General features: G+C 72.1%; 49 protein-coding genes (1 of these 49 running past the window's edge). 33 read left to right on the forward strand and 16 right to left on the reverse strand.

Features of this window, described 5'->3' with window-relative positions; genetic code table 11:
- Positions 1-92 precede the first annotated feature (92 nt).
- The 3 genes from uvrB to OG550_RS26585 all read left to right on the forward strand — a co-directional run bounded on the left by uvrB (position 93) and on the right by OG550_RS26585 (position 4,284).
- Complete coding sequence (uvrB, locus tag OG550_RS26575) at positions 93-2,189, forward strand: excinuclease ABC subunit UvrB (protein ID WP_327681642.1); 2,097 nt, start codon at positions 93-95, stop codon at positions 2,187-2,189.
- 273 nt (positions 2,190-2,462) lie between these two features.
- Positions 2,463-3,044 (forward strand): TerD family protein, encoded by a 582-nt coding sequence (locus OG550_RS26580; RefSeq protein ID WP_327681644.1) that lies wholly within the window; start codon positions 2,463-2,465, stop codon positions 3,042-3,044.
- A 262-nt stretch (positions 3,045-3,306) separates the two neighbouring features.
- Complete coding sequence (locus tag OG550_RS26585) at positions 3,307-4,284, forward strand: TerC family protein (RefSeq protein ID WP_327681646.1); 978 nt, start codon at positions 3,307-3,309, stop codon at positions 4,282-4,284.
- Positions 4,285-4,374: 90 nt separating this feature from the next.
- Here the strand turns inward: OG550_RS26585 and OG550_RS26590 are convergent, their stop codons facing one another.
- A complete protein-coding gene (locus OG550_RS26590) occupies positions 4,375-5,028 on the reverse strand; it encodes an MBL fold metallo-hydrolase (RefSeq protein ID WP_327681648.1) in 654 nt (217 codons plus the stop codon).
- A 54-nt stretch (positions 5,029-5,082) separates the two neighbouring features.
- The gene (locus OG550_RS26595; protein ID WP_327681650.1) at positions 5,083-5,895 is read right to left on the reverse strand and encodes a maleylpyruvate isomerase family mycothiol-dependent enzyme; all 813 of its coding nucleotides are present in this window, start codon (positions 5,893-5,895) and stop codon (positions 5,083-5,085) included.
- A gap of 272 nt (positions 5,896-6,167) precedes the next feature.
- On the opposite strand from OG550_RS26595, the gene uvrA reads away from it, so the two are divergent.
- From uvrA to OG550_RS26650, 11 genes are all read left to right on the forward strand, one after another.
- The gene (gene uvrA, locus OG550_RS26600; protein WP_327681652.1) at positions 6,168-9,077 is read left to right on the forward strand and encodes an excinuclease ABC subunit UvrA; all 2,910 of its coding nucleotides are present in this window, start codon (positions 6,168-6,170) and stop codon (positions 9,075-9,077) included.
- Positions 9,078-9,227: 150 nt separating this feature from the next.
- A complete protein-coding gene (locus OG550_RS26605; RefSeq protein ID WP_327681654.1) occupies positions 9,228-9,674 on the forward strand; it encodes a Rieske (2Fe-2S) protein in 447 nt (148 codons plus the stop codon).
- Between the two features lie 51 nt (positions 9,675-9,725).
- Positions 9,726-11,792 carry an excinuclease ABC subunit UvrC gene (gene uvrC / locus OG550_RS26610; RefSeq protein ID WP_327681656.1) on the forward strand — a complete coding sequence of 689 codons (2,067 nt, stop codon included), beginning with the start codon at positions 9,726-9,728 and terminating at the stop codon, positions 11,790-11,792.
- Between the two features lie 118 nt (positions 11,793-11,910).
- Complete coding sequence (gene rapZ / locus OG550_RS26615; RefSeq protein WP_327681657.1) at positions 11,911-12,822, forward strand: RNase adapter RapZ; 912 nt, start codon at positions 11,911-11,913, stop codon at positions 12,820-12,822.
- Between the two features lie 121 nt (positions 12,823-12,943).
- Positions 12,944-14,017: a gluconeogenesis factor YvcK family protein gene (locus OG550_RS26620; RefSeq protein WP_442906178.1), complete on the forward strand. Its 1,074-nt coding sequence runs from the start codon at positions 12,944-12,946 to the stop codon at positions 14,015-14,017.
- The gene (gene whiA, locus OG550_RS26625) at positions 14,008-14,988 is read left to right on the forward strand and encodes a DNA-binding protein WhiA (protein WP_148642545.1); all 981 of its coding nucleotides are present in this window, start codon (positions 14,008-14,010) and stop codon (positions 14,986-14,988) included. The genes OG550_RS26620 and whiA overlap by 10 nt, the downstream gene beginning before the upstream one ends.
- Positions 14,989-15,293: 305 nt before the next feature.
- Positions 15,294-16,298, forward strand: a complete 1,005-nt coding sequence (gap, locus tag OG550_RS26630; RefSeq protein ID WP_327681661.1) for a type I glyceraldehyde-3-phosphate dehydrogenase — start codon at positions 15,294-15,296, stop codon at positions 16,296-16,298.
- A gap of 151 nt (positions 16,299-16,449) precedes the next feature.
- Positions 16,450-17,655 (forward strand): phosphoglycerate kinase, encoded by a 1,206-nt coding sequence (locus OG550_RS26635; protein ID WP_327681663.1) that lies wholly within the window; start codon positions 16,450-16,452, stop codon positions 17,653-17,655.
- Positions 17,656-17,662: 7 nt separating this feature from the next.
- Positions 17,663-18,448, forward strand: coding sequence for a triose-phosphate isomerase (gene tpiA / locus OG550_RS26640; protein ID WP_327681665.1), 786 nt, complete (start codon positions 17,663-17,665; stop codon positions 18,446-18,448).
- Between the two features lie 87 nt (positions 18,449-18,535).
- Complete coding sequence (secG, locus tag OG550_RS26645) at positions 18,536-18,772, forward strand: preprotein translocase subunit SecG (protein ID WP_327681667.1); 237 nt, start codon at positions 18,536-18,538, stop codon at positions 18,770-18,772.
- 205 nt (positions 18,773-18,977) lie between these two features.
- Positions 18,978-19,265: an RNA polymerase-binding protein RbpA gene (locus OG550_RS26650; RefSeq protein WP_243436955.1), complete on the forward strand. Its 288-nt coding sequence runs from the start codon at positions 18,978-18,980 to the stop codon at positions 19,263-19,265.
- A gap of 78 nt (positions 19,266-19,343) precedes the next feature.
- Here OG550_RS26650 and pgl read toward each other — a convergent pair whose 3' ends face one another.
- The 5 genes from pgl to tkt form a co-directional block, all read right to left on the reverse strand.
- Positions 19,344-20,132, reverse strand: coding sequence for a 6-phosphogluconolactonase (gene pgl, locus OG550_RS26655; RefSeq protein WP_327681670.1), 789 nt, complete (start codon positions 20,130-20,132; stop codon positions 19,344-19,346).
- The gene (gene opcA / locus OG550_RS26660; RefSeq protein WP_327681672.1) at positions 20,129-21,334 is read right to left on the reverse strand and encodes a glucose-6-phosphate dehydrogenase assembly protein OpcA; all 1,206 of its coding nucleotides are present in this window, start codon (positions 21,332-21,334) and stop codon (positions 20,129-20,131) included. The genes pgl and opcA overlap by 4 nt, the downstream gene beginning before the upstream one ends.
- Complete coding sequence (zwf, locus tag OG550_RS26665) at positions 21,331-22,887, reverse strand: glucose-6-phosphate dehydrogenase (RefSeq protein WP_327684162.1); 1,557 nt, start codon at positions 22,885-22,887, stop codon at positions 21,331-21,333. The genes opcA and zwf overlap by 4 nt, the downstream gene beginning before the upstream one ends.
- A 63-nt stretch (positions 22,888-22,950) precedes the next feature.
- Positions 22,951-24,090: a transaldolase gene (gene tal / locus OG550_RS26670; RefSeq protein WP_327681674.1), complete on the reverse strand. Its 1,140-nt coding sequence runs from the start codon at positions 24,088-24,090 to the stop codon at positions 22,951-22,953.
- A gap of 94 nt (positions 24,091-24,184) precedes the next feature.
- Complete coding sequence (gene tkt, locus OG550_RS26675; protein ID WP_327681676.1) at positions 24,185-26,281, reverse strand: transketolase; 2,097 nt, start codon at positions 26,279-26,281, stop codon at positions 24,185-24,187.
- A 484-nt stretch (positions 26,282-26,765) separates the two neighbouring features.
- On the opposite strand from tkt, the gene OG550_RS26680 reads away from it, so the two are divergent.
- Positions 26,766-27,707, forward strand: coding sequence for a heme o synthase (locus OG550_RS26680; RefSeq protein ID WP_327681677.1), 942 nt, complete (start codon positions 26,766-26,768; stop codon positions 27,705-27,707).
- 135 nt (positions 27,708-27,842) lie between these two features.
- On the opposite strand, the gene OG550_RS26685 is transcribed toward OG550_RS26680, so the two are convergent.
- The gene (locus OG550_RS26685) at positions 27,843-28,484 is read right to left on the reverse strand and encodes a DUF2461 domain-containing protein (RefSeq protein WP_327681679.1); all 642 of its coding nucleotides are present in this window, start codon (positions 28,482-28,484) and stop codon (positions 27,843-27,845) included.
- 177 nt (positions 28,485-28,661) lie between these two features.
- On the opposite strand from OG550_RS26685, the gene OG550_RS26690 reads away from it, so the two are divergent.
- Positions 28,662-29,000, forward strand: a complete 339-nt coding sequence (locus OG550_RS26690; RefSeq protein ID WP_327681681.1) for a hypothetical protein — start codon at positions 28,662-28,664, stop codon at positions 28,998-29,000.
- Between the two features lie 100 nt (positions 29,001-29,100).
- Here OG550_RS26690 and OG550_RS26695 read toward each other — a convergent pair whose 3' ends face one another.
- Positions 29,101-30,006 (reverse strand): hypothetical protein, encoded by a 906-nt coding sequence (locus OG550_RS26695; RefSeq protein ID WP_327681682.1) that lies wholly within the window; start codon positions 30,004-30,006, stop codon positions 29,101-29,103.
- Positions 30,007-30,269: 263 nt separating this feature from the next.
- On the reverse strand, positions 30,270-31,292 hold the full coding sequence (locus OG550_RS26700) for a COX15/CtaA family protein (RefSeq protein WP_327681684.1): 1,023 nt from the start codon (positions 31,290-31,292) through the stop codon (positions 30,270-30,272).
- 280 nt (positions 31,293-31,572) lie between these two features.
- Between OG550_RS26700 and OG550_RS26705 the strand changes: the two genes are divergently transcribed.
- Together OG550_RS26705 and OG550_RS26710 are read left to right on the forward strand one after the other, a co-directional pair.
- Positions 31,573-32,997, forward strand: a complete 1,425-nt coding sequence (locus OG550_RS26705; RefSeq protein ID WP_327681685.1) for a choice-of-anchor A family protein — start codon at positions 31,573-31,575, stop codon at positions 32,995-32,997.
- A gap of 300 nt (positions 32,998-33,297) precedes the next feature.
- A complete protein-coding gene (locus OG550_RS26710; protein WP_327681687.1) occupies positions 33,298-34,041 on the forward strand; it encodes an LAETG motif-containing sortase-dependent surface protein in 744 nt (247 codons plus the stop codon).
- Between the two features lie 192 nt (positions 34,042-34,233).
- On the opposite strand, the gene OG550_RS26715 is transcribed toward OG550_RS26710, so the two are convergent.
- Together OG550_RS26715 and OG550_RS26720 are read right to left on the reverse strand one after the other, a co-directional pair.
- A complete protein-coding gene (locus OG550_RS26715; protein WP_442906179.1) occupies positions 34,234-34,953 on the reverse strand; it encodes an ABC transporter permease in 720 nt (239 codons plus the stop codon).
- A 47-nt stretch (positions 34,954-35,000) separates the two neighbouring features.
- The gene (locus tag OG550_RS26720) at positions 35,001-35,927 is read right to left on the reverse strand and encodes an ABC transporter ATP-binding protein (RefSeq protein WP_327681691.1); all 927 of its coding nucleotides are present in this window, start codon (positions 35,925-35,927) and stop codon (positions 35,001-35,003) included.
- A 311-nt stretch (positions 35,928-36,238) separates the two neighbouring features.
- Here OG550_RS26720 and OG550_RS26725 point away from each other — a divergent pair, with 311 nt between their 5' ends.
- From OG550_RS26725 to OG550_RS26765, 9 genes are all read left to right on the forward strand, one after another.
- The gene (locus OG550_RS26725; RefSeq protein WP_327681693.1) at positions 36,239-37,084 is read left to right on the forward strand and encodes a helix-turn-helix transcriptional regulator; all 846 of its coding nucleotides are present in this window, start codon (positions 36,239-36,241) and stop codon (positions 37,082-37,084) included.
- Positions 37,085-37,093: 9 nt separating this feature from the next.
- Positions 37,094-38,509, forward strand: coding sequence for a Fe-S cluster assembly protein SufB (gene sufB, locus OG550_RS26730; protein ID WP_327681695.1), 1,416 nt, complete (start codon positions 37,094-37,096; stop codon positions 38,507-38,509).
- A gap of 57 nt (positions 38,510-38,566) precedes the next feature.
- A complete protein-coding gene (gene sufD / locus OG550_RS26735; protein ID WP_327681697.1) occupies positions 38,567-39,799 on the forward strand; it encodes a Fe-S cluster assembly protein SufD in 1,233 nt (410 codons plus the stop codon).
- 4 nt (positions 39,800-39,803) lie between these two features.
- On the forward strand, positions 39,804-40,121 hold the full coding sequence (locus OG550_RS26740; protein WP_327681699.1) for a bifunctional 3-phenylpropionate/cinnamic acid dioxygenase ferredoxin subunit: 318 nt from the start codon (positions 39,804-39,806) through the stop codon (positions 40,119-40,121).
- 6 nt (positions 40,122-40,127) lie between these two features.
- Positions 40,128-40,892 carry a Fe-S cluster assembly ATPase SufC gene (gene sufC / locus OG550_RS26745; protein ID WP_327681701.1) on the forward strand — a complete coding sequence of 255 codons (765 nt, stop codon included), beginning with the start codon at positions 40,128-40,130 and terminating at the stop codon, positions 40,890-40,892.
- A 23-nt stretch (positions 40,893-40,915) separates the two neighbouring features.
- Positions 40,916-42,163: a cysteine desulfurase gene (locus tag OG550_RS26750; protein WP_327684164.1), complete on the forward strand. Its 1,248-nt coding sequence runs from the start codon at positions 40,916-40,918 to the stop codon at positions 42,161-42,163.
- Between the two features lie 19 nt (positions 42,164-42,182).
- Positions 42,183-42,638, forward strand: a complete 456-nt coding sequence (gene sufU, locus OG550_RS26755; RefSeq protein ID WP_327681703.1) for a Fe-S cluster assembly sulfur transfer protein SufU — start codon at positions 42,183-42,185, stop codon at positions 42,636-42,638.
- Positions 42,639-42,658: 20 nt separating this feature from the next.
- Positions 42,659-43,072 carry a metal-sulfur cluster assembly factor gene (locus OG550_RS26760; RefSeq protein ID WP_327681705.1) on the forward strand — a complete coding sequence of 138 codons (414 nt, stop codon included), beginning with the start codon at positions 42,659-42,661 and terminating at the stop codon, positions 43,070-43,072.
- A 123-nt stretch (positions 43,073-43,195) separates the two neighbouring features.
- The gene (locus OG550_RS26765; RefSeq protein ID WP_327681706.1) at positions 43,196-43,855 is read left to right on the forward strand and encodes a Uma2 family endonuclease; all 660 of its coding nucleotides are present in this window, start codon (positions 43,196-43,198) and stop codon (positions 43,853-43,855) included.
- A 69-nt stretch (positions 43,856-43,924) separates the two neighbouring features.
- Here the strand turns inward: OG550_RS26765 and OG550_RS26770 are convergent, their stop codons facing one another.
- On the reverse strand, positions 43,925-45,256 hold the full coding sequence (locus OG550_RS26770) for an MFS transporter (protein WP_327681708.1): 1,332 nt from the start codon (positions 45,254-45,256) through the stop codon (positions 43,925-43,927).
- Between the two features lie 358 nt (positions 45,257-45,614).
- On the opposite strand from OG550_RS26770, the gene OG550_RS26775 reads away from it, so the two are divergent.
- On the forward strand, positions 45,615-47,294 hold the full coding sequence (locus OG550_RS26775) for a hypothetical protein (RefSeq protein WP_327681709.1): 1,680 nt from the start codon (positions 45,615-45,617) through the stop codon (positions 47,292-47,294).
- 141 nt (positions 47,295-47,435) lie between these two features.
- Here the strand turns inward: OG550_RS26775 and OG550_RS26780 are convergent, their stop codons facing one another.
- Positions 47,436-47,879 carry a VOC family protein gene (locus OG550_RS26780; RefSeq protein ID WP_327681711.1) on the reverse strand — a complete coding sequence of 148 codons (444 nt, stop codon included), beginning with the start codon at positions 47,877-47,879 and terminating at the stop codon, positions 47,436-47,438.
- A 182-nt stretch (positions 47,880-48,061) separates the two neighbouring features.
- On the opposite strand from OG550_RS26780, the gene OG550_RS26785 reads away from it, so the two are divergent.
- Complete coding sequence (locus OG550_RS26785) at positions 48,062-49,369, forward strand: hypothetical protein (RefSeq protein ID WP_327681713.1); 1,308 nt, start codon at positions 48,062-48,064, stop codon at positions 49,367-49,369.
- Between the two features lie 217 nt (positions 49,370-49,586).
- Positions 49,587-51,068 carry an alkaline phosphatase PhoX gene (locus tag OG550_RS26790; RefSeq protein ID WP_327681714.1) on the forward strand — a complete coding sequence of 494 codons (1,482 nt, stop codon included), beginning with the start codon at positions 49,587-49,589 and terminating at the stop codon, positions 51,066-51,068.
- A 164-nt stretch (positions 51,069-51,232) separates the two neighbouring features.
- On the opposite strand, the gene OG550_RS26795 is transcribed toward OG550_RS26790, so the two are convergent.
- Entirely contained in the window at positions 51,233-53,014 is a 1,782-nt protein-coding gene (locus tag OG550_RS26795) for a PucR family transcriptional regulator (protein ID WP_327681716.1), read from the reverse strand.
- 127 nt (positions 53,015-53,141) lie between these two features.
- Between OG550_RS26795 and pruA the strand changes: the two genes are divergently transcribed.
- Positions 53,142-54,770 carry an L-glutamate gamma-semialdehyde dehydrogenase gene (gene pruA / locus OG550_RS26800; RefSeq protein ID WP_327681718.1) on the forward strand — a complete coding sequence of 543 codons (1,629 nt, stop codon included), beginning with the start codon at positions 53,142-53,144 and terminating at the stop codon, positions 54,768-54,770.
- 184 nt (positions 54,771-54,954) lie between these two features.
- On the forward strand, positions 54,955-55,884 hold the full coding sequence (locus OG550_RS26805) for a proline dehydrogenase family protein (protein ID WP_327681720.1): 930 nt from the start codon (positions 54,955-54,957) through the stop codon (positions 55,882-55,884).
- A gap of 149 nt (positions 55,885-56,033) precedes the next feature.
- On the opposite strand, the gene OG550_RS26810 is transcribed toward OG550_RS26805, so the two are convergent.
- Positions 56,034-56,627, reverse strand: a complete 594-nt coding sequence (locus OG550_RS26810) for a Uma2 family endonuclease (RefSeq protein WP_327681722.1) — start codon at positions 56,625-56,627, stop codon at positions 56,034-56,036.
- A 147-nt stretch (positions 56,628-56,774) separates the two neighbouring features.
- On the opposite strand from OG550_RS26810, the gene OG550_RS26815 reads away from it, so the two are divergent.
- Positions 56,775-57,302: the 5' portion of an RraA family protein gene (locus tag OG550_RS26815; RefSeq protein ID WP_442906079.1), read on the forward strand. It continues 168 nt past the right edge of the window; 528 of the gene's 696 nt are visible here — the first part of the coding sequence; its start codon is at positions 56,775-56,777; its stop codon lies off the right edge, out of view.

The raw sequence follows: 57,302 nt of genomic DNA on the forward strand, positions 1-57,302 counted from the left end.
GCCGTGTAGCGGACGGCGCCGCACGGCGGCCGGGGCCGGGCGGCTCACCGGGGCGGGTCATCTTTGTCGGTGGCGGGTCGTACGGTGGACACGTGCGCCCCATCACGAACATCGAGCGGTCAGAGACGCCCTTCGAGGTCGTCAGTCCCTACCAGCCCAACGGCGACCAGCCGGCGGCCATCGCCGAGCTGGAACGCCGGGTCCGGGGCGGCGAGAAGGACGTCGTCCTGCTCGGTGCCACCGGTACCGGCAAGTCGGCCACCACGGCCTGGATGATCGAGAAGCTCCAGCGCCCCACCCTGGTGATGGCGCCGAACAAGACCCTGGCCGCCCAGCTCGCCAACGAGTTCCGCGAGCTGCTGCCGAACAACGCGGTCGAGTACTTCGTCTCGTACTACGACTACTACCAGCCCGAGGCGTACGTCCCGCAGACGGACACCTACATCGAGAAGGACTCCTCGATCAACGAGGAGGTCGAGCGGCTGCGCCACTCCGCCACCAACTCGCTGCTCACCCGCCGGGACGTGGTCGTGGTCGCCTCCGTCTCCTGCATCTACGGCCTCGGCACCCCGCAGGAGTACGTGGACCGGATGGTGCGGCTCAAGGTCGGCGAGGAGATCGACCGCGACATCCTGCTCCGCCGCTTCGTCGACATCCAGTACACCCGCAACGACCTCGCCTTCACCCGCGGCACCTTCCGGGTCCGCGGCGACACCATCGAGATCTTCCCGGTCTACGAGGAACTCGCCGTCCGGATCGAGATGTTCGGCGACGAGATCGAGGCGCTGTACACCCTGCACCCGCTGACCGGCGAGATCATCAGCCAGGACGACTCCGTCCACGTCTTCCCGGCCTCGCACTACGTCGCAGGCCCGGAGCGGATGGAGCGCGCCGTCGGCGACATCGAGAAGGAGCTGGAGCAGACCCTCGCGCGGATGGAGAAGCAGGGCAAGCTGCTGGAGGCCCAGCGGCTGCGCATGCGCACCACCTACGACCTGGAGATGCTCCGCCAGATCGGCACCTGCTCCGGCGTCGAGAACTACTCGATGCACTTCGACGGCCGCGAGCCCGGCTCCCCGCCGAACACCCTGCTCGACTACTTCCCGGAGGACTTCCTCCTGGTCATCGACGAGTCGCACGTCACCGTCCCGCAGATCGGCGCGATGTACGAGGGCGACGCCTCGCGCAAGCGCACCCTGGTCGAGCACGGGTTCCGGCTGCCCTCCGCGATGGACAACCGCCCGCTGAAGTGGGAGGAGTTCCAGCAGCGGATCGGCCAGACCGTCTACCTCTCCGCCACCCCCGGCCAGTACGAGCTGTCCCGGGGCGACGGCCAGGTCGAGCAGATCATCCGCCCGACCGGCCTGATCGACCCCGAGGTGATCGTCAAGCCCACCGAGGGCCAGATCGACGACCTGGTGCACGAGGTCCGCAAGCGGGTGGAGCGGGACGAGCGCGTCCTGGTCACCACCCTGACCAAGAAGATGTCCGAGGACCTCACCGACTACATGCTCGGCCTCGACATCCGGGTCCGGTACCTGCACAGCGACATCGACACGCTGCGCCGGGTCGAGCTGCTGCGCGAGCTGCGGGCCGGCGAGTACGACGTGCTGGTCGGCATCAACCTGCTCCGCGAGGGCCTGGACCTCCCGGAGGTCTCCCTGGTGGCGATCCTGGACGCCGACAAGGAGGGCTTCCTGCGCTCCGGCACCTCGCTGATCCAGACCATCGGCCGTGCCGCCCGCAACGTCTCCGGGCAGGTCCACATGTACGCGGACCGGATCACCCCGGCGATGGAGAAGGCCATCGGGGAGACCAACCGCCGCCGGGTGGTCCAGCAGGCGTACAACAAGGAGCACGGGATCGACCCGCAGCCGCTGCGGAAGAAGATCGGCGACATCCTGGACACCCTCGCCCGCGAGGAGGTGGACACCGACCAGCTGCTCTCCACCGGCTACCGCGGTGCCGGGGCCAAGGGCGGCAAGGCGCCGGTCCCGGCCCTGGGCAAGGACCGCAAGCCGGCCAAGTCGATGCCGGCCGCCGAGCTGGCCGAACTGATCCAGTCGATGACCGAGCGGATGCACGCGGCGGCGACGGACCTCCAGTTCGAGGTCGCGGCCCGGCTGCGGGACGAGGTCAAGGAGCTGAAGAAGGAGCTGCGGCAGATGCGCGAGGCCGGCATCGCCTGAGCGGCCTCCCGCGGCCTCCCGCGGCGTGCCGCCGGGCCCCGCCGGGCGTGGCCGGTTCCGTTCCCGGTCAAGCCCGGCGGTGTCTCAGCCCTGCCACAAAGGGGTACACGGCGATCGAAGCGTTCTGCCGCAGGGCCTAGGCTGGCCTGCGGTGCCGCCGCTGGACGGGGCGGCCGCAACAGGGGGCCTCAGCCGGGGGACGGCAACGGGGTGTTCCACCGTGGAGCCTGCGCGGGGATCGACCGCGCGGCTGGGCAGAGAGGACACATCGCCGTGTCGGTGACACTTGCCAAGGGTCAGCGGGTCAGCCTCCAGAAGGGGTCGGGCGAGACGCTCACCGTGGTCCGGATGGGCCTCGGCTGGGAGGCGGCGCCCCGCCGCGGCCTGTTCGGCAGCCGGACCAGGCAGATCGACCTGGACGCCTCGGCCCTGCTGTACGCCGAGCGGACCCCGTCCGACGTGGTGTTCTTCCAGCACCTGGAGAGCGCCGACGGCTCGGTCAGGCACACTGGGGACAACCTGGTCGGCGGAGCCGGCGCGGGGGAGGACGACGAGGCGATCCTGGTCGACCTGGCGCACGTGCCGCCGCAGATCACCCAGGTGGTGTTCACGGTGAGCTCGTACACCGGGCAGACCTTCGCGGAGGTCCGGAACGCGCACTGCCGGCTGGTCGACGAGTCGACCGGGCTGGAGCTGGCCCGGTACGAGCTGACCGGCGGCGGTCCGCACACCGGGCAGATCATGGCGAAGGTGTTCCGCGAGGAGTCCGGCGGCTGGGGGATGCAGGCGATCGGGGCCCCGGCCCGCGGCCGGACCTTCCAGGACCTGCTGCCCGCCATCGAGCCGTTCCTGTAGCGGCCGGAGCCGGATCGGGCGCGGGCGCCGGTACGGGCCCCGGAGCCCGGGCGGCTTTACCTTCTTTACCTTTCCTTGGGATTGCTGTTACCCTCGTTGGCAGCGGAGGGGAGTATTCCCCCGCAGTCGTCCCCGTCATCACGGGTGCCCCCAGCGGCACCCCGGGGCGCTGGTCCGCGGGCGCGCCGTAGCGCGTCCGACGGGCGGAAGAGACCTCCGGCAGTGACGATGACTGTCTCGCCTACCTGCCGGAGGAGCAGTAGTGGACGTTTCCGTAAGCCTGTGGGTCGGCACGATCGTGGTGCTTTTGGCACTGATCGTGGCCGATTTCTTCATCGGCGGCCGAAAGCCGCACGAGGTGTCGATCAAGGAAGCCGGTATCTGGACCACGGTCTGGATCGTGCTGGCGGCACTCTTCGGCGGGTTCCTCTGGTGGCACTCCGGCGCGCAGCCGGCCGGTGAGTTCTTCGCCGGGTACATCACCGAGAAGTCGCTCAGTGTCGACAACCTGTTCGTGTTCATCCTGATCATGAGCAAGTTCGCGGTGCCGAGGATCTACCAGCAGCGCGTGCTGATGTTCGGTGTGATCATCGCCCTGGTGCTCCGGGCGATCTTCATCGCCGGCGGCGCGGCCCTGGTCACGCAGTTCTCCTGGGTCTTCTTCATCTTCGGCGCCTTCCTGATCTGGACGGCGTGGAAGCTGATCAAGGAGGCGCGCTCCGACGAGGAGGACGAGGAGTTCGAGGAGAACCGCCTGCTCAAGACGATCGAGCGGCGCTTCCCGTCGACCGACAAGTACCACGGCACCAAGCTCTTCATCCGGGAGAACGGCCGCCGGCTGATGACCCCGATGCTGATCGTCATGCTGGCGATCGGCACCACCGACGTCCTGTTCGCGCTGGACTCGATCCCGGCGATCTTCGGCCTGACCCAGGACCCGTACATCGTCTTCACCGCCAACGCCTTCGCGCTGATGGGTCTGCGCCAGCTGTACTTCCTGATCGGCGGCCTGCTGAAGAAGCTGGTCCACCTCTCGTACGGCCTGTCGGTGATCCTCGGCTTCATCGGCGTGAAGCTGGTGCTGCACGCGGCGCACGAGCAGGGCGCCCACGTCCCGGAGATCGGCATCCCGTTCTCGCTGGGCTTCATCGTGGTGGTGCTCGCCGTCACCACCGTGACCAGCCTGATGGCCTCGAAGAAGGCCGAGCGGGCCGAGGCGGCGGAGAAGATCGACGCCTGACCCCGTCCCCGAGCGCAGCGGGCCCGCGACCGAGCAGTGGTCGCGGGCCCGCTGTCGTCCCGGAAGGCCCTGGGCGGGCCGCCGGCGGGCCTACCAGCCGCGCTCCTGCCAGACGGGCAGGTTCGGGCGCTCGGCGCCCAGGGTGGTGTCGTTCCCGTGGCCGGGGTAGACCCAGGCCTCGTCCGGCAGCGCGTCGAAGAGCTTCTCGTTGACGTCCCGGAAGAGGGTCCGGAAGGCCTCCGGGTCGCCCCAGGTGTTCCCCACGCCGCCCGGGAAGAGGCAGTCGCCCGTGAACACGTGCGGGTGCCCCTGCGGGTCGTCGTAGACCAGCACGATCGCACCGGGGGTGTGGCCGACCAGGTGCCGGACGGTCAGCTCGCAGCGGCCCACCCGCAGGGTGTCGCCGTCGTCGAGCGGCAGGTCGGTCGGCACCTCGACGGCCTCGGCGTCGATCCGCCCGGCGGCGGTGCGGGCGCCGGTGGCGGCCACCACCTCGGCCAGCGCGCCCCAGTGGTCGTGGTGCCGGTGGGTGGTGACCACGGTGGCGAGGTTCTCGCCGACGGTCTCCAGCAGGACCGGTGCGTCGGCCGCCGCGTCGATCAGCAGCTGCTCGTCGGTGTCGCGGCAGCGCAGCAGGTAGGCGTTGTTGTCGTACGGTCCGACCGCCACCTTGGTGATGATCAGATGGGCCAGCTCGCGCACGTCCGGCGGTCCGCCGACCTTGACCGCTCCGTGGTACGTCATCCGTCCGCTCCTCGTGGTGTGGGTTGCCCTGACAGCATCTCGCCTCCGGGGCGGTCAGCCCAGCGGGGGGAGGACCGGCAGGGCGGCGGGACCGTCGGCGAGCGGGGCGCCGCCGCGGTGGACCAGGAGCCCGTCGCCCGCGGAGCGGCCGGAGAGCCAGGCGGTGAGCGCCCGGACCGGGCCCTCGGCGGTCAGCGCGGGCGCGTCGCCGGCGGAGCCGATCAGGGCCTCGTCCGCGGTGTCCCCGGCCACCAGCCGGACCGCCGGGAGGTCCGCGGCGCCCGCGAGCCGGCCCGCCAGCCGCCGGAACTCCGCCACCGCGAAGGACTCCGGCCAGTCCGCGGGCGTGTGGCCGGCGGCCAGGTCGACGTGGTGGTACTCGACCTCCATCAGCCGCTTCCACGGGATGTCGTACGCCGGGAAGTCGTAGCCGGACCGGTGCCGGACCGAGGCCGTCCAGGCGGTGCCGGGCAGCTTCGCGGCCGCGGCGGCGAAGCTCCGGTGGGTGTCCTCCAGGTCGTCGAGCTGGACCTCCGGCGGGCGGCCCGCGCCGTCCTCGATGCCCTGGTCGCGGGCCTCCTCGCTGGCGTACTGCGGGATGTCGGTGCCGGTGCGGGCGCCGTCGAGCAGGTTGACCAGCGAGTCGGCGTTCCGGGCGAGGTGGGCCAGCACGTGGCCCCTGGTCCAGCCGGGCAGGGCGGACGGCTCCGCCAGGGCCGCGGGGTCCAGCGCCCTCACGGTCCGCAGCAGGGCGTCGGTGCTCGCGGCCACCCCGCGCAGCCGCTCGCCCGCGAGGTCGGCGGCCCGGTCGGCGGCCGCGTCGGCGCTCCCGCCGGCGCTCTGGAGGGTGGTCTCGGACTCGCTCATCGGATGCGCTCCCCGTCGGAGTGGTCGGCGGCGTTGCCCGGACGGGGCCTCGCTCGTTGACGAGGGTGACGCTATCTCCCCGTGTCGTGGCTGAGCAGGGGTTTTCCCGAACCGCCACCGTCAGCGCCCGGCGAGCGCTTCACTCGTTCGGGTGGACCCGGCTGGACGAGCTCGATAATCGAACGCGTGAGCTAGTAGGCTGACTGGCGCATCCTGGAAGAAGCAACGCATCACATTCCAGCCCTCTCGCCCGGAGAAAGGCGCCAGAAGCAGTGGCCGACCGCCTCATCGTCCGCGGTGCTCGCGAGCACAACCTCAAGAACGTCTCGCTCGACCTGCCCCGCGACTCCCTCATCGTCTTCACGGGCCTCTCCGGGTCCGGTAAGTCCTCGCTGGCCTTCGACACGATCTTCGCCGAAGGGCAGCGCCGCTACGTCGAGTCGCTGTCCTCCTACGCCCGCCAGTTCCTCGGGCAGATGGACAAGCCCGACGTCGACTTCATCGAAGGCCTCTCCCCGGCCGTCTCGATCGACCAGAAGTCCACCAACCGCAACCCCCGCTCGACCGTCGGCACAATCACCGAGGTCTACGACTACCTCCGCCTGCTGTTCGCCCGGATCGGCAAGCCGCACTGCCCGCACTGCGGCCGCCCGATCGCCAAGCAGTCCCCGCAGGCCGTCGTGGACAAGGTGCTGGCGCTCGCCGAGGGCACCCGCTTCCAGGTGCTCAGCCCGGTGGTGCGCGAGCGCAAGGGCGAGTTCGTCGACCTCTTCGCCGACCTCCAGTCCAAGGGCTACGCCCGGGCCCGGGTGGACGGCGAGACGGTCCAGCTCGCCGAGCCGCCCAAGCTCAAGAAGCAGGAGAAGCACACGGTCGAGGTGGTCATCGACCGCCTCACCGTCAAGGAGAGCGCCAAGCGCCGCCTGACCGACTCGGTGGAGACCGCCCTGCGGCTCTCCGGCGGCATGGTCGTGCTCGACTTCGTCGACCTCCCGGAGGACGACCCCGAGCGCGAGCGGATGTACTCCGAGCACCTGTACTGCCCCTACGACGACGTGTCGTTCGAGGAGCTGGAGCCGCGCTCGTTCTCCTTCAACTCGCCGTTCGGCGCCTGCCCGGACTGCTCCGGCCTCGGCAACCGGATGGAGGTCGACCCGGAGCTGGTCGTCCCCGACGACGAGAAGTCGCTGGACGAGGGCGCCATCCACCCGTGGTCCGGCGGCCACACCAAGGAGTACTTCCAGCGCCTGATCGACGCGCTCGCCGGCGAGCTCGGCTTCCGCACCGACATCCCCTGGGCCGGGCTCCCGGCCCGGGCGAAGAAGGCGCTGCTGTACGGCCACAAGCACCAGGTCGAGGTCCGCTACCGCAACCGGTACGGGCGCGACCGCTCGTACACCACGGGCTTCGAGGGCGCGGTGCCGTTCATCCAGCGCCGGCACACCGAGGCCGAGAGCGACTCCAGCCGCGAGCGCTTCGAGGGCTACATGCGCGAGGTGCCCTGCCCGACCTGCCAGGGCACCCGGCTCAAGCCGGTGGTGCTGGCCGTCACCGTCGAGGGCCGCTCGATCGCCGAGGTCTCCTCGATGTCGATCAGCGACTGCTCCGACTTCCTCGGCGCGATGAAGCTCAACGCCCGGGACAAGCAGATCGCCGAGCGCGTCCTCAAGGAGGTCAACGAGCGGCTCCGCTTCCTGGTCGACGTCGGCCTGGACTACCTCTCGCTCAACCGGGCGGCCGGCACCCTCTCCGGCGGCGAGGCCCAGCGCATCCGGCTCGCCACCCAGATCGGCTCCGGCCTGGTCGGCGTGCTCTACGTGCTGGACGAGCCGTCCATCGGCCTGCACCAGCGCGACAACCACCGGCTGATCGAGACCCTCGTCCGGCTCCGCGACATCGGCAACACCCTGATCGTCGTCGAGCACGACGAGGACACCATCAAGATGGCCGACTGGGTGGTCGACATCGGCCCCGGCGCCGGCGAGCACGGCGGCAAGGTGGTCCACTCCGGCTCGCTGAAGCAGCTGCTCGCCAACAAGGAGTCGCTCACCGGCCAGTACCTCTCCGGCAAGCGCTCCATCCCGATCCCGGCCACCCGCCGCGAGCGGGACAAGAAGCGCCAGCTGACCGTCCACGGCGCCCGCGAGCACAACCTCAAGGACGTCACGGTCGGCTTCCCGCTCGGCACCTTCACCGCGATCACCGGCGTCTCCGGCTCCGGCAAGTCGACCCTGGTCAACGACATCCTCTACACCCACCTCGCCCGGGAGCTGAACGGCGCCCGCACGGTGCCCGGCCGGCACACCCGGATCACCGGCACCGACCAGGTGGACAAGGTGGTGCACGTCGACCAGTCGCCGATCGGCCGGACCCCGCGCTCCAACCCGGCCACCTACACCGGCGTCTTCGACCACGTCCGGCGGCTCTTCGCGGAGACCCAGGAGGCCAAGGTCCGCGGCTACCTGCCCGGCCGGTTCTCCTTCAACGTCAAGGGCGGCCGCTGCGAGAACTGCTCCGGCGACGGCACCATCAAGATCGAGATGAACTTCCTGCCGGACGTCTACGTGCCGTGCGAGGTCTGCCACGGCGCCCGGTACAACCGGGAGACGCTGGAGGTGCACTACAAGGGCCGGTCCATCGCCGAGGTGCTGGACATGCCCATCGAGGAGGCCCTCGGCTTCTTCGAGGCCGTCCCGGCGATCGCCCGGCACCTGCGGACGCTCAACGACGTCGGCCTCGGCTACGTCCGGCTCGGCCAGTCCGCGCCGACCCTCTCCGGCGGCGAGGCCCAGCGCGTCAAGCTCGCCTCCGAGCTGCAGAAGCGCTCCACCGGCCGGACGGTCTACGTGCTCGACGAGCCGACCACCGGTCTCCACTTCGAGGACATCAGCAAGCTGATCACGGTGCTCTCCGGGCTGGTGGACAAGGGCAACACGGTGATCGTGATCGAGCACAACCTCGACGTGATCAAGACCGCCGACTGGATCGTCGACATGGGCCCTGAGGGCGGCTCCGGCGGCGGCACGGTCGTCGCCGAGGGCACCCCGGAGCAGATCGCGGCCGTCTCCGAGAGCCACACCGGCAAGTTCCTCCGGGACATCCTGCCGGGCGAGTTCGAGGAGGCCCCGGCCGCCCCGGTCAAGGCCAAGGCACCGCGCAAGCGCGCCGCCGCCCGGAAGTAGACCGGAAACCGCCCCGGCCGCCCCCCGACGCACGGGGGGCGGCCGGATAAACGCGGCATAGACTTCCGCCCGGCCCGCCAGCAGCCGGGCCGTCGCGGCCGCGCACACCCCCGCAGCCGCGGTGCCACCCGCCAGACCAGGAGCACCCTCATGCCCGAGGCCCCCGACAGCCTGCCGGCCGACAGCCCCGCCACCTCCCGCCGCACCCTGCTCTGCGGCGCCGCGGCCGTCCTCGCCGCCGGGGGCACGCTGGCCGTCTCCGGCTGCTCCTCGTCCTCCTCCGACTCCTCCGCCGCCAAGACCCCGGTGGACGTCGGCCCGGCCTCCGCCGTGCCGGTCGGCGGCGGCACCGTCTACCGCGAGAAGAAGATCGTCGTCACCCAGCCCGCCGAGGGCCAGTACAAGGCGTTCAGCGCCAAGTGCACCCACGCCGGCTGCATCGTCGACCAGGTCAAGAACCAGAAGATCCAGTGCCCCTGCCACGGCAGCCTGTTCGGCATCACCGACGGCGCCGTGCTGGACGGCCCGGCCCCCACCCCGCTGCCCGAGTACACCGTGGCGGTCGAGGGCGGCAACCTCAAGGTGACCCCGCGCTGAAGCAGTTGATCTCCTCTCCGAAGCCCCGGCCCGACTCGGTACGGTGGACCCATGGCTGACCCGTCCACCTACCGCCCGGCGCCGGGCGCCATCCCCGTCTCGCCGGGCGTCTACAAGTTCCGCGACGCCCACGGGCGGGTCATCTACGTCGGCAAGGCCAAGAGCCTGCGCCCGCGGCTCTCCTCGTACTTCCAGGACCTCGCCGGACTGCACCCGCGCACGGCGACCATGGTCACCACCGCCGCCTCGGTGGAGTGGACCGTGGTCGCCACCGAGGTCGAGGCGCTCCAGCTGGAGTACTCCTGGATCAAGGAGTTCGACCCCCGCTTCAACGTCAAGTACCGCGACGACAAGAGCTACCCCGAACTGGCGGTCACCCTCGACGAGGAGTACCCGCGGGTCCAGGTCATGCGCGGCGCCCACAAGAAGGGCGTGCGCTACTTCGGCCCCTACGGCCACGCCTGGGCGATCCGCGAGACCGTCGACCTGCTGCTGCGGGTCTTCCCCGTCCGCACCTGCTCCAACGGCGTCTTCAAGCGCGCCCGCCAGGTCGGCCGCCCCTGCCTGCTCGGCTACATCGGCAAGTGCGCCGCCCCCTGCGTCGGGAAGGTCACGCCCGAGGAACACCGCGCCCTGGCCGAGGACTTCTGCGACTTCATGGCCGGCCGCACCGGCAACTACCTGCGCCGCCTGGAGGGCGAGATGCAGGAGGCCGCGGCCGACATGGAGTACGAGAAGGCTGCCCGCCTGCGGGACGACATCGGCGCGCTCAAGCGGGCCATGGAGAAGAACGCCATCGTCCTCGCCGACGCCACCGACGCCGACCTGCTGGCCGTCGCCGAGGACGAACTGGAGGCCGCCGTCCAGATCTTCCACGTCCGCGGCGGCCGGGTCCGGGGCCAGCGCGGCTGGGTCACCGACAAGGTCGAGGACGTCGACACCGCCGGCCTGGTCGAGCACGCCCTCCAGCAGCTCTACGGCGGCGCCCGCGAGGACGAGAGCGGCGGGTCCGTCCCCCGCGAGGTCCTGGTCCCCGCCCTGCCCGACCCGGCCGGGCCGGCCCGCGACTGGCTGAGCGGCCTGCGCGGCAGCCAGGTCGACCTGCGGGTGCCGCAGCGCGGCGACAAGAAGGACCTGATGGCCACCGTGCAGCGGAACGCCCAGCAGGCGCTCGCCCTGCACAAGACCAAGCGCGCCTCCGACCTCACCACCCGCAGCCGCGCCCTCCAGGAGATCGCCGACGCGCTGGAACTGGACTCCGTCCCGCTGCGCATCGAGTGCTTCGACATCTCCCACCTCCAGGGCGAGGACGTGGTCGCCTCGATGGTCGTCTTCGAGGACGGCCTGGCCCGCAAGAGCGAGTACCGCCGCTTCCAGATCAAGGGGTTCGAGGGCCAGGACGACGTCCGCTCGATGCACGAGGTGATCAGCCGCCGGTTCCGCCGCTACCTCCAGGAGCGCGAGCGGACCGGTGAGTGGGCCGTCCCCGAGGAGGGGCCCGAGGACGAGCCCGGCACCGCCGAGGTGCCGGGCGGCCCGGTCGACCCGGAGACGGGCCGCCCGCGCCGCTTCGCCTACCCCCCGCAGCTGATCGTCGTCGACGGCGGACAGCCCCAGGTCGCCGCCGCCCAGCGGGCCCTGGACGAACTCGGCATCGACGACGTCGCCCTCTGCGGCCTCGCCAAGCGCCTGGAGGAGGTCTGGCTGCCCGGCGAGGACGACCCGGTCGTGCTCCCGCGCAGCAGCGAGGGCCTCTACCTGCTCCAGCGGGTCCGCGACGAGGCCCACCGCTTCGCCATCGCCTACCAGCGCGGCAAGCGTTCCAAGCGACTCACCGCCGGAGAACTGGACTCCGTCCCCGGGCTCGGCGAGACTCGCCGTCAGGCGCTGCTCAAGCACTTCGGCTCGCTGAAGAGGCTCCGGGCGGCCACCGTCGACGAACTCTGCGCGGTCCCCGGCATCGGCCGGCGGACGGCGGAGACAGTTGCGGCGGCGTTGTCGTCCCGTACACCTGCCGCACCGGCCGTGAACACCGCCACTGGCGAGATCATCGAGGACGGTGCCGACGAGCCGGCGCCCGCGGCGCCCGAGACCGCACCCATCCGGGAGACGCCATGACGGCCGACGCCGCCCGTCAGCCGGCGCGCCCCGCGCTCACTCGCCCGAGTGAGCCGGGGAAGCTTGCCAGCGCGACGCGCGTTCTCCATTGCAGAACCACCGAGAGCGGGGAACCGAAGTGACCGTGTCCGATTACGGGGGCACCGCCCGGCCGGAGGCCGGCGGGGAGAACACCCCTGAGCTGGTGATCATCTCCGGCATGTCCGGAGCCGGCCGCTCCACCGCCGCCAAGTGCCTGGAGGACCTGGGCTGGTTCGTGGTGGACAACCTGCCGCCGGCCCTCATCCCGACCATGGTCGACCTCGGCGCCCGGTCCCAGGGCAACGTCGCCCGGATCGGCGCCGTCGTGGACGTCCGCGGCCGGCAGTTCTTCGACGACCTGCTGACCTCCCTGGACGAGCTGGAGAAGCGCGGCGTCCGGCTCCGCGTGGTCTTCCTCGACTCCTCCGACGACGCCCTCGTCCGCCGCTTCGAGAGCGTGCGCCGCCCGCACCCGCTCCAGGCCGAGGGCCGGATCGTCGACGGCATCGCCCAGGAGCGCGACCTGCTGCGCGAGCTGCGCGGCGAGGCCGACCTGGTGATCGACACCTCCAACCTCAACGTCCACCAGCTGCGCGCCAAGCTCGACGCCCAGTTCGCCGACCACGACGAACCCGAGCTGCGGGCCACCGTGATGTCCTTCGGCTTCAAGTACGGCCTGCCCGTCGACGCCGACCTCGTGGTGGACTGCCGCTTCCTGCCCAACCCGCACTGGGTGCCCGAGCTGCGGGCCCGTACCGGCACCGACTCCGACGTCGCCGACTACGTCTTCCAGCAGCCCGGCGCCAACGAGTTCCTCAACGGCTACGCGGAGCTGCTGCGCATCGTCACCGAGGGCTACCGCCGCGAGGGGAAGCGCTACATGACGCTTGCCGTAGGCTGCACCGGTGGCAAGCACCGCAGCGTCGCGATGTCCGAGCGGCTGACGAAACGTCTCATCTCGGACGGCGTCGAAACGGTGCTCGTCCACCGTGACATGGGACGGGAGTAGCCGCCGCATCCCTGCCGGGCCGCCGGCGGAGGTCGGCGGCCGGCAAGAGGAACGCGAGGTAGGTGTGACGGGATACGTGCCCGGGCGGCAGTTTCAGAACAAGACCGCCGACCGGAGCGGGGTGGCGGCCCGGTCCTACGCGACCGGCCGGCCCCGCACCGGGGCGGCCCGCACCAGCCCGGCCCGTCCCCACCAGACGCCCCGGACCAACCAGGCGCCCAGGATCACCGCGCTCGGCGGCGGACAGGGCCTGTCCGCCTCACTGTCCGCGCTGCGCCGGCTCACCACCGACCTGACCGCCGTGGTCACCGTCGCCGACGACGGCGGCTCCAGCGGCCGGCTCCGCGAGGAGCTGGGGGTGCTGCCCCCGGGCGACCTCCGCAAGGCGCTGGCCGCGCTCTGCGGCGACGACGACTGGGGCCGCACCTGGTCCGAGGTGATCCAGCAGCGCTTCACCGGCAGCGGCGAGCTGGGCGGCCACGCCGTCGGCAACCTGCTGATCGTCGCGCTCTGGGAGAAGCTCGGGGACCCGGTCGCCGCCCTCGACTGGGTCGGCCGGCTGCTCAACGTCCAGGGCCGGGTGCTGCCGATGTCGGCCGTCCCGCTGGACATCGAGGCGGTCGTCCGCGGCCACGACCCGGAGTACCCGGCCGAGCTGGCCGCCGTCCGCGGCCAGGCCAGCGTCGCGGTGACCCCGGGCACCGTGCAGTCGGTCCGGCTGCTGCCGGACGAGCCGCCGGCCGTCCCCGAGGCGGTCACCGCCGTCCGCGAGGCGGACTGGGTGGTGCTCGGCCCCGGCTCCTGGTTCACCAGCGTGCTGCCGCACCTGCTGGTGCCCGAGCTGGCCAAGGCGCTGGTCGAGACCCGCGCACGCCGCCTGCTCACCCTGAACCTGGCCCCGCAGCCCGGCGAGACCGAGGGCTTCACCCCGCAGCGTCACCTGGAGGTCATCGCCGACCACGCCCCCGCCCTCGCGGTGGATGCGATCCTGGTGGACGAGCGCGCCGTCACCGGCGGCGCCTTCGGCCAGGCGGACCTGGCCGGCCTGGAGAAGGCCGCCGAGCGGATGGGCGCCGCCCTGGTGCTCGGCCGGGTCGCCCGTACCGACGGCACGCCGCGACACGACCCGGAGCTTCTGGCGGCAGCGTACGACCGGATTTTCCGGACACATGGAAGGATCGGGCCATGGCGATGACTCCAGCGGTGAAGGACGAAATCAGCCGGCTCCCGGTCACCCGGGCCTGCTGCCGCAAGGCGGAGGTGTCGGCGATCCTGCGATTCGCGGGCGGGCTGCACATCGTGAGCGGTCGCATCGTGATCGAGGCGGAGCTGGACACCGGCGCTGCCGCCCGGCGTCTGCGCAAGGACCTGCTGGAGATCTTCGGACACTCCTCGGACCTGGTCGTGATGGCCCCCGGCGGCCTGCGGCGCGGCAGCCGGTACGTGGTCCGGGTGGTCAAGGACGGCGAACTGCTGGCACGGCAGACCGGGCTCGTGGACGGCCGCGGCCGCCCGATCCGGGGCCTGCCCCCGGCCGTGGTCTCCGGCGCCACCTGCGACGCCGAGGCGGCCTGGCGCGGGGCCTTCCTCGCGCACGGCTCGCTCACCGAGCCCGGCCGCTCCTCCTCGCTGGAGATCACCTGCCCCGGCTCCGAGGCGGCCCTCGCCCTGGTCGGCGCCGCCCGCCGGCTCGGCATCCCCGCCAAGGCCCGCGAGGTGCGCGGCGTGGACCGGGTGGTGATCCGCGACGGCGACGCCATCGGCGCGCTGCTCACCCGCCTCGGCGCCCACGAGTCGGTGCTCGCCTGGGAGGAGCGCCGGATGCGGCGCGAGGTGCGGGCCACCGCCAACCGGCTCGCCAACTTCGACGACGCCAACCTGCGCCGCTCGGCCCGGGCCGCGGTCGCGGCCGGCGCCCGGGTGCAGCGCGCGCTGGAGATCCTCGGCGAGGAGGTGCCCGAGCACCTGGCCGCCGCGGGCCAGCTGCGGATGCAGCACAAGCAGGCCTCGCTGGAGGAGTTGGGCGCCCTCGCCGACCCGCCGCTGACCAAGGACGCGGTGGCCGGCCGGATCCGCCGGCTGCTGGCGATGGCCGACAAGCGCGCCTCCGAACTGGGCCTGCCGAGCACCGAGGCCAACCTGACGGACGAGATGGCACTCAACTGACTCTTGACGATCGCGTTCGGTGATGATCTCCCCGCCGGTGCCCGTACCTCGGGCACCGGCGGTGCCGTGTCCGGGGACTGGGACGGGGGCTCCCGCCGGAGGGTCCGCGGCCCCGGGACCAACTGCCCGGGAGGGCAAGGACGGAAGGCCCGAAGGTGCCCGGATCACGCGCCACGCCAGGGGTTGCGGAGCGAGCTGATGTGCTCTACCCGGCCTAGGAGGGGTAGGGTCATAGGCGGTCGGGGACATCCCAAATTCCACCCCGTCGGCATAGCGTCCGGCGTACCTAACGAGGAGATCGGTTCGTGACGATCCGGGTAGGCATCAACGGATTCGGCCGCATCGGCCGCAATTTCTTCCGTGCGGTTCAGGCCCAGGGCGCGGACATCGAGATCGTCGGTGTCAACGACCTGACCGACACCAAGACCCTGGCGCACCTGCTCAAGTACGACTCGATCCTGGGCACCTTCCAGGGCGAGGTCTCGCACACCGCTGACAGCATCACCGTCGACGGCAGGACCTTCAAGGTCATCGCCGAGCGCGACCCGGCCAACCTCCCCTGGGGCGAGCTGGGCGTGGACATCGTCATCGAGTCGACCGGCATCTTCACCAAGGCCGAGGCGGCCAAGAAGCACGTCGCCGCCGGTGCCAAGAAGGTCATCATCTCGGCGCCCGCCACCGACGAGGACATCACCATCGTCATCGGTGTCAACGACGACAAGTACGACCCGGCGAACCACACGATCATCTCCAACGCCTCCTGCACCACCAACTGCGTGGCGCCGCTGGCGAAGGTGCTGAACGAGAACTTCGGCATCGTCAAGGGTCTGATGACCACGGTGCACGCGTACACCAACGACCAGGTCACCCTGGACTTCCCGCACAAGGACCTGCGTCGCGCCCGCGCCGCGGCCCTCAACATCATCCCGACCTCGACGGGTGCCGCCAAGGCGACCGCCCTGGTCCTGCCCGAGCTCAAGGGCAAGCTGGACGGCACCTCGCTGCGCGTCCCGGTCCCGACCGGTTCGATCACCGACCTGGTCGTCACCCTGGAGCGCGACGTCACCGTCGCCGAGGTCAACGAGGCCTTCAAGAAGGCCTCGGAGACCACCCTCAAGGGCATCCTGCAGTACACCGAGGACCCGATCGTCTCCTCCGACATCGTGAACTCGCCGTTCTCCACGATCTTCGACTCGCTGATGACGATGGCCCAGGGCAACCAGGTCAAGATCTTCGGCTGGTACGACAACGAGTGGGGCTACTCGAACCGCCTCGTCAACCTGACCACCCTCGTCGGTGGCCGGCTCTGACGCAGCGGGAGCTGATGTGAAGTAGGGGGGAGGGCCCGGAAGGCATGTGCGAAGCCGACCGGGCCCTCCGTCTGCGCACCCTCAACTCCCTTTTGACGGCCCGCCGTTGTGCCGTCGCCTGCTCCATCTTCTCGCCAGGAGACCGAAGACCGTGAAGACCATCGAAGACCTGGACGTCGCCGGCCGGCGCGTGTTCGTCCGCGCGGACCTGAACGTCCCGCTGTCCGGCGGCGCGATCACCGACGACGGCCGGATCCGCGCCGTCGCCCCGACCATCGCCAAGCTCGTCGAGCGCGGCGCGAAGGTCGTCGTCGCCTCCCACCTCGGCCGCCCGAAGGGCGAGCCGGACCCGCAGTTCTCCCTCGCGCCGGTGGCCGACCGCCTCGGCGAGATCCTCGGCAAGCCGGTCGCGTTCGCGACCGACACCGTGGGCGAGAGCGCGAAGGCCACCGTCGCCGCCCTGGCCGACGGCGAGGTCACGCTGCTTGAGAACCTGCGCTTCAACGCCGGTGAGACCAGCAAGGACGACGCCGAGCGCGGCGCCTTCGCGGACGAGCTGGCGGAGCTGGCCGACCTCTACGTCGGCGACGGCTTCGGTGCGGTGCACCGCAAGCACGCCTCGGTGTTCGACCTGCCGGCCCGCCTGCCGCACGCGGTCGGCGACCTGATCGCCACCGAGGTGGGCGTGCTCAAGCGCCTCACCGAGGAGGTCGAGCGCCCGTACGTGGTGGTGCTCGGCGGCTCCAAGGTCTCCGACAAGGTCGGCGTGATCGACAACCTGCTCGGCAAGGCCGACCGCATCCTGATCGGCGGCGGCATGGCGTACACCTTCCTCAAGGCCAAGGGCCACGAGGTCGGCATCTCGCTGCTGCAGGAGGACCAGATCCCGACGGTCCTGGACTACCTGAAGCGCGGCGAGGAGAGCGGCGTCGAGTTCGTGCTGCCGGTGGACGTCGCGATCTCCGCGAAGTTCCCGGACACCAAGACGCACGCGCCGGTCGAGGACTTCGAGGTCGTGGACGCCGACGGCATCCCGGCCGACAAGGAGGGCCTGGACATCGGCCCGAAGACCCGCGAGCTCTTCGCGGCGAAGCTGGCCGACGCGAAGACGGTGTTCTGGAACGGCCCGCTGGGCGTCTTCGAGCACCCGGCCTTCGCCGAGGGCACCAAGGCCGTCGCCCAGGCACTGGTCGACGGTGACGCGTTCTCCGTGGTCGGTGGCGGCGACTCCGCCGCGGCCGTCCGCATCCTGGGCTTCGACGAGACGAAGTTCGGGCACATCTCGACCGGCGGTGGCGCGAGCCTTGAGTACCTGGAGGGCAAGACCCTTCCCGGTCTCGCCGCCCTGGAAGGCTGAGAAAGCAATGACTGAGCGTCTCCCGCTGATGGCGGGCAACTGGAAGATGAACCTCAACCACCTTGAGGCCATCCAGCACACCCAGAAGCTGGCCTTCGCGCTGGCCGACAAGGACTACGAGTCGGTCGAGGTGGCCGTCCTCGTGCCGTTCACCGACCTCCGCTCGGTGCAGACCCTGGTCGACGGCGACAAGCTGAAGATCAAGTACGGCTCGCAGGACATCTCGCAGCACGACTCCGGTGCGTACACCGGCGAGGTCTCCGGCCCGATGCTGGCCAAGCTCAAGTGCACCTACGCGGTGATCGGCCACTCGGAGCGCCGCCAGTACCACGGCGAGAACGAGGAGATCGTCAACGCCAAGGTGAAGGCCGCCTACCGCAGCGGGGTCACCCCGATCCTCTGCATCGGCGAGCCGCTGGAGGTCCGCAAGGCCGGCACCCACGTCGAGCACACCCTGGCCCAGCTCGACGGCGCCCTGAAGGACGTCCCGGCCGGCCAGGCCGAGTCCATCGTGGTCGCCTACGAGCCGGTCTGGGCGATCGGCACCGGCGAGGTGGCGACCCCCGAGGACGCCCAGGAGGTCTGCGCCGCCATCCGCGTGCGGATCGCCGAGCTGTACGACGCCGAGCTGGCCGGGAAGGTCCGGGTGCTGTACGGCGGCTCGGTCAAGTCCTCCAGCGCGGCCGGCCTGATGGCCAAGCCGGACGTCGACGGCGGCCTGATCGGCGGTGCCTCCCTGGACGCCGACGAGTTCGTCAAGATCGTGCGGTACCGTGACCAGGCAGTAGGCTAACGCCGCCGCAGCAACGTAGGCTTTGGGGCCGGACCGCCGTGCGCGGTCCGGCCCCTTCGCCGAAGATACGAGAGAGTTGGTCCCGTCGTGGTTATCGGGTTCTCGATTGCCCTGATCGTCTTCAGCCTGCTGATGATCCTCCTGGTGCTGCTGCACAAGGGGAAGGGCGGCGGCCTGTCGGACATGTTCGGCGGCGGCGCGATGTCGACCGGTGGCGGCTCGGCAGTGGCCGAGCGCAACCTGGACCGCATCACGATCGTGGTCGGACTCGGCTGGTTCGCGTGCATCATGGTGCTGGGCCTGGTCATGAAGTACAAGAGCTGACGTACCTCTGACGCCCCGTCGCCCCGCGGCCTATGCTGGAACGGTCCGGGGCGGAGCCGGTGGTGGCGCATCCTTAACTCCTGCTTACACTAGGACGACTTTCGCCACCGACGCGCATCGCGGCGGGTCGGCGCACCAGCACGCAGGGAGTCAGACCGTGGCAAGTGGCAACGCCATCCGTGGCAGCAGGGTCGGAGCCGGCCCGATGGGTGAGGCGGAGCGCGGCGAATCCGCCCCCCGCAACCGGATCTCCTTCTGGTGTGCCAACAAGCACGAGACCCGCCCGAGCTTCGCGGCCGAAGCGGTCATCCCGGAGACCTGGGACTGTCCGCGGTGCGGCTTCCCGGCCGGCCAGGACGAGCACAACCCGCCCGCGCCGTCCCGCAACGAGCCGTACAAGACCCACCTCGCCTACGTCCGCGAGCGCCGCACCGACGCCGACGGCGAGGCGATCCTCGCGGAGGCGCTGGCCAAGCTCCGCGGCGAGATCTGAGCGCCGGGCTGCTGCGGGCCACGGGACGACACGAAGGGCGTCACCGTTCGGGAGAACGGTGACGCCCTTCGCGCGTGCTCAGGCCGAGGCCGGCGGGTACAGCTGGGGCGGCAGCTGGGCCGCCGCGGAGCGGTCCAGCAGCCACAGCGTGCGACCGCGCCCGTACGCGCCGGAGGCGGGCGCCTGGAGCTCGCCGGGGCCCGACAGGGCCAGCGCGACCGCGCCCGCCTTGTCCTCGCCCGCCGCCAGCAGCCAGACCTCGCGCGCCGCCCGGATCGCCGGGAGGGTGAGCGAGATCCGGGTCGGCGGGGGCTTCGGCGCGCCGCGCACGCCGACCACCGTCAGTCCGGTCTCCCGGACGCCCGGGTGCTCGGGGAAGAGCGAGGCGACGTGGGTGTCCGGGCCGACGCCGAGCAGCAGCACGTCGAAGGCGGGGACGCCGAGCCGGTCGCCCGGTCCGGCCGCCTTCGCCAGCTCCTCCGCGTACCGTGCGGCGGCCGTCTCGACGTCCGAGCCGTCCACGCCGTCCGAGGCGGGCATCTCGTGCACCCGCGCCGGGTCGAGCGGGACGGCGTCCAGCAGTTCGGCCCGGGCCTGGACGGCGTTGCGCTCCGGGTCGGCGGCGGTCACGAACCGCTCGTCGCCCCACCAGAGGTCGAGCCGCGCCCAGTCGACCGCGTCCCGCGCCGGGGAGGCGGCGATGGCGGCCAGCAGGGCGTTGCCGTTCCGTCCGCCGGTGAGCACCACCGAGGCGGTGCCGCGGGCGGCCTGGGCGTCCACGATCCGGGTGATCAGCCGGGCCGCGGCGGCCTGGGCCATCAGCTCCTTGTCCCGGTGGACGACCAGCTGCGGGGTGGCGGCCGTCATGCCCCCGCCTTCTTGGCGGACCGCTTGCCGGAGGCCTTCTTCGCGGTGACGGGCGCGGGCGCCTTCTTCGCGGGGGCGGGCTTCTCGGCGGGCGCCTTCTTCGCCGGGGCGGGCTTCTCTGCGGGCGCCTGCTTCGCGGGGGCGGGCGCCTCGGCGGGCGCCTGCTTGGCGGGTGCGGGCGTCTCGGCGGCCACCGCGGCCTCGGCCGCAGCCGCCACGGCCGCCACGGCGACCTCGGCGGCGGCCGCCTCGACCACCGGAGCCGGCTCGTCGGACGGTTCGCGCAGCCGGTCCACCGGCGTGCGCACGGCCGCCGCGTAGATGTCGTCCGGGTCGAGGCGGCGCAGCTCCTCGGCGATCAGCTCCGAGGTCTCGCGCCGCTTGAGCGCCACCTGGCGGTCCGGCGAGCCGGGCATGCTGAGCGTGCCCATCAGGCCGTCCGGGCGGTCCAGGGTGATGTCCCCGTCCGTGGTGCGCAGGTGCACCGCGGTGATGCCCGGGCCGTTGGTGACGACCCGCTCGACCGGCACGTGCAGCCGGGTGTGCAGCCAGAGGCCGAGCAGCTCGACGCTGGGGTTGTACGACTCGCCCTCGACCACCGCGGAGGTGATCGTGGACGGCCGCTGGTCCAGGGCGGCGGCCAGCATCGAGCGCCAGCCGGTGATCCGGGTCCAGGCCAGGTCGGTGTCGCCGGGGGTGTAGCTCTGCGCCCGCTGGGCGAGCTGGCCCACCGGGGACTCGGCCGTGACCGCGTCGGTGATCCGGCGCTGGGCGATCGAACCCAGCGGGTCCTGCGCCGGGTGCAGCGGCGCATTCTCGGGCCACCAGACCACGACCGGGGCGTCCGGCAGCAGCAGCGGCAGGACGACCGACTGCGCGTGCGAGACCAGCTCGCCGTGCATGCGCAGGATGACCGTTTCGCCGGAGCCGGCGGCGGAGCCGACCAGGATCTCGGCGTCCAGGCGGGTCTCGGCGCGGGCCCGGGGCGAACGCCCGGCGCGCTTGATGACCGCCAGGGTGCGCGAGGGGTGCTCGCGGGAGGCGTCGTTGGCGGCCTTGAGGGCGTCGTAGGCGCTGCCCTCGTCGGTCACGATCACCAGGGTGAGCACCATGCCGGCGGCGGTGGACCCGCTGGCCCGGCGCGCCTCCATCAGGGCGGCGTTGATCTTGCTGGACGTGGTGTCCGTGAGGTCGATCTTCATGGCCGGCGCCAGCTCCTGCCGTCTCGTGCGAGCATCTCGTCACCCTCGACCGGGCCCCAGGTGCCGGCCGGGTACTGGGCGGGCTTCCCGTGGGAGTCCCAGTACTTCTCGATCGGGTCGAGGATCTGCCAGGAGAGCTCGACCTCCTGGTGGCGCGGGAACAGGTTGGCGTCGCCGAGCAGCACGTCGAGGATGAGCCGCTCGTACGCCTCCGGGGACGACTCGGTGAAGGACTCGCCGTAGGCGAAGTCCATCGTGACGTCGCGGACCTCGAAGGAGGTGCCCGGCACCTTGGAGCCGAACCGCACGGTGACGCCTTCGTCCGGCTGGACCCGGATGACCAGGGCGTTCTGCCCCAGCTCCTCGGTCGCGTAGGAGTCGAACGGCAGGTACGGGGCGCGCTGGAAGACCACCGCGATCTCGGTGACCCGGCGGCCGAGCCGCTTGCCGGTGCGCAGGTAGAACGGCACGCCCGCCCAGCGGCGGTTGTTGATCTCCAGCTTGATGGCCGCGTAGGTGTCGGTCCGCGAGTCCGGGTTGATGCCGTCCTCGTCGAGGTAGCCGACGACCTCCTCGCCGCCCTGCCAGCCGGACGCGTACTGGCCGCGCACGGTGTGCCTGCCGAGGTCGGCCGGGAGCTTGACGGCGCTGAGCACCTTGAGCTTCTCGGCCACCAGCGCCTTCGGGTGGAAGGACGCCGGCTCCTCGATGGCGGTGAGCGCCATCAGCTGGAGCAGGTGGTTCTGGATGACGTCCCGGGCGGAGCCGATGCCGTCGTAGTAGCCGGCCCGGCCGCCGATGCCGATGTCCTCGGCCATGGTGATCTGCACGTGGTCGACGTACGACCGGTTCCAGATCGGCTCGAACATCTGGTTGGCGAAGCGGAGCGCCAGGATGTTCTGGACGGTCTCCTTGCCCAGGTAGTGGTCGATCCGGAAGACCTCGTCCCGGGGGAAGACCTCGTGGACGATCCGGTTCAGCTCCTGGGCGGACTCCAGGTCGTGGCCGAAGGGCTTCTCGATGACGGCCCGGCGCCAGGAGCCCTGGGGCGGGTCGGCCAGTCCGTGCTTCTTCAGCTGCTGGACGACGGTCGGGAAGAACTTCGGCGGGACGGACAGGTAGAAGGCGAAGTTGCCGCCGGTGCCCTGCGCCTTGTCCAGCTCCTCGATGGTGGCGCGGAGCTTGTCGAAGGCGTCGTCGTCGTCGAAGTCGCCCTGGACGAAGCGCATGCCCTTGGCGAGCTGCTGCCAGACCTCCTCGCGGAAGGGGGTGCGGGCGTGGTCCTTGACCGCGTCGTGCACCTCCTTGGCGAAGTCCTCGTCCTCCCACTCGCGGCGGGCGAAGCCGACGAGCGAGAAGCCCGGCGGCAGCAGGCCGCGGTTGGCCAGGTCGTAGATGGCCGGCATCAGCTTCTTGCGGGACAGGTCGCCGGTGACCCCGAAGATGACCAGGCCGGACGGCCCCGCGATGCGCGGGAGCCGCCGGTCGGTGGGGTCACGAAGCGGGTTGACGGGGGCCGGCGTGGGGTCGCCTGCGTCCGAGTCCGACGTCAACTCAGGGAAGTCAGTGCTCACTTGATGGGCTCCGCTTTCGTGCGCTGGCTGTGTGAGCAGGGGTCACTTCTCGCCGGCGAAGGAAGCCAGCGAAGCGGTGACGGTGTCGAGCAGCTCGTTCCAGGACTGCTCGAACTTCTCCACGCCCTCGTCCTCCAGGACCTGCACGACGTCGTCGTAGTCCACGCCGGCGGCGGCGATGGCGTCCATGACGGCCTTCGCGTCGGCGTAGTTGGGGACGATGGTGCCGCCGGTGACCACGCCGTGGTCGCCGGTCGCCTCAAGGGTGGCCTCGGGCATGGTGTTCACGGTGCCCGGGGCGACCAGCTCGGTGACGTACAGGGTGTCCGGCAGGGCCGGGTCCTTGACGCCGGTGGAGGCCCAGAGCGGACGCTGCGGCTTGGCGCCGGCCGCCTCCAGGGCGCTCCAGCGGTCGCTGCCGGCGGTCTTGGCGTCCACGCTGCCGAAGACCTCCTCGTACGCCTGGTAGGCGAGACGGGCGTTGGCGAGCGCGGCCTTCGAGCGGAGGTCGCGGGCGTCGCCGCCGATCTTGTCCAGGCGCTTGTCGATCTCGGTGTCGACGCGCGACACGAAGAAGGAGGCGACCGACTCGATCTGCGAGAGGTCCAGGCCCTTGGCCTTGGCGGCCTCCAGACCGGTCAGGTAGGCGTCGATGACGGCCTTGTAGCGCTCCAGCGAGAAGATCAGCGTGACGTTGACGCTGATGCCCTTGCCGATGACCTCGCTGATCGCGGGCAGGCCGGCCCGGGTGGCGGGGATCTTGATGAACACGTTCGGGCGGTCGACCAGCCACCACAGCTGCTTGGCCTCGGCGACCGTCGCGGCGGTCTCGTGGGCCAGGCGCGGGTCGACCTCGATGGAGACCCGGCCGTCGCGGCCGTTGGAGGCGTCGTAGACCGGGCGCAGCACGTCGGCGGCGTCCCGCACGTCCGAGGTGGTGATCATGCGGACGGCCTCGTCCGTGGTGACCTTGCGGACGGCGAGGTCGCGCAGCTGGCCGTCGTAGGAGGAGTCGCCGCCGCCGATCGCCTTCTGGAAGATGGTCGGGTTGGTGGTGACGCCGACCACGTGCTTGTGCTGCACCAGCTCGGCGAGGTTGCCGCTGTTCAGCCGCTTGCGGCTGAGGTCGTCCAGCCAGATCGCCACGCCTTCGTCGCTGAGGCGCTTCAGTGCGTCAGTCATGGTGCTTCAGTCCTTCGTCTGTATGTCCGTGGGGTCCTCGGGGGGCCGGCCGGGCGCCCGGTGTGCGGTCGGTGCGCCCGGCCGGCGGGTGCCGCTAGCGGTTGACGGCTTCCAGCGAGCGCAGCGCGTTGTGGGCCTCGGCGACGACGCGCTCGGCGGTCAGGCCGAACTCCTCGAAGAGCACCTGGTAGTCGGCGGAGGCGCCGAAGTGCTCCAGCGAGACGATCCGGCCGTGGTCGCCGACCAGCTCGCGCCAGCCCTGGGCGATGCCGGCCTCGACCGAGACGCGGGCCTTGACCGACGGCGGCAGCACGCTGTCGCGGTAGGCCTGGTCCTGCTCCTGGAACCACTCGAAGGACGGCAGCGAGACCACGCGGGTGGCGATGCCCTCGGCCTCCAGGACCTCGCGGGCCTTGACGGCCAGCTGGACCTCGGAGCCGGTGCCGAGCAGGATCACCTGCGGGTCGCCGGAGGACGCCTCGGCGAGGACGTAGCCGCCCTTCGCGGTGCCCTCGGCGGAGCCGAACACCGTGCGGTCGAAGGTGGGGACGTTCTGGCGGGTGAGCGCCAGGCCGACCGGGCCGGGGTGGGTGGTCTGCCGCTCCAGGACGGTGCGCCAGGCGACGGCGGTCTCGTTGGCGTCGGCCGGGCGGACCATGGCCAGGCCCGGGATGGCGCGCAGCGAGGCCAGGTGCTCGACCGGCTGGTGGGTCGGGCCGTCCTCGCCGAGGCCGATGGAGTCGTGCGTCCACACGTAGGTGACCGGCAGCTTCATCAGCGCGGCCAGGCGGACCGCCGGGCGCATGTAGTCGGCGAACACCAGGAAGGTGCCGCCGAAGACCCGGGTCCGGCCGTGCAGCGCGATGCCGTTCATGGTCGAGCCCATGGCGTGCTCGCGGATGCCGAAGTGGATGGTCCGGCCGTACGGGCTCGCCGACTTCAGCGGGTTGCCCTCGGGGAGGAAGGAGCTGTCCTCGTCGATGGTGGTGAGGTTGGACTCCGCGAGGTCGGCCGAGCCGCCCCACAGCTCCGGGATCACCGCGCCGAAGGCCTTCAGGCTCTCGCCGCTGGCCTTGCGGGTGGCGACGGCCTTGCCGGCCTCGAAGACGGGCGTCGCCTTCTTCCAGCCCTCGGGCAGCTCGCCGGCCTGGATGCGGTCGAACTCGGCGGCGCGCTGCGGGTGCGCGGCGCGCCAGGCGTCGAGGGACCGCTCCCACTCGGTGCGGGCGGCCTTGCCGCGCTTGATCACCAGGCGGGCGTGCTCGATGACCTTGTCGCTCACCTCGAAGGTCTTCTCCGGGTCGAAGCCCAGGACCTTCTTGGTGGCGGCGATCTCGGCGCCGCCGAGCGCGGAGCCGTGCGCCTTGGCGGTGTTCTGGGCGTCCGGGGCCGGCCAGGCGATGATCGTGCGCATAGCGATCATCGACGGGCGGGAGGTCTCGGCCTTGGCGGCGGCGAGGGCGTCGGCGAGCGCCGCCACGTCGATGTCGCCGTTGGACTTCGGGGCGACCCGCTGGACGTGCCAGCCGTACGCCTCGTAGCGCTTGAGGACGTCCTCGGAGAACGCCGTCTCGGTGTCGCCCTCGATCGAGATGTGGTTGTCGTCGTAGAGCGCGACCAGGTTGCCCAGCTTCTGGTGGCCGGCCAGCGAGGAGGCCTCCGCGGAGATGCCCTCCTCCAGGTCGCCGTCGGAGACGATGGCCCAGACGGTGTGGTCGAACGGCGACTCGCCGGCCGGGGCGTCCGGGTCGAAGAGGCCGCGCTCGAAGCGGGCCGCCATCGCCATGCCCACGGCGTTGCCGATGCCCTGGCCGAGCGGGCCGGTGGTGGTCTCGACACCCGCGGTGTGGCCGTGCTCGGGGTGGCCCGGGGTGCGGCTGCCGGCGACCCGGAAGGCCTTGAGGTCGTCCAGCTCCAGGCCGTAGCCGGAGAAGTAGAGCTGGGTGTACAGGGTCAGGCTGGTGTGCCCCGGGGAGAGGACGAACCGGTCGCGGCCGACCCACGCCGGGTCGGTGGGGTCGTGGCGCAGGAAGCGCTGGAAGATCAGGTAGGCCGCGGGGGCCAGCGACATGGCCGTCCCGGGGTGCCCGTTGCCGACCTTCTGGACCGCGTCCATGGCCAGAACGCGGGCGGTGTCGACCGTCCGCTCGTCGAGGTCGGACCACTCGAATGAATTCGGCGTCGTGCTCACCCTGTCTCAGGGCTCCTTCCATTGTGAAGAGTGACCCCGTGAGGGACCGGGTCGGCCACGTCGCTGGGGCCGGACGCTGGGTGGTGCCGGTCACGGAGGGTAGATCCCGCTTCTGTGGGCGAGCCTACCGCCCGGGCCGGGGCTCACCCTCCGTGGTGGGACAACTCAGGCATGTTGGTCGTCATTCCCCGGCGGACGGCCGGATCCTTTGTCCACCCTCGCCCGGATTGGGGAGGTTCGCCTCTCCGGGGCGCGGGAGGGGGACGGCCCCGCCCGGGAGGGGTCCGCGGAGGGGTCCGCGGGCATCGGTCCAGGCCGGAGCGGCGGGGTTCACCCGGCGGTGTGCGTTCCGCCCCGCCGGGGCACCCCGGGGCCGGTGGGGAGATATGGAGCGTCTAAGGTGGCGTGGTACGCGCAGAGCGGACGATTCGGGAACAACGTTCCGGTGGCCGCCTGTGAGGATTCATCTTCAGTTGGGGTGTTAGTGACCGCCGTCGAATCCCGTCCCGCCGGGGTCACCGGGGCGACGCCTGCGCAACGGCCGTTCGGGGCCCGTGTCGGCGCCTTCGTCGCACTGACCAAACCACGGATCATCGAGCTGCTGCTGATCACCACCGTGCCGGTGATGTTCCTGGCGCAGCGCGGTGTCCCGGACCTCCTCCTGGTACTGAAGGTGGTCATCGGCGGTTACCTCTCGGCGGGCGGTGCCAACGCCCTCAACATGTACATCGACCGCGACATCGACGCCGTGATGTCCCGGACCGAGCGCCGCCCGATCGTCACCGGCATGGTGTCGCCGCGCGAGGCGCTGGTCTTCGGCATTACCCTCGCGGTCGGTTCGACGCTCTGGCTGGGCGCGCTGGTCAACTGGCTCTCGTCCGCCCTCGCGCTGGGCGCGCTGCTGTTCTACGTGTTCGTCTACACGCTCGGACTGAAGCGCCGCACCGCGCAGAACATCGTCTGGGGCGGCATCGCGGGCTGCATGCCGGTCTTCGTCGGCTGGGCGGCCGTCACGAACACGGTCTCGTGGTCGGCGCTGGTGCTCTTCCTGGTGATCTTCTTCTGGACGCCGCCGCACTACTGGCCGCTGTCGATGAAGGTCCGCGAGGACTACGAGCGGGCCGGCGTGCCGATGCTGCCGGTGATCAAGGGCAACCTGGCCGTCGCCAAGCAGATCGTCGCCTACTCCTGGGTGATGGTGGCCGTCTCGCTGGCGCTCTGGCCGCTGGCCGACACCAGCCTGCTCTACCCCGTCGCGGCGGTGGTGCTGGGTGCCGCGTGGCTCAAGGAGGCGCACGCGCTGTACTCCCGGGCCAAGGCCGGGCTGGTGGGCGCCAAGCTCAAGGAGATGCGGCTGTTCCACTGGTCGATCACCTACCTGACGCTGCTGTTCGTGGTGATCGCGGTGGACCCGTTCGTGAAGTGAGGCCGGGCTGAGTCCCGTGCCGCCGTGAAGGGCCCCGGTCTTCGGACCGGGGCCCTTCGGCGTTGTCTGGGTGTGCGTTGTCCGGGTGTGCTGCCGGGGGTGCGTTGCCGGGGGTGCGTTGTCCGGGTGCGCTGCTCAGCGGGCGGGGAGCTCGGACGGGCCGACGTGGCCGTCCAGCCAGTCCTTGAGGGGCTGCGAGGCGCGCAGGAAGGCCGTGATCCGGTCGTAGGCGTCCGGGGTGCCCAGCCAGGCCTCCGGGGCCCACTCCTGCCAGGCGACCAGGCCCTTGTGGCGGAGCAGGGCGATCCGGGGGTGGTCCTTGGGGTACCCGCGCGGGGCGGACTTCAGTGAGTCCCGGCCGACCACCTGCGGGCCGGCCTTCCGGACCCGGGCCACCACCCGCTCCAGCTCGGCGCCGGTGACGTCCTCGGCGACGGCCGCCCGGTACCGCTCCAGCTGGTCGGGGGCGAGCTGGTAGAGCCCGTTGCCGCAGGCCAGGCCGTCGGCCGAGAGCTGGACGTAGCCGCCGGCCGCCAGGTGGGCGCCGATGTGCGTCTTGTACGGGGACTTGTCGGCGCTGAACCGGACGTCGCGGTTGGGGCGGAAGATCTTCCCCGGCCCGAACTCGGGTTCCAGCTCGGCGAGCAGCCGTTCCATCGGCTCCCGTACGGCGTGCTCGTACCGGGCCTTGTGGGACTGCCAGAAGGTCTTGGAGTTGTCCGCCTCCAGGTGCTCGTAGAAGTCGAGCGCCTCGGCGGGCCAGCCATCGAAGGTCACCCCACCAGTATGTGGCCCGCCGCTCGGCCCGGGGCGGCCCGAGCGCGGACGTGGGCGGCCCGGGTGCGCGGGGTGCGGTGTGCGGGCGCGGTGCGGGGCGGAGCGCCGCGGGCGTGTGGCCCGGGGCACAGCCCGCTCCCGTCGCCAGTCCCGCTACCGATCGGTAGCATGCGGGGCATGAGCAGCGCAGAGACCGCCACCACCGCCGCGCCGGACGCCCGCGCCGAGCGCCGCGCCAAGCGCATCGCCAAGCACCTCACCAGCTTCGCCCGGCAGCACGGCGGCAGCGCCGACGGCGTCGTCGAGTACGTCGGCGGGGTCGCCACCCGGATCGTGGTGGTCGGCGCGGACGGCACCTGGGGCGACCAGGTCGCGCCGAGCTACGCGGTCGGCCGCCGGGCCGCCGAGCTGGCCGGGGTCACCCTGCACGACTCGTTCGAGGGCGAGCTGGCCCTGAAGGTGAGGACCGGCCCGTACGAGTGGAAGCGGATGGCCGGCATCCAGATCGGCGGCTGACCGCCCCGGTCGCACCCGCGCACACCGAAGGGCCCCGGTCTCGCGGAGACCGGGGCCCTTCGGTGCGGAGTCTTGAACGGGCCGGCCCCGGGCGCTCCAGTCAGCTGCTGGTGTTCTCGCGATGCCAAGCGTAGAAGCCGGCGCGGTCCGGGGAGAAGCCGGCTACGAGCCGCCCCTGCAGAGCTTCGGCCGCGCTCAGCAGATCGACGGTGTCGGTGGTCCGGGGGCGGACCTGGATGAATCCACTGTCGTCCACGACGATGCGACCGTGCTCGAACAGCTCGTCACAGCCGAGCAGGCAGGCGGGCATGATGTTCGCCATCAACTTGCGTTCCAGCGAGGTGGCATCGGCGCGCCGCTTGATGTGCGCGGCGCGGATGTACCGCGTGGGCAAGGTACGCCCGCAGAGGGCACACGTCGCGGTGGTGGCACCGTTGAGCAGCTTCCGCCTCAGCTTTCCCTGCTCGCGGCGGACCAGTACCTGTACGACCTCGCTGTCCGGCCCCGAGTGGTCCACGAGGCCCGTGCTGCCATCCGAGGAAGGGCTGTTCGGAGTCGTGGCGGCGAACCGGATGACGCCGTCGATCCCGTCGGCCACGAGAGCGGCGCCCTGCTTGTTCGCGGACAGGCGCAGTGCCTCCATGGCCTGGTCCCCGAGGGCTTGGCCCTGAACGTCCGTCTCCTCGTTGAGGACGTCCAGGCCTATGCGCTCGGGGTAGTCGTCGTCCGGCCAGACAGGGTTCTCGTCCCTGAAGTACGGGCGGGTGACGCGGGTGACGACGACCCTCTTGAGGCTGGCGTGGCTCCACTGCCCGGCCTCGACCCGGCAGTTCGGTCCCTTGTACGCGAGGACGAGGAAGTCGCCCTCGACCAGGCTCTCCACGGCGGCGCGGGCGCCCGCACGGTCCAGCGTGGGGGTGCGCCACCCCCAGAGCCCCTGGGCCAGCCCGATCTCGAGGTTTCGTCGGGAAGGGGCGGGAACGTACACGTAGGCAGTGCTGGGCACTGGGCCTCCATCACTCGGCCTCCCCGGTGGGGGAGGGTGCAGTGGAATTCCGACGACATCCTGGCCCGGGCTTCCGCCACAGGGGCGGCGGGCGAGGAGGGTTGGAGTGCGCCTCGCTGTCGAGGCAGGCAGAGCATATACATACGAGCACCGCAACCGGATGGAATTTCCCGAACACCTGTCCGTGGCTCGCGTGTGGCCACATCTGCCGAAGGGCCCCGGTCTCCGCGAGACCGGGGCCCTTCGGCGTGCGCGGGGCGGGTTCAGACCGCGGCGGCCTGGGGGGTCTGGGGAGCCTGGGGGGCGTCCTCGGTGGTGGCCGACGCGGGGAGGGTGCCCGCCGGGGCGGCCCCGTCCCCGCGGACGCGCAGGGCAAGCGGGATGCGCAGGGCCGCGATCCAGGTGAGCGTCGCGCCCAGCATGTGGATGCCGACCAGCAGCTCCGGGACGTCGGTGAAGTACTGGACGAAGCCCAGCACGCCCTGGAGGAGCAGGACGACCAGCAGCTCGCGCGCCCGGGCCCGGGCGGCCGGCGGGGCCTTCACGGCGGCGAAGACGAAGAGCACCGCGACCGCCAGGCCGAGCGAGACGAACGCCAGGTCGGCGTGGACCTGGGCGAGGCGGTCGTAGTCGATCGGGATCCGCGGGACGAACTTGTTGTCCTTGGGCGTCCCCGGGTGGTGGCCGGCGCCGGTGACCAGCGTCCCGGCGGCGACCAGCAGGCCGATCACGCCGACCAGGACGTAGGCGAGCCGCTTGATCGGCTCGGCGACCAGGAGGCGGGCCGGGCCGTCGCCCTCCTTGGACCGCTCCCACATCAGCAGGGCGACCCAGACCAGGGCCATCGCGGCGATCAGGTGCAGCGCCACCGTGTACGGGTTGAGTCCGGTCAGCACGGTGATGCCGCCGAGCACGGCGTTGCTCATCACCAGCCAGAACTGGGCCCAGCCGAGCTTGCTGAGCCCGTGCCGCCACGGCCGGTGGCACCGGGCGGCCAGGATCGCCCAGCCGACGGCGGCGCTCAGCACGTACGTGAGCATCCGGTTGGCGAACTCGATGATGCCGTGCAGGCCCATTTCGGGCGTGGGCGTCAGGCTCTCGTCGGTGCAGCGCGGCCAGGTGGTGCAGCCGAGGCCGGAGGCGGTGAGCCGGACGGCGCCGCCGGTCACGACGATCACCACGCTCATCACCAGCGCGGCGAACGCGGCACGCCGGACCGTCTCGGCGGAGGGCTTCCAGCGCTCGGCGAGCAGGGAGAAGGGGGTGGTCTTCAGCACGGCGTCCATGGTATGCGCCCTTACGGGCGATCTTGGGGCGGGGCCGGGCCTCACGGGGTGTGGCGTCGCGCGCGGTCGGCGGTCGGTCGGCGGGCGGGTGCGCGCGGCTCCGTCCGGGCCGTGCGGCGGATCGGGGTCCGGGAGTTCGGGAAGGAAGCCGCAGAACGAACCATTGGGGCAATTCGGTCATTGGTCTTGACCAATCACCCGCTTGGCCGAAAGAGTGCGGTTTGGTCCATACCTTTTTCGGGACCTCTCCCACCCCCGCACGTAAGCGGAGATCCTGCACATGCGCATACCCGTACCCGCCGCCGCTCTCGCACTCGGCGGATCCCTCGTCCTGGCCGGTCTCGTCGCCCCGGCCGTCGCCCACGCCGAGCCCGGCCAGCAGTGCCAGACGCAGCCGTTCGGCGTCGCCAACCTCTACGGCGAGTTCGTCGAGGGCGACGACACCCACACGCCGGACGCCGAGGGTGCGGTGGCGGTCGGTGGCAACGCCGACTTCACCGGCGGTTTCTCGGTCGGCCAGGAGCTGACCGCCGACCAGGTCAAGGCGCTCCCCGGCGGCAACGCGCTGGTCGTGGCCGGCCGCGTCACCGGGCACAACACCCAGGTGATGAAGGGCAACGGCGTCTACGGCTCCAAGGCCGACGGCGCCGTCATCGACGCGCACCAGGGCAAGATCAGCCAGGGCGCCTCGCCGATCGACTTCAAGGCCGAGTTCACCAAGCTGCGCGCCACCTCGGTCCAGCTGGCCGCCGTGCCGCAGACCGCCGGCGCCACGGTGGAGGCCAAGGGCAAGGAGCTCCACCTCACCAGCGGTGACGCCGCCTACAACAGCTTCACCGTCAGCGCGGCCACCCTCCAGGGCGCCACCGACATCTTCCTGAAGGTGCCGGCCGGCTCGGTCACCGTGGTCAACGTGACCGGCGAGTCGTACGACATGTCCGCCGCGAAGACCACCGGCTTCCAGCTCTGGGACGAGGGCAAGAAGGCCTACGTCCTGGACGACAAGACGCAGAGCGCGCACGGCGGCGCCGTCCGCGCCAAGCTGCTCTGGAACTTCCCGACCGCCACCAAGGTGATCAAGAACGGTCCGGCCGCCTGGGCCGGCACCGTGCTCGCGCCGAACGCCGCGTTCTCGCTCAACACCCCCGGCGTCGGGGGAGCGAAGCCCACGGGCGGCGGCCCGGTCAACGGTTCGGTGATCGTCGCCTCGCTGACCGGGACGGCCGGTGCGGAGACGCACCACTTCCCGTTCACCGGCTGCCTGCCGGTGGTGACGCCGCCCACCACGCCGCCGACCACCCCGCCGACCACGCCGCCGGTGGTGCCGACCGGTACGCCGTCCGCCACCACCACGCCGAGCACCCCCGGTTCCACCGGCACTCCCAGTGCCTCGGGCACGCCGTCGGCCACCCCGGGCACGCCGGGTGCCTCGGTGACCCCGGGCGCCTCGGTGAGCCCGTCCGCGTCGGGCAGTGCCGTGCCGAGCGCGAGCGGGTCGGCGAGCCCGTCGGCCTCCGCCTCGGGGACGGCCGCCGTGCCGGCCGCCTCCGCGAGCCCGTCGGTCGAGGCCAGCACCGGGGGCGGCCTCGCCCACACCGGCTCCGGCCCGGTCGTCCCGCTGGCGATCGGCGGCGCGGTGGTCATCGCCGCGGGTGGCGCGCTGGTGCTGGTCGCGCGTCGTCGCAAGGCGGCCAACCAGGCCTGATCCGTCGCGGGTTGACAGCCCCATGGCCCCCGGTGATCGAACCCGATCACCGGGGGTCGCTGTTTTTCGGCCAGTGTGACGGAGTTCATTCGACTTCGTCGAAGCGGCGTCGTCCGAGGTCGCGGGTGTGATGGGCTCCCTGTGCACATCCGAGGCCGGACGGACAGGGGAAATCCGGTCGTGCGGTGGGGTGTGGAGGGGCGCGGGCGTGCCGGTAGAGTCCCCCGGACAGTCGTAGCGGGCCACCGCTGATCCACTCAACACGCCTGCTGCACAAGACCGTTCGGAGGGGACAACGAAATGGCGCGACAGCGGCGGCAGATCGGCATCAGCAGTGCGGCACTGGCGGGGGCGGCGGCGGCAGCCGTCCTGCTGCCGCTGGCCCTGGCCACGGGTGCGTCGGCGCACGTCCCGGCCTGGCAGGTCACCTGCGACAAGATCGTGATCGATCTGACCAACTACAGCGACACGGAGGGCGTGAAGAACGCCGTCAGCCTCACCGTCGACGGTGAGAAGGTGCTGGACCAGAAGGAGTTCGGCAAGGAGTTCCACCAGACGTTCCCGGTGAAGGCGCACACCGCGCCGATCAGCGCCACCTTCGTGGTGACCACCACCGAGGACCCGAAGAACAACGACTGGAACAAGACGGAGACGAAGACGATCGAGGTCTGCGCGACCCCGACGCCGACTCCCACTCCCACGCCGACTCCCACCCCGACCCCGACTCCGACTCCCACCCCCACACCGACGGTGACGCCGACGCCGACCCCGACGCGCACCGTCACCCCGACCCCCACGCCGACCCCCACCCGGACGGCGACGCCCACCCCGACCCCCACGCGGACGCCGACCCCGACGCCGACCCCGAGCCGCACGGCGGCCCCGGTCCCGGCGGCCACCTCGACACCGACCGCCCAGGTACTCGCCTCGACCGGCAGCAGTGACGCCACCCCGGTCATCGCGGCCGCCGGCGGCGGAGTCGTGGTCCTCGGCGGCGCCCTCGTCTTCCTCGCCCGCCGACGCCGCGGCGGCGACGAGAGCTGACCGGCCCGGACGATGCACGACCGGCGACGGCCCCTCGACTCGGACGAGTCGAGGGGCCGTCGCCGGTTCCGGCCGCGGGCTCCGGTTGCGGGCTCGGCGCGGCAGGGGCGCCGCGCAGGAAGTCGGCCGGGCCGACTTCCTGTGCACGGGGCTCGGCTGCGGGCCGGGGGCCGCCGCCGTTGTGGGGAGGGGCTACTCCCAGCGGAAGAAGCGGGTGGCGGCGGCCAGGGCGAGGACGGACCAGGCGGCCAGGATGCCGAGGTCGGCCCAGGGGACGCCGGCGCCGGTCTGGAGGACGGAGCGGAGGCCGTCGGAGAGGGCGGCGATGGGGAGGAGTTCCAGGACGGACTGGACGGCGGCCGGGAACTTCGACAGCGGCACGATCACCCCGCCGGCCAGCAGCAGCAGGATGAAGACCAGGTTGGCCGCCGCCAGCGTCGCCTCCGCCTTCAGGGTGCCGGCCATCAGCAGGCCGAGGCCGGAGAAGGCGGCGGTGCCGAGGACGAGCAGGGCGGCCACGGTGAGCGGGTCGCCCTGCGGCGACCAGCCGAGTGCGAGGGCGATCGCCGACAGCAGTGCCACCTGGAGCGCCTCGGTGACCAGGACGCAGCCGGTCTTGGCGGTGAGCAGCGCCCAGCGCGGCAGCGGGCTGGCGCCGAGCCGCTTCAGGACCCCGTACCGGCGTTCGAAGCCGGTGGCGATGGCCTGGCCGGTGAAGGCGGTGGACATGACGGCCAGGGCGAGCAGGCCGGGCGCGAGGAAGTCGACGCGCTTGCCGGGGCCCTCGACGGCGACGATGTCGACGGCGGAGAAGAGGACGAGCAGCACCGTCGGGATGACGACGGTCAGCAGCAGCTGCTCGCCGTTGCGCAGCAGCATCTTCGTCTCGAACGCCGTCTGGGCGAGCAGCATCCGGCCGACGGGGGCCGCGCCGGGCTGGGGGGAGTGGTCGGTGGTCGTCACGCGCGGAGGTCCCGTCCGGTCAGGTCGAGGAAGACGTCTTCGAGGCTGCGGCGCTGTACGGCGAGCCGCTCGGGCAGGATCCCGGAGGCCGCGCACCATCCGGTGACGGTGGCCAGCAGCTGCGGATCGACGGGTGCCTCGATCCGGTAGCGGCCGGGGGTGGTCTCGGCGGCGGTGGCGCCCTCGGGCAGTTCCTTGAGGAGCGCGGCGAGGTCGAGGCCGGGCGGGCCGTCGAAGCGCAGGCTGGACTCGGCGCCGCCCCGGCACAGCTCCTCCGGGGTGCCCTCGGTGACCACCTTGCCGCGGTCGACGACGGCGACCCGGTCGGCGAGCTGTTCGGCCTCGTCCATGTGGTGGGTGGTGACGACGACGGTGACGCCGTCCCGGCGCAGGTCGCGGACGAGGTCCCAGGTGGCGCGGCGGGCCTGCGGGTCGAGGCCGGCGGTGGGCTCGTCGAGGAAGACGAGCTCGGGGCGGCCGACCACGGCCATGGCGAGGGCGAGCCGCTGCTGCTGTCCGCCGGAGAGCCGGCGGTAGGTGGTGCGGCCGCAGGAGCCGAGGCCGAGCCGTTCGACCAGGGTGTCGACGTCGAGCGGGTGGGCGTGCAGCTTGGCGGTGTGCCGGAGCATCTCGACGGCGCGCGCGCCCGCGTACACGCCGCCCGACTGCAACATCACGCCGATCCGCGGGCGCAGTGCCGCGCCCTGGGTGACCGGGTCGAGGCCGAGGACGCGGACGGTGCCGGCGTCGGGGCGGCGGTAGCCCTCGCAGGTCTCGATGGTGGTGGTCTTGCCGGCGCCGTTGGGGCCGAGGACGGCGGTGACGGCGCCGCGCGCGAGCGTGAGGTCGAGACCGTCGACCGCGGTCTTCTCGCCGTAGCGCTTGACCAGCCCGGTGATCTGGACCGCGGGTTCGGAATGCATACCGGCGAGTCTAAGAGGAGCGAACACGGCGGCCGGACGGGAGGCCCGGCGGAGGGCCGGGCCGGGGCCGGCGCGCGGAGCGGAGGGGCCGGTGGAGGGCGTGTAAGGGGCATGGCGGAGGATTGGATTCCGGATCGCCGGACCTCCCGGTCGGGGCCCGCATCGGCCGCAGCGACCGGCGAAACGGAACCTCCGGTGATCGTTTCCGCAGGTCAGGTAAGGCTTACCTGCGTGACAGATGCCACGGGTGAGGCCTGGATCACGGCTTGTCCTGCCGGAAGGAATTACGCAACACTGGTGTTGTGAAAAACATGCGCGAGCACCCCGCACAGCAGGAGGCCGAGTCGGCCCCCGGCTGCGCCGTGCCCGCGACGGCGGCCGAGGTGCTGCTGGACGGCCACCGCGCCACCCGGGACCGGGTCGCCCGGTCGATCCTCGACCACGGCCCCTCCTCCGCCGCCGACCTGGCGAACCGGCTCGGTCTGACCACCGCCGCCGTCCGCCGTCACCTGGACGGCCTCACCGCCGCCGGCCTCGTCGACGCCCGCGAGCAGCGGGTGTACGGCAGCCGCGGCCGCGGCCGTCCCGCCAAGGTCTTCGCCCTCACCGACGCCGGTCGGGACGCCTTCTACCAGGCGTACGACCAGCTCGCCGCCGACGCCCTGCGCTGGATCTCCGACGCGGTGGGCGGCGGCACGGCGGGCGAGGAGGCGGTCGCCGCCTTCGCCCGCGCCCGGTTCGGGCGGCAGGCCGAGAAGTACCTGGAGGCCCTCGGTTCGGCCGAGGCGGGGGAGCGCACCGAGGCCCTCGCCCAGGCGCTGAGCGCCGACGGGTACGCTGCCACGGTGCGGCGGGTGCCGTCCGCCGCGGCGAAGGCCCCGGCGGGAGCCCAGCTCTGCCAGCACCACTGCCCGGTCGCGCACATCGCCGAGCAGTTCCCGCAGCTCTGCGAGGCGGAGACCGAGGTCTTCTCCCAACTGCTGGGCACCCATGTGCAACGGCTGGCCACCATCGCCCACGGCGACGGGGTCTGCACCACCTATGTGCCGGCACCCGGTGCCGCATCGTCGTCCGCCCTGCGCGCCGCCGCGGGCCGGGGCACCGATGCCGCGCCGACTGCCGGTACGTCCACCGATGATTCAGCGTCCGCGCGTTAGGAAGCTCGCATGACTGACACCGTTTCGCACCCGGAGCTCGAAGGCCTGGGCACCTACGAGTACGGCTGGGCCGACCCGGACACCGCGGGTGCCGAGGCCAAGCGCGGGCTCAGCGAGGAGGTCGTCCGCGACATCTCCGCGAAGAAGAACGAGTCCGAGTGGATGCTGAACCTGCGGCTCAAGGGCCTCAAGCTGTTCGGCAAGAAGCCCATGCCGACCTGGGGCTCCGACCTGACCGGCATCGACTTCGACAACATCAAGTACTTCGTCCGCTCCACCGAGAAGCAGGCCGAGTCCTGGGAGGACCTGCCCGCCGACATCAAGGCGACGTACGACAGGCTCGGCATCCCGGAGGCGGAGAAGCAGCGCCTGGTCGCCGGTGTCGCCGCCCAGTACGAGTCCGAGGTCGTCTACCACCAGATCCGCGAGGACCTGGAGGAGCAGGGCGTCATCTTCCTGGACACCGACACCGCGCTGCGCGAGCACCCGGAGATCTTCAAGGAGTACTTCGGCACCGTCATCCCGGCCGGCGACAACAAGTTCGCCGCGCTGAACACGGCCGTCTGGTCGGGCGGGTCCTTCATCTACGTGCCGAAGGGTGTCCACGTCGACATCCCGCTCCAGGCCTACTTCCGGATCAACACCGAGAACATGGGCCAGTTCGAGCGGACGCTGATCATCGTCGACGAGGACGCCTACGTCCACTACGTCGAGGGCTGCACCGCCCCGATCTACTCCTCCGACTCGCTGCACTCCGCGGTCGTGGAGATCATCGTCAAGAAGGGCGGCCGCTGCCGCTACACGACCATCCAGAACTGGTCGAACAACGTCTACAACCTGGTCACCAAGCGCGCCGTGGCGTACGAGGGCGCGACCATGGAGTGGGTCGACGGCAACATCGGCTCCAAGGTCACCATGAAGTACCCGGCCGTCTACCTGATGGGCGAGCACGCCAAGGGCGAGACCCTGTCGATCGCCTTCGCGGGCGAGGGCCAGCACCAGGACGCCGGCGCCAAGATGGTCCACATGGCGCCCAACACCTCCTCCAACATCGTCTCCAAGTCGGTGGCGCGGGGCGGCGGCCGCACCTCCTACCGCGGCCTGATCGAGATCGGCGAGGGCTCCAAGGGCGCCAAGTCCAACGTGCTCTGCGACGCGCTGCTGGTCGACACCATCTCCCGGTCGGACACCTACCCCTACGTCGACGTCCGCGAGGACGACGTCTCCATGGGCCACGAGGCGACCGTCTCCAAGGTCAGCGAGGACCAGCTCTTCTACCTGATGAGCCGCGGCATGACCGAGTTCGAGGCCATGGCGATGATCGTCCGCGGCTTCGTCGAGCCGATCGCGCGCGAGCTGCCGATGGAGTACGCGCTGGAGCTGAACCGGCTGATCGAGCTGCAGATGGAGGGCTCCGTCGGCTGACCGCCGGCCGCCCCGCCGTCCATCGGAACTTCGAGGAAGAGAGCACAACGAACAGCCATGGCTGACGTCAACACCCCCACCGGCTCCACCACCGCCGGTTCGATCGAGGTCGGCACGGCCGGCGCCGGCGCCCAGCTCGCCGGCCCCGGCACCGGCCGCACCACCGTCAAGCAGCCGATCGACGCGCGCGTCGCGGTCAAGCCGTCCTTCGACGTCGCGGACTTCCCGGTGCCGACCGGCCGCGAGGAGGACTGGCGGTTCACCCCGCTGCACCGCCTCGGCGGGCTCCACGACGGCACCGCCGCCGAGGGCGACAAGGGCGAGGACAAGGTCGAACTGAGCCTGCCGGACGGCGTCACCGCCGAGACCGTCGGCCGCGACGACGCCCGCCTCGGCAAGGCCGGCAAGCCGGTCGACCGGGTCGCCGCGCAGGCGTTCAGCGCCTTCGAGCAGGCGCTCGTGGTCACCGTCCCCGAGGAGACGGTGCTCACCGAGCCGGTCAGGATCGACGTGCACGGCGAGGGCGGCACCCGCTTCGCCCACGTGGTGGTCGACGTCAAGCCGTTCGCCGAGGCCGTCGTGGTGATCAACCACACCGGCACCGGCACCCGCGCCGCCAACGTCGAGCTGCTGGTCGGCGACGGCGCCAAGCTCACCTTCGTGTCCGTCCAGGACTGGGAGCGCGACGCGGTCCACGTCGCCCAGCAGACCGCCCTGGTCGGCCGCGACGCCTCGCTGAAGTCCGTCGTCGTCACCTTCGGCGGCGACGTGGTCCGCATCCACCCGCGGGTCTCCTACGCCGCGCCCGGCGGCGAGGCCGAGCTGTTCGGCCTCTACTTCGCCGACGCCGGCCAGCACCTGGAGCACCGTCTGGTCATCGACCACGACACCCCGCACTGCCGCTCCAACGTGGTCTACAAGGGCGCGCTGCAGGGCCAGGACGCGCACGCCGTCTGGGTCGGCGACGTGCTGATCCGCGCCGCCGCCGAGGGCACCGACACCTACGAGCTCAACCGCAACCTGGTGCTCACCGACGGCGCCCGGGTCGACTCCATCCCCAACCTGGAGATCGAGACCGGCGAGATCGTCGGCGCCGGCCACGCCTCCGCGACCGGCCGCTTCGACGACGAGCAGCTGTTCTACCTGCAGGCCCGCGGCATCCCGGCCGACGAGGCCCGCCGCCTGGTGGTGCGCGGCTTCTTCGCCGAACTGGTCCAGCAGATCGGCGTCGCCGAGATCCAGGAACACCTCATGGAGAAGATCGAGGCCGAGCTGGAAGCGGCGGTCTGACCCGATGAGCTTCCTTCGCGCCTGCGCGCTGAGCGAGCTGGCTGAGGACGAGCCCAAGCGCGTCGACCTCAACGGCGTCCCGGTCGCCGTCGTCCGCACCGACGAGGGGGTGTTCGCGATCAACGACGTCTGCTCGCACGCGAACGTCTCGCTCTCCGAGGGCGAGGTCGAGGACTGCATGATCGAATGCTGGCTGCACGGTTCCAGCTTCGACCTGCGCACCGGGAAGCCCTCCGGGCTGCCCGCCACCAAGCCGGTCGCTGTCTACCCCGTAAAGATCGAAGGGGACGATGTGCTCGTCTCCGTCAACCAGGAGTCCTGAGTACCCATGGCAACGCTTGAAATCCGCGACCTGCACGTCTCCGTCGAGGCCGAGAACGGTCCCCGCGAGATCCTCAAGGGCGTCGACCTGACCGTGAAGCAGGGCGAGACCCACGCCATCATGGGTCCGAACGGCTCCGGCAAGTCCACCCTCGCCTACTCCCTCGCGGGCCACCCGAAGTACACCGTCACCGGCGGCAGCGTGCTGCTGGACGGCGAGGACGTCCTGGAGATGTCCGTCGACGAGCGCGCCCGGGCCGGCGTCTTCCTGGCCATGCAGTACCCGGTCGAGGTCCCCGGCGTCTCGGTCTCCAACTTCCTGCGCACCGCCGCCACCGCCGTCCGCGGCGAGGCCCCCAAGCTGCGCCTGTGGGTCAAGGAGGTCAAGGAGGCGATGGCCGCCCTCCAGATGGACCCGGCCTTCGCCGAGCGCAACGTCAACGAGGGCTTCTCCGGCGGCGAGAAGAAGCGCCACGAGATCCTCCAGCTGGAGCTCCTCAAGCCGAAGATCGCGATCCTCGACGAGACCGACTCCGGCCTCGACGTCGACGCGCTGCGGGTCGTCTCCGAGGGCATCAACCGGGTCCGCTCGACCGGTGAGGTCGGCACCCTGCTGGTCACGCACTACACCCGCATCCTGCGGTACATCAAGCCCGACTACGTCCACGTCTTCGCGGCCGGCCGCATCGTCGAGTCCGGCGGTGCCGAGCTGGCCGACAAGCTGGAGGCGGAGGGCTACGAGTCCTACGTGAAGGGCGGCGCTTCCGAGTGACCCATACGCACGAGTCGGCGGTCCTGACGGGCCTGCTCGACACCGACGCGATCCGCAAGGACTTCCCCGTCCTGCAGCGCCTGCTGCACGACGGCAAGCCGCTGGTCTACCTCGACAACGCCGCCACCTCGCAGAAGCCCCGCCAGGTGCTCGACGCGCTGAACACCTACTACGAGCGGCACAACGCCAACGTCCACCGCGGCGTGCACGTGCTCGCCGAGGAGGCCACGGCGCTGTACGAGGGCGCCCGTGACAAGGTCGCGGCGTTCATCAACGCGCCGAGCCGCAACGAGGTCATCTTCACCAAGAACGCCTCCGAGTCGCTCAACCTGGTCGCCAACATGCTGGCCTGGGCGGAGGAGCCCTACCGGGTCGACGCCGACTCCGAGATCGTCATCACGGAGATGGAGCACCACTCCAACATCGTCCCGTGGCAGCTGCTCGCGCAGCGCAGCGGCGCGAAGCTGAAGTGGTTCGGGCTGACCGACGAGGGCCGGCTCGACCTGTCGAACATCGACGAGCTGATCACCGAGCGGACCAAGGTCGTCTCGGTGACCCTGGTCTCCAACCTGCTCGGCACCGTCAACCCGGTCGAGACCATCGTCCGCAAGGCGCAGTCGGTCGGCGCGCTCGTCGTCATCGACGCCTCGCAGGCCGCGCCGCACATGGTGCTGGACGTGCAGGCGCTGGAGGCCGACTTCGTCGCCTTCACCGGCCACAAGATGCTCGGCCCGACCGGCATCGGCGTGCTCTGGGGCCGCCAGGAGCTGCTGGAGGACCTCCCGCCGTTCCTCGGCGGCGGCGAGATGATCGAGACCGTCACCATGGGCTCGTCCACCTACGCCCCGGCGCCGCACAAGTTCGAGGCCGGCACCCCGCCGATCGCCCAGGCGGTCGGGCTCGGCGCGGCCATCGACTACCTGTCGGACATCGGCATGGAGAAGATCGCCGCCCACGAGCACGCCATCACCGAGTACGCGGTGCAGCGCCTGCTGGAGGTCCCGGACCTGCGGATCATCGGCCCGCGCACGGCCGTCGACCGCGGCGCCGCGATCTCGTTCACGCTCGGCGACATCCACCCGCACGACGTGGGCCAGGTCCTCGACGAGCAGGGCATCGCCGTGCGCGTCGGCCACCACTGCGCGCGGCCGGTCTGCCTGCGGTACGGAATTCCGGCGACCACGCGGGCGTCGTTCTACCTGTACTCGACGCCGGGCGAGGTCGACGCCCTGATCGACGGCCTCCACCACGTCCGGAACTTCTTCGGCTGACGGGACGGGGCACGCGATCATGAAGCTCGACTCGATGTACCAGGACATCATCCTGGACCACTACCGCAACCCCCACGGCAAGGGGCTGCGCGACGGTGACGCCGAGGTGCACCACGTCAACCCCACCTGCGGGGACGAGATCACCCTGCGGGTGCGGCTCGACGGCGCCACGGTCGCCGACGTCTCGTACGAGTCGCAGGGCTGCTCGATCAGCCAGGCCAGCGCCTCGGTGCTGAACGACCTGGTGGTCGGCAAGACCGTCGGCGAGGCGCAGGCGGTCCAGGAGGCCTTCCTGGAGCTGATGCAGAGCAAGGGCCAGGGCGAGGGCGACGAGGAGGTGCTGGAGGACGCGGTCGCGTTCGCCGGCGTCTCCAAGTACCCGGCCCGGGTCAAGTGCGCCCTGCTCAGCTGGATGGCCTGGAAGGACGCCACCGCCAAGGCCCTGGCCGAGCACCCCGCCGTCACCACCGACTGAACCGCAGAGGAGGACAGACCATGAGTGACACCGACACCACCGAGACCACCGGCGCCGACACCGGCGCCGCGGCCGCCCCCGCTGCGGAGGAGGGCCCGACGGTCATCGTCGGCACCACCGCCGGCACCGTCTCCGTCGAGGACCTGACCGAGGCCCTGATGGACGTCGTCGACCCCGAGCTGGGCATCGACGTCGTCAACCTGGGCCTGATCTACGGCATCCACATCGACGAGTCCGACGTGGCCACCATCGACATGACGCTCACCTCGGCGGCCTGCCCGCTGACCGACGTCATCGAGGACCAGGCCAAGACCGCCACCGACGGCCTCGTCCAGGACCTGCGCATCAACTGGGTCTGGATGCCGCCGTGGGGCCCCGACAAGATCACCCCCGACGGCCGCGACCAGCTCCGCGCCCTCGGCTTCAACGTCTGACGGACGCCACCCGTCAACCCGCTGCCGCGCGAATCTCCCCTTCGGGGGAATTGTTCGCGCGGCAGTGGTATATCTGCCAGCGTGCGGCGAGGCTGGAGCCGCGACCTCGGAGGGAGCGATGTCATGTCGGTAGTTGCGTTCGCGCAGTTGCTTCTGCCTGACTCGCCGTACGCCATGTGGGTCCGGGGAGAACTCGGTGAGTACCTCCGGCTCCCGGACGACGGCACGCGGGTGGAAGTGGTCGGAGGGGAGATCGTCGTGTCACCGGCGCCGGTTGTTACGCATGCGGTGTTCCTCGCACACATCGAGCGAGGGTTCGGCCGCGCCGGTGACGCGGACGCCGACTTCCCCTGGCGGGCACTGCAAGCGGTCGGCCTGGACCTGGTGGAGACCGGGGACGGGTACGTTCCGGATCTCGTCGTGGTGGACGCGGCAGTGGAGGAGCGGGCACTGGCAGGCGACATCGGCTCCCTCTACGCGCACGACATCGCCATGGCGGTCGAGGTGACGTCCTCGTCGAACGCCCGCCACGACCGTCGCCCCATGTTCGGTCGGCAGGTCAGGTCCACCAAGTGGAACGGCTACGCGCGCACCGGTGTGCCGTACTACCTGCTGGTGGACCGAGACCCCCGGCAGCCTGGTGTGACCTTGTTCGGCGAGCCGAACAAGGCCGAGGCGACGTACGAGGTACTCGGTGAGTGGAAGTTCGGGGAGTCCGTCCGACTGCCGGAGCCCTTCGGCGTCGAGATCGGGACCGATGCCTGGAAGCCCTGGAGCGCGTAGCCGGGCGGAACGCCGCTGCCCGGGACGGAGTATCCGTCCCGGGCAGCGGCGTTCCGGCGTCCGTGCCGGTCAGGCGTGCCTGGGCTTGCGGGCCACGGCGACGGCCAGGGCGGCGCAGAGGGCGGCGGCGAGGAGGACGAAGCCGCTGGTGGCGGGGAGCAGGCCGTAGGCCTGGATGAGGGCGCCCACGCCCACGATGGGGAGGGACGAGCCGAGGTAGACGATGACCCAGAGCGAGGACAGCTCCGAGCCCCGGCGTTCGGGGTTCATCGCGGCGACGGCGCTGGTGAAGAGCGAGCGGAAGGCGATGCCCTGGCAGGCGCCGCCGAGGACGCTGCCGATGAACAGCAGCGCGGGGGTGCCGGTGTACTGGGCGGTGACGACCAGGCCGAGGCCGGTGGCCAGGCCGGTCATGCCGAGGGCGATCACCAGGCGGTCGGCGGTGGGCGGGACGAGCAGCTGGGCGACGGCCGAGGAGCCGAGCAGCAGGGCCGCGACGACGGCGCCGGTCAGCCGGGAGTCGGTGTGCAGCAGCTTGGCCGAGAAGGCCGGGGCCAGGCTGAGGTAGACGCCGAAGACCGCGTAGGAGATGAAGCCGGCGGAGGAGGCCAGCAGGAACTCGCGGCGGCCGGTGACCGGCAGCGCCAGGCGCTGCGGGCGCAGGTGGGCCGGGGTGGTGATGCGCGGCGGGGAGGCGGGCGGGCGGTTGCGGCCGGGCATCCGGGGGTGGACCAGGGCGAGCGGCACGCAGAGCGCCAGCAGGGCGATCGCGTGCAGCAGGAACGGGGTCAGCAGCGGGTCGGAGCCGCCGGCCAGCATGGCGCCGACCACCGGGCCGATCGCGACGCCGCCCGCCGAACAGGCCAGGGTGAGCTTGGCGGCCAGGGTCGGGTGGTCGGGCAGCAGGTCGCCGAGGGCGGCTCCGGCGGCGCCCGTGGACAGGCCGACCGCGATGCCCTGGACGGCGCGTCCGGCGGCGAGCTGCCAGAAGCTGCCGGAGGTCGCGAAGACGACGTCGCCCGCGGCGGCCAGCCCCACGGCGGGCAGGATCAGTGCCCGCCGTCCGAGGTGGTCCGACCAGTGGCCGACCACGGCGAGCACCGGGACCAGCGCGAACACGTAGACCGTGAACAGGACGGTGGTGTCCAGTGCGGTCAGCGAGAGGCGCTGCTGGAGCAGCGGGTAGATCGGGGTGGCCAGGTTGGCGCCGATCAGCATGAAGAGGAGGGCGGCGGCGACGAGGCCGACGCGGACGCCGCGCAGCGCGTTCCAGCGGCTGATCGCGGCGAGCCGGAGCTGTGTGCGTGGTGCGAGCTCCAGGGGGAGCAGGGCCTCCGACAGTCGGCGTCCGTCGAGCTGCGCGGTGCGCAGGCCGGAGCCGGCGGGGGAGAGGTCCGCCATGGCAGGGGTCTCCTGTGGCCGGGCGCCACCGGGGTCGGCGGGGTATGCCGGCGCGCCCGTCCTTGGGCGCTGTGGTGGTGGCCTCGGTGCGGGGGCTCCCTGGTGGAGCGGGTGAGCTGAAGTGGTCCCTCCCGCCGGGTGGCGGGTGAGGAGCGTGGGCTTCGTTGCCCGTCGGCCCGCGCGGGGTGTGCGCGGTACCGATTCGAAGGATAAGGGGTGGGCGCGCGCTCGCGGCGCGCGCCCCTTGGGGCCGGGCATCGGGCGTGCGCGGCCTATACGCTGGGGTGATGGGCCGGTACGCGGAGCTGATCTCCGCGCCGCCGGCGGGCTGACCTCGGCGTAGGGAGAACGCGCAACGATGGCCGCACGACGTCGCAAGAACGCCGGAACCCCGGCGGCGGTCACGCCGGGCGAGGGCGCTGTGCTGCCCGCCGACCTGGAGCTGCAGGACCTGTACGGGGCGTTCGCCGCGCACGGGCTGGACGACGAGGACCTGGACGACGCGGCCGTCCTGGTGCCGCCGGTGGCGCTGCCGTCCGAGGCCGAGCTGGCCGCCCAGGCGAAGGCCGTGCCGATGTTCGGCTGGGCCCTGGCGCTGGCCCGCTGGACCGCCCCGCACCGTCCGGTGGACGAGTTCGGCGACCTCACCGGCCCGGACCGGGCGCCGGCCGCCCGGCTGCTCGGCCTCGCCCCGGAGGAGGGGGACGCGCCGGAGGAGGCCGTGGTCGAGGCGATGCGCGCCTGGTCGCTCGCCTGCGACCTGGACCTGGTCGAGATCGGCACCACCGCGGCCGGCGAGCACGTGGCCGTCCCCGGGCCGGATCTGGAGCCGGCCGAGGAGGGGGATCCGGAGACCGTCCTGGAGCTGTGGCTGACCGCCGCCGGGATCGTCCGCGAGCTGGCCGTGGAGGCCGACTCGCTGCCCGGCGAGGAGGCGCCCGGGGGCGCCGCCGGGGCCGCGGCGGGCGAGCAGGCCGCCGACGGCACGGCCGAGGGGGAGGACGAGGAGGAGGACGAGGACGGGCTCAGCGAGGTCGAGGACGCCCGCGACGAGGCCGCCGAGCTGCTCGACGAGGCGCTCCAGGTCCTCTACGAGACCACCGCCTTCGCCGAGCCGGGCAGCGAGACCGTGCCGCTCGGCGTGCTGGCCGCCCTGCTGGTGGTGCCGGAGGGCGAGGAGCCGAGCGAGGAGCTGCTCGGCGACATCACCGACGTGATGGTCGCCCTGGACCCGATGCTCGCCGACCTCGCCGAGCTGGGCCTGCTCGACTACCGGCCGATCGACCCGGAGCTCTTCGACGAGGAGGAGGCCGAGGGCGCCGTGGAGCCGACGGCCGCGGGCGGGGCGGAGGAGCCGCTGGACGAGGCGGAGTCCGCCCGGTTCGGGCTGGTCCGGCTCACCCCGCTGGGCCAGTACGGGATCCGGCAGTGGCTGCTGGAGGACGGCTACGACGCGCCGCTGGTCGGCGACCTGGCCCGGGGCGACGCCGCCGGGCTGCTGCGCGGGATCAGCGAGGCCGCCAACGTGCTGCCCGACGACGAGCTGCGGGTCTGGGTGACCGGCCGGGAGCCGGTGGAGGCGGCGCGCGAGCTGCTCGCCGCGGCGCGCGGCCACGACGCGTACGCCCCGATGCGCCGGATGCTGTGCCACTCGGCGCTGAGCATGCTCGGCGCGCCCGCCGAGCCGGCCGTCCGGGAGGTGCTGGACGACCCGGAGCTGGGCGGCGGGGCACGGGCCTGGCTGGTGTCGCTCGGGGTGGCCGACGTGCCCGCGCCCGAGCGGTCCATGGCGCTCTGGACGGTGGTCGACGCCTTCGCGGCCCAGCTGCTCGACTCGGGCGGCGACCCGGAGCAGTTGCGCGAGCTGATCGAGGACCTGCCGGTGACCGGCAATCCGGCGAGCTACTTCGGCGAGCTGTGGCGGGTGGACCACCCCTACACGGCGGACGTGCTGGAGGCGGTCGGCGAGCTGCACCTGGACCGCACGGTCGCCAAGGAGGCCCGCAAGGCGGCGTTCAAGGCGCGGTCGAAGGGCTGAGCGGGCCGGGCCCCCGTCCCCGCGGGTCCGCCCCCGGGGCGGAGGCCGTACCGGGGGCGGGGCGGCGGGGACGGGCCGGGGCCGACGGCCCGACCGGACGGCGGGGCCGGACCGGGTGGCGGGCGCGGAGGCCGGCCGGGTTCACGGCAGGTCCAGCGAGCCGTCCGCGGTGAACGGGAAGAACGGGTTGTGGGCCAGCTCCCAGAGGTGGCCGTCCGGGTCCTCGAAGTAGCCGGAGTAGCCGCCCCAGCTGGTCGGCGCCGGCGGCTTGACCACCGTCGCGCCGGCCGCGACCGCCGTCTCCAGGGCGGCGTCCACCTGCGCGGGCGACTCCAGGTTCACCGCGAGGGTGACGCCCCGGAACGAGGGCTCGCCGCCGGCCGGGACGCCCGCGTCGGCGGCCAGCTCGTCGTGCGGGAAGAGGCCGAGCACCGAGTCGGCGGTGCGGAACCAGACGATCTCCGGGCTGGAGACGGAGGAGCGGCGCCACCCCAGCGCCTCGTAGAAGCGGGCGCTCTCGTCGAGGTCGGCCACCCCGAGGGTGACGATGCTGATCCGGGCCGGGAACTCCGTGGTTGCTGTCATACCGGCCAGCGTACGAAGGGGGACCGACAGCCGCCCGCCCGGACACGGCGGCCGGGTGGAGGGTTCCGATCGCAGGGCGGATCCGCCCGGTGGGGCAAAGGGCCTGATGACCCGGCAGGTCGGGCCACGTATCGTTGCCCGCAGTCGACGGGCATGGCGAGGACCAGGGGGTGCGGCGCGGGATGACGCGGGCGAGCGGCGGCGGGCGGGACGGCCGGCAGGTGGACGGTGCGGGGACGGTGGACCGGTTCGACCGCCCGTACGGGTGCCACGGCGACGACCTGGAGGAATGCCTGACCGCGCAGGAGGAGTCCGCCCGCCGCGCCCTCGCCTCGGCCTCCTTCCCGGTGTACGGCGTCGCGCCCGTGCTCGGGCTGGGCGGTGCCGCGCTGGTCGCGTTCGAGGCGGGCGGTGCCGATCACGCGGGGTCCGACGCGGGGCTCGGTGCGGAGTACGGCACGGGCTTCGGCCCGGGCCTCGGCGGCCTCGCGACCGTCGCCGGGCCCGGCTGGGTGGAGGTCGGCTCCGGCGACTGGAGCTCCGCCGACGGACCGTACGTCGTCGTGCGCACCCACCGGCCCGGCACCGAGCGACTCGGCCCGCTGCCGGAGCTCGACGACGTCGTCGAGGACGAGCGGGACCGCGTCTACGAGCAGCTCGGCGTGGACGAGGGCGACGCGCCCGGCAGGGTCCGGGCGCTGCGCGAGTGGATCACCGTGGACGGCGAGCCGCGCGCGGTCGAGGTGCACGAGGACCGGCGCGGACTCTGGGCCGGTGCGGCGCTGCCCGGCTGCTGTCCGGTCAGCGGCGCCGGACCGGTCTGGGCCGGCCGGCTCAGGGTGGACGGACTGACCGTCACCGTCTGCGGCCGCGGGGTGTCGCCCGGCGGCGTCGAGCTGACCCGGATCGGGGACCACGAGCGGTACCTGCGCGGCCGGACCGCGATGCTGCGCGACCTGGCCGCCCGGCGCGGCCGGCACGTGCCGCTGGAGGAGCGCGAACTCACCCTGGTCACCGGGCTGGAGGCGCACCGGGCGGTGATCGCGCACGGCATCAGCGAGGCCGCCGCGGTCGAGGCGCGGGTCCGCGCCGGCCGGGTGCCGCGGCCGGCCCGCGGGGCGCGCGCGGAGGCGGGCGCGCTGCGCTGGGAGGCGGCGGTGCGGCAGCAGATGCGGCTCGCCTCGGAGACCCGGGAGGAGGCGCTGGAGGCGGTCGCGGCGATGGTCGAACAGCTCAACCGGCTCTCCCAGCTGACCCACTGGGTGGTCGGGACGCCGGAGGGCGACGCGGCGGTCGAGGAGGCCATCCGCTACACCGTGTTCGCCAGCGAGGTGGCGAGCCTGCCGGCGCAGCGGGCCTGGGAGCAGGTCAGGCGCGGCCGGGCGGGACGGGGTTCGGCGGGGCGCGGGGAGGGTGAGGAGCACCGTCTCTGCGAGCAGCTGTGGGTGGCGGCCTGGGAGCAGTGGCGGGCGGCCCGGACAGCCCGCTGAGCCCCCGTTCGCCCGCCCGACCTGCGGATCACGGGCAAAGGGCGGATCATGAGTTCGAATACGGTCGGCAAATGACCACCCTGACGAGGTATGGGCTTCACCGTGCGTTCACCGGACGGGCGGAGTCTGCTGGGCGTCGACGACCTGCCTCGACACCTCGCATGCCACGTACCGGGCGCAGTCCCGGTCGGCGGCCCACCCCTCAGGAGTGACTGCCATGTCGCTGTCCCGCCGGGACTTCGTCAACCGTTCCACCGTCGTCGGGGCCGGTGTCCTGATCGCCGGCAGCGCCGAGGCGCTGGCCAGCGCGCCGGGTGCGATCGCCGCTCCGGCCGGCGGCGAGGCGCCGGCCGCCGCGGCTGCCGAGGCCGAGCGGCTGGCCGTCGGCTACGGCCCGCTGGTCCAGGACCCCGAGGGCCTGCTCGCGCTGCCCAAGGGCTTCAAGTACAAGGTCGTGAACCGCACCGGCGTCACCAAGCTGCGCACCGGCGAGTTCACCCCGAGCAACCACGACGGCACCGCGGCGTTCGAGGACGAGCACGGCGGCAACCTGCTGGTCGTCAACCACGAGCTGTCCGGCGCCCGTGCCAACTGGCCGAACCCGGTCCCGCTGACCGAGGGCCACGTCTACGACCCGGGCGCGGCCGGCGGCTGCACCATCGTGCACGCCAAGGCCAACGGCAAGGTCGAGCAGTGGGTCGGCATCGCCGGCACCGCCACCAACTGCGCCGGTGGCGTCAGCCCGTGGGGCACCTGGCTGTCCGGCGAGGAGACCGAGGACAAGGCCGGCAAGAACGGCTTCACCAAGGACCACGGCTACATCTTCGAGGTCGACCCGTTCGACGACGACTACAACCGCGACCCGCAGCCGGTGAAGGCCTTCGGCCGGTTCGCCCACGAGGCCGTCGTCGTCGACCCGAAGCGCGCCCACGTCTACCTGACCGAGGACGCCTCGAACCCCAACGGCCTGCTGTTCCGCTGGACCCCGCCGGCCGGCTTCAAGCACGGCCGCTACCAGCTGCGCAAGCTGGCCGCCGACGCCGGTGTGCTGGAGGCCTTCAAGGTCTTCGACGCCCAGGGCAAGTTCATCGACGACCTCTCCCGCGCCACCGCGGTCGGCACCACCTACGGCGTGGACTGGGTCAAGGTCCAGGACCGCGACGCCCGCACCGTCTCGATCCGCAAGCAGTTCAAGGACGGTGAGGTCACCCGCGCCCGCAAGCTGGAGGGCATGTGGTGGGGTGACGGCGGCTTCTACTTCGTCTCCAGCTTCGCCCGCTCCGAGAGCCCGGTGCAGCACGACGGCCAGGTCTGGTTCTACAACCCGGTCCGCCGCACCATCACCCTGAAGGTGCTGCTGGGCGTCAACACCGACGTCTTCGGCGACCACGACAACTTCGACGGCCCGGACAACATCACCGTCTCGCCGTACGGCGGCATCGTGATCGCCGAGGACGGCGAGGGCGTGTCCCACCTGTTCGGCGCCACCGAGGACGGCCTGACCTACCCGATCGCCCGCAACGACCTGAACATCGGCACCGCCGAGAAGCCCGAGTTCAGCGAGTTCACCGGCGTGACCTTCTCGGACGACGGCAAGACCCTCTTCGCCAACATCCAGGTCCCGGGCATCCAGCTGGCCATCACCGGCCCGTGGCACCGGCTGAACGAGCACAAGCGCGGCCAGGGCTACGGCGCCTGAACCGACCGCAGGTGAGTGACGGGGGCCCGCTTCGGCGGGCCCCTTTCGCGTGGCGCGGTGGCGGCGGGGCGTGGCGCGGCGTGGCGCTGGGCCGGGCGGCGTGGCGCGGTGGCGGGGCGGCCGGGGGACGGCGGGAGGGCCGGAGGGCGGCGGTGGCGCGGGGGCTACGGCTCGGCCGGGAGCCGCAGCTGGAGCATGGCCAGCAGCCGCTGCTGCGGCTGCGACAGGTCGATGCCGGTCAGCTGCTCGGCCCGGCGGACCCGGTACCGCAGCGTGTTGGGGTGGATGTGCAGGGCGTCCGCCGCGACCCTGACCTCGCCCAGCGCGTCCAGCCAGGCCAGCACCGACTCGGCGAGCCGCGTACCGTGCCGGAGGTCGTACGCGGTGAGCGCGGTCAGCCGCGGGTCGCGCAGCCCGCCCCGCTCCTGGAGCAGTGCCAGCACCTCGCTGACCAGCACCTCCGCCTGCACGTCGATCAGCGCGGCCACCTCCAGGTCCACCCCGCCGCGCCCCATCGCGTCCAGGATCCGGTCCGCCTGCGCCCGCGAGTCGGGCACCCGGGGGAGGCCGTCCACGGTCGACCCGATCGCCGCCCGCAGCGGGACGCCCAGGTGGTCCCGGGCCGCCTCGACCACCTCCTGCGCCCAGCCGCGCACCGTCGCCATCGGCAGGTTCGCCGGCAGCTCGGGCAGCAGCACGTACACCCGGGACTCGATCGGCGCGAGCAGCGCCGTGGGGTGCCGGGCCGCCGTGTGCACCGAGATCAGGCCGGTCACCTCCGCCCGGGTCAGCTCCTCGGTGGAGCCCGCGCTGTACGCCAGCACGGTGGCCGGTCGGCGCAGGTCCAGCCCCAGGTGGGTGGCGAGCGACTGCGCGCCGGTCGAGCCCTCCAGCAGACCGGTGAGCAGCGTGCGGGTCAGCCGGACGTCCGCCGACAGCTCCCGCCGGCGGCGCACCAGCTGCGCCGCCGCCACCCGGGCCGCGCCGACCAGCGCCTGCTCGGCCAGCGGGGCGAGCGCCTGGGCGCCCTCCTGCACCCAGATGGTGCCGAGGGGCTGCGCACCGGCGCGGATGCCGATCGCCAGCCGGCGGCGCAGCCCCAGCTCCGGGTGCGGGTCGACCGCGATCGCCGTGTCCGAGGTGCGCAGGTGCTGGAAGACGCCCCACTCGCGGAGCTTGGACAGGTACGGCTCGGGGCCCTGCCAGCCGAGGATGGAGAGCCTGCGCAGGTCGTCCACCTCGTCCGAGTCGGAGGACCGCGAGTAGGCGAGCACCCGGCTGGAGGTGTCCTCGATGGAGACGATGCCGTTGGTGAGGACGGCGACCGTCTGGGCGAGCGAGAAGAGGTCGCCGGCGTTGTGCTCGGCGGTGCCGGGGGAGTCCGGGGTGTCCGGTCCGGCGATGATCGCGCGGGCCAGCGAATCGAGGTGCTCCCAGCGGGTCTCCCGGCGGACCGAGAGCAGGGCCACGCCCGCCTCGGTGGCCGCCTCGCGCAGGGCGTCGGCCTGCCCGGGGGCGTCGAGCTTGACGGCCACGGCGGCGGCCCCGGCCCGGCCCGCGGCGCGCAGTGCGGGGAGGGCGGCCCGGCCGCGGGCGCCGATGGCGAGCACCAGTTCGCCGGCGGCGGCGGTCGGCGGGTCCTCCGGATCGAGGATCGCGACGTCGCGGACGGCGACGTCCAGCCCGTGCGGGGCGGCCTGGAGCTCGACCAGCGGCTCGCCGAGCGACATCAGCAGCTGGCGGAGCGGGAGGCCCGGGGAGCTCATCGGTCCTCCTCCTTCGGGCACCTCGGTGGTGCGGTGGTCGGCGGTGGTGCCGGGTGCGGTGCAGTACGCGGCGGTGGGTGGTGCGGGGCGGGTGCCGGTGCCCGGTGGTGCGGTGAGCGGCGAGCCGCGCCGGGGGCCGCCGATCGGTGCGATCGGCCGGTTCTTCATCCGGTCGGACAACGCCGTGCGAATGATTTTAGCCGCCAGGCCAATCAAGCGGGCCCCGGTGCGGGAATAGCGTTCGTCCTGTGGCCGTCGTGCGACCCGCGTCGGCATCCCCGCAAGACATGAAGGAGAGCGTGCGCTCATGGACGCTGTGACCCAGGTCCCCGCGCCGGTGAACGAGCCGGTCCACAGCTACGCCCCGGGCAGCCCGGAACGGGCCCGTCTGGAGGCCAAGCTGAAGGAGCTGGGCGGCCAGGAGCCGGTCCAGCTGACCATGACGATCAACGGTGAGCGCCGCATGGGCGCCGGCGCCGAGATCCACGTCGTCCAGCCGCACAACCACGCGGCGAGGCTCGGCACCCTGCGCAACGCCACCCAGGCGGACGCGCAGGACGCCATCGATGCTGCCCTGGCCGCCGCCCCGGCCTGGCAGGCGCTCTCCTTCGACTCGCGCGCCGCGATCTTCCTGCGCGCCGCCGACCTGCTGGCCGGCCCCTGGCGCGAGACCCTGGCCGCCGCCACCATGCTCGGCCAGTCGAAGACCGCGCAGCAGGCCGAGATCGACACCCCCTGCGAGCTGGTCGACTTCCTGCGCTTCAACGTGCACTTCGCCCGCCAGATCATGGCCGAGCAGCCGATCTCCTCGGACGGCGTGTGGAACCGCAGCGACCACCGCGCGCTGGAGGGCTTCGTCTACGCGATCACCCCGTTCAACTTCACCGCCATCGCCGGCAACCTGCCGACCGCTCCGGCGCTGATGGGCAACGTGGTGCTCTGGAAGCCGTCGCCGACCCAGCAGTTCTCCGCGCACCTGCTGATGCAGCTGCTGGAGGCGGCCGGCCTGCCCAAGGGCGTCATCAACATGGTGACCGGCGACGGCTTGGCCGTCTCCGAGGTCGCGCTGAAGCACCCGGCGCTCGCCGGCATCCACTTCACCGGCTCCACCGCCACCTTCCAGCACCTGTGGCGCGAGGTCGGCAACAACATCTCCGGCTACCGCACCTACCCGCGGATCGTCGGCGAGACCGGCGGCAAGGACTTCCTGGTCGCCCACCCGTCCGCCGACAAGGCCGTCCTGAAGACCGCGATGACCCGCGGCGCCTTCGAGTTCCAGGGCCAGAAGTGTTCGGCGCTCTCCCGCGCCTACGTCCCGGCGTCCATCTGGGCCGAGCTGAAGGACGAGTTCCGCGACGAGGTCGACGGCCTGACCATGGGCGACGTCACCGACCTGTCGAACTTCATGTCCGCCGTCATCGACGACCGCGCCTTCGCCAAGAACAAGGCCGCGATCGACCGCGCCCAGGCCGACCCGCAGGTCGAGGTCCTGGCCGGCGGCACGTACGACGACAGCGTGGGCTACTTCGTCCGGCCGACCGTGCTGGTCTGCCAGGACCCGGCCTCGGAGTACTTCCGCGACGAGTACTTCGGCCCGGTCCTCGCCGTGTACGTCTACGAGGACGACCGGTACGACGAGATGCTGACCCAGATGGAGTCGGTGTCGGACTACGCCCTGACCGGCGCGATCATCTCCCAGGACCGCGAGGCCGTCCAGCACGCGATGCTCAAGCTGCGCAACGCGGCCGGCAACTTCTACATCAACGACAAGCCGACCGGCGCGGTCGTCGGCCAGCAGCCGTTCGGCGGCGCCCGTGCCTCGGGCACCAACGACAAGGCCGGCGCCAAGCAGAACCTGTCGCGCTGGACCTCGACCCGCTCGGTCAAGGAGACCTTCGTCCCGCCGACGGACTACCGCTACCCGCACATGGGCTGAACGCCCCCCTCGGACCCCTCGGTCCCGTGACGCCCGGTCCCGCAACCGGGCGTCCCCCGGGCGGCGGACCCCGCCCACCCGTCGCCCGCCGCCACCCTTCTCGGGTCGCGCTGCGCGCGGCACCCCTCTTCGTCCGCCGCCCGCTTTTCTGCCACCCTTAGAAGCACCAGTTCCAGGAGTCACGATGCTCCGTTCCGCCCTCCTCGCGGCCTCCCGCTCCCCCCAGGTCCGCACGGTCGTCGAGAAGTTCCCGCCGACCCACGCGATAGTCGAGCGCTTCGTCGCCGGCGAGGCCCTCGACGACGCCGTCACCGCCTGCGACGACCTGGTCGCCACCGGCCGCAAGGTCACCCTGGACCACCTCGGCGAGGACACCCAGGACGCGGCCCAGGCCGCCGGCACCGCCGAGGCCTACGAGCACCTGCTCGCGGCGCTCAAGGAGACCGGCCTCGCCGCCGGCGCCGAGGTGTCGGTCAAGCTCTCGGCCGTCGGCCAGTTCCTCCCGGTGGACGGCGAGAAGATCGCCCTGGAGAACGCCCGCCGCATCTGCGAGGCCGCCGCCGACGCCGGCACCACGGTGACCCTCGACATGGAGGACCACACCACCACCGACTCCACCCTCTCCATCGCGCGCGAGCTGCGGGCCGACTTCCCGTGGCTGGGCGTCGTCCTCCAGGCCTACCTGCGCCGCACCGAGGCCGACTGCCGCGAGTTCTCCGGCGCCGGTTCCCGGGTGCGCCTGTGCAAGGGCGCCTACAAGGAGCCCGAGTCGGTCGCCTTCCAGGGCAAGCACGAGGTCGACCTCGCGTACGTCCGCGCGCTCAAGGTCCTGATGGCGGGCGAGGGCTACCCGATGATCGCCTCGCACGACCCCAACATGATCAAGATCGCCGGCCAGCTGGCCCAGTGGAACGGCCGCAAGCGGGACTCCTTCGAGTACCAGATGCTGTACGGCATCCGCCCCGAGGAGCAGCTGCGCCTCGCCGGCGAGGGCAACACCATGCGCGTGTACCTCCCGTACGGCGAGGAGTGGTACGGCTACTTCATGCGCCGCCTCGCGGAGCGCCCGGCCAACCTGACGTTCTTCCTGCGCGCCATGGCGACCCGCGGCTGACGTCCGCCGCCGTCCGCCACCGAGGACACGGCCCGCACCCCCGATTGCGCGGAGGGGTGCGGGCCGTTCTCGTTCCCCGGGGCGCTCTCGCGCTGCGGCGTGCTCTCGCGCTGCGGACCTGCGGGCGGGGACCGGAGGGAGGGGCGGGCTCAGAGGAAGGGCTTGGTGTCCAGCTCGAAGCCGAAGGGCTCGGGGAGCGCGAGCGGCTCGCCGAAGGCGGCCAGGTGGACCTCGGTGTACTCGTCGCGGTGGGGTGCGCCGAAGAGGCTGGCCTGCGACCGCTCGCGGTCGATCAGGAGGTAGAGCGGGATTCCCGCACGGGCGTAGCAGTGGCGCTTGGCGATCCGGTCCTGGTCGGGCTTGGCGGACGTCACCTCGGCGACCATCGCCACGCCGTCCGGCTCCATCCAGGACGGGGCGCCGCGGAAGAGGCGGAGCTCCTCGGGGGCGAAGGTCGCGTCGGGGATGACGTGGTTCCTCGGGCAGAGACCGCCACTGACCAGACGGAGGCCCTTGCCGCCGGAGACGCTCATGTCGGTGGCGGACCTGCGGGCCACCTGCTTGATCAAGTGGCTGATGTGGTCCTCGTGATCGCCGTCCGGCGGTGGTGCCACGAAGATCTCTCCCTCGATGAGCTCGGCCCGGAAGCCTTCGGGGGAGTGCAGGCTCAGGAAGCCCTCCAGCAGGATGTCCTCCTGCGACGGGGAACCTGTGATCGGTCGCTCATGCGCCACAGCACTCATGATGCCCCTCCCTCAGATGCGCGTCACGGTAGTCGTGGGTTCGGGGAGTTATGCCGTGCGCGATGGTTTTTCACCCGATGGTGTGATGGGGGCTGCGGCGTAGGATCCTGCTGCTGGTGAACTGGGCCCTGAGCAGGAGGAGTTGGCATGGTGGTGAAGCGGTTCGCGGAGCTGTCGACGCCGTTGGTGGCGGACGCGTGCGTGCGGCTCGGGGTGGAGTTGCGGGCGGCTCCGGCGGGGGTGGCCGGGGTGGTCCCGGGGAGCCGGGTCGCCGGACGGGTGCTGCCGGTGCGGCACTACGGGAGCGTCGACGTCTTCCTGGAGGCGTACGGCTCCGCGCGGCCGGGCGACGTGCTCGTGATCGACAACGGCGGGCGGGTCGACGAGGCGTGCGTCGGCGACCTCGCGGTGCTGGAGGCGCGGGCCGCCGGGGTGGCCGGGCTGGTGGTGTGGGGGCTGCACCGGGACACCACGGAGCTGCTGGAGATCGGGCTGCCGGTGTTCAGCTACGGCAGCCTGCCGCTCGGCCCGGTGCGGCTGGACGACCGGGAGCCGGAGGCACTGGCGACGGCCCGGTTCGGCCCGCACCTGGTGGACGCCGGGGACGTGGTGTTCGCGGACGCGGACGGCGTCCTGTTCGTCCCCGCCGCCCGCCTGGACGAGGTGCTGGAGAGC

It is taken from the genome of Kitasatospora sp. NBC_00458, from assembly GCF_036013975.1.
Classification (GTDB): Bacteria; Actinomycetota; Actinomycetes; order Streptomycetales; family Streptomycetaceae; genus Kitasatospora.

Bases quoted from the DNA above. Each gene is read 5' to 3' on its own strand.
- OG550_RS26710 (WP_327681687.1), top strand. From the start codon at position 33,298: ATGGCGCGACAGCGGCGGCAGATCGGCATCAGCAGTGCGGCACTGGCG.
- OG550_RS26705 (WP_327681685.1), top strand. From the start codon at position 31,573: ATGCGCATACCCGTACCCGCCGCCGCTCTCGCACTCGGCGGATCCCTC.
- OG550_RS26595 (WP_327681650.1), bottom strand. From the start codon at position 5,895: ATGAGCGAGTCCGAGACCACCCTCCAGAGCGCCGGCGGGAGCGCCGAC.
- OG550_RS26700 (WP_327681684.1), bottom strand. From the start codon at position 31,292: ATGGACGCCGTGCTGAAGACCACCCCCTTCTCCCTGCTCGCCGAGCGC.
- OG550_RS26715 (WP_442906179.1), bottom strand. From the start codon at position 34,953: ATGCTGCTCGCCCAGACGGCGTTCGAGACGAAGATGCTGCTGCGCAAC.
- OG550_RS26775 (WP_327681709.1), top strand. From the start codon at position 45,615: ATGGCCGCACGACGTCGCAAGAACGCCGGAACCCCGGCGGCGGTCACG.
- sufB (WP_327681695.1), top strand. From the start codon at position 37,094: ATGACTGACACCGTTTCGCACCCGGAGCTCGAAGGCCTGGGCACCTAC.
- OG550_RS26810 (WP_327681722.1), bottom strand. From the start codon at position 56,627: ATGAGTGCTGTGGCGCATGAGCGACCGATCACAGGTTCCCCGTCGCAG.
- OG550_RS26740 (WP_327681699.1), top strand. From the start codon at position 39,804: ATGAGCTTCCTTCGCGCCTGCGCGCTGAGCGAGCTGGCTGAGGACGAG.
- sufU (WP_327681703.1), top strand. From the start codon at position 42,183: ATGAAGCTCGACTCGATGTACCAGGACATCATCCTGGACCACTACCGC.
- OG550_RS26765 (WP_327681706.1), top strand. From the start codon at position 43,196: ATGTCGGTAGTTGCGTTCGCGCAGTTGCTTCTGCCTGACTCGCCGTAC.
- OG550_RS26760 (WP_327681705.1), top strand. From the start codon at position 42,659: ATGAGTGACACCGACACCACCGAGACCACCGGCGCCGACACCGGCGCC.
- OG550_RS26725 (WP_327681693.1), top strand. From the start codon at position 36,239: ATGCGCGAGCACCCCGCACAGCAGGAGGCCGAGTCGGCCCCCGGCTGC.
- OG550_RS26720 (WP_327681691.1), bottom strand. From the start codon at position 35,927: ATGCATTCCGAACCCGCGGTCCAGATCACCGGGCTGGTCAAGCGCTAC.
- OG550_RS26770 (WP_327681708.1), bottom strand. From the start codon at position 45,256: ATGGCGGACCTCTCCCCCGCCGGCTCCGGCCTGCGCACCGCGCAGCTC.
- tpiA (WP_327681665.1), top strand. From the start codon at position 17,663: ATGACTGAGCGTCTCCCGCTGATGGCGGGCAACTGGAAGATGAACCTC.
- pruA (WP_327681718.1), top strand. From the start codon at position 53,142: ATGGACGCTGTGACCCAGGTCCCCGCGCCGGTGAACGAGCCGGTCCAC.
- whiA (WP_148642545.1), top strand. From the start codon at position 14,008: ATGGCGATGACTCCAGCGGTGAAGGACGAAATCAGCCGGCTCCCGGTC.
- OG550_RS26790 (WP_327681714.1), top strand. From the start codon at position 49,587: ATGTCGCTGTCCCGCCGGGACTTCGTCAACCGTTCCACCGTCGTCGGG.
- OG550_RS26785 (WP_327681713.1), top strand. From the start codon at position 48,062: ATGACGCGGGCGAGCGGCGGCGGGCGGGACGGCCGGCAGGTGGACGGT.
- opcA (WP_327681672.1), bottom strand. From the start codon at position 21,334: ATGAAGATCGACCTCACGGACACCACGTCCAGCAAGATCAACGCCGCC.
- OG550_RS26780 (WP_327681711.1), bottom strand. From the start codon at position 47,879: ATGACAGCAACCACGGAGTTCCCGGCCCGGATCAGCATCGTCACCCTC.
- tal (WP_327681674.1), bottom strand. From the start codon at position 24,090: ATGACTGACGCACTGAAGCGCCTCAGCGACGAAGGCGTGGCGATCTGG.
- OG550_RS26805 (WP_327681720.1), top strand. From the start codon at position 54,955: ATGCTCCGTTCCGCCCTCCTCGCGGCCTCCCGCTCCCCCCAGGTCCGC.
- sufD (WP_327681697.1), top strand. From the start codon at position 38,567: ATGGCTGACGTCAACACCCCCACCGGCTCCACCACCGCCGGTTCGATC.
- OG550_RS26650 (WP_243436955.1), top strand. From the start codon at position 18,978: ATGGGTGAGGCGGAGCGCGGCGAATCCGCCCCCCGCAACCGGATCTCC.
- sufC (WP_327681701.1), top strand. From the start codon at position 40,128: ATGGCAACGCTTGAAATCCGCGACCTGCACGTCTCCGTCGAGGCCGAG.
- OG550_RS26590 (WP_327681648.1), bottom strand. From the start codon at position 5,028: ATGACGTACCACGGAGCGGTCAAGGTCGGCGGACCGCCGGACGTGCGC.
- OG550_RS26605 (WP_327681654.1), top strand. From the start codon at position 9,228: ATGCCCGAGGCCCCCGACAGCCTGCCGGCCGACAGCCCCGCCACCTCC.
- uvrC (WP_327681656.1), top strand. From the start codon at position 9,726: ATGGCTGACCCGTCCACCTACCGCCCGGCGCCGGGCGCCATCCCCGTC.
- OG550_RS26690 (WP_327681681.1), top strand. From the start codon at position 28,662: ATGAGCAGCGCAGAGACCGCCACCACCGCCGCGCCGGACGCCCGCGCC.
- pgl (WP_327681670.1), bottom strand. From the start codon at position 20,132: ATGACGGCCGCCACCCCGCAGCTGGTCGTCCACCGGGACAAGGAGCTG.